This is a genomic window from Candidatus Limnocylindrales bacterium (assembly GCA_035559535.1).
Lineage (GTDB): Bacteria > Moduliflexota > Moduliflexia > Moduliflexales > JAUQPW01 > JAUQPW01.
Map to the genome: position 1 here is coordinate 1 of DATMBG010000016.1, position 56,230 is coordinate 56,230.

The 56,230-nt window shown below is 45.4% G+C and carries 39 protein-coding genes, 1 tRNA gene and 1 CRISPR repeat array; of the genes, 22 read left to right on the top strand and 18 right to left on the bottom strand.

Annotation, left to right across the window (positions count from 1 at the left end; genetic code table 11):
* Positions 1 to 3 precede the first annotated feature (3 nt).
* A CRISPR array of direct repeats spans positions 4 to 1,278; the repeat unit is 37 nt; unit sequence GTTGGAAGGCCGATAAGAACCCAACAGGGATTGAAAC.
* A gap of 1,037 nt (positions 1,279 to 2,315) precedes the next feature.
* The 9 genes from VNM22_04790 to VNM22_04830 all read left to right on the top strand — a co-directional run bounded on the left by VNM22_04790 (position 2,316) and on the right by VNM22_04830 (position 17,636).
* Positions 2,316 to 2,672 carry a hydrogenase maturation nickel metallochaperone HypA gene (locus VNM22_04790; GenBank protein HWP46457.1) on the top strand — a complete coding sequence of 119 codons (357 nt, stop codon included), beginning with the start codon at positions 2,316 to 2,318 and terminating at the stop codon, positions 2,670 to 2,672.
* Positions 2,673 to 2,692: 20 nt separating this feature from the next.
* Entirely contained in the window at positions 2,693 to 5,236 is a 2,544-nt protein-coding gene (gene hypF / locus VNM22_04795) for a carbamoyltransferase HypF (protein ID HWP46458.1), read from the top strand.
* A 103-nt stretch (positions 5,237 to 5,339) separates the two neighbouring features.
* Entirely contained in the window at positions 5,340 to 5,597 is a 258-nt protein-coding gene (locus VNM22_04800; protein ID HWP46459.1) for a HypC/HybG/HupF family hydrogenase formation chaperone, read from the top strand.
* Positions 5,598 to 5,629: 32 nt separating this feature from the next.
* Complete coding sequence (gene hypD / locus VNM22_04805; GenBank protein HWP46460.1) at positions 5,630 to 6,739, top strand: hydrogenase formation protein HypD; 1,110 nt, start codon at positions 5,630 to 5,632, stop codon at positions 6,737 to 6,739.
* A 243-nt stretch (positions 6,740 to 6,982) separates the two neighbouring features.
* Entirely contained in the window at positions 6,983 to 8,038 is a 1,056-nt protein-coding gene (gene hypE, locus VNM22_04810) for a hydrogenase expression/formation protein HypE (GenBank protein HWP46461.1), read from the top strand.
* 104 nt (positions 8,039 to 8,142) lie between these two features.
* Positions 8,143 to 8,763 carry a hypothetical protein gene (locus VNM22_04815; GenBank protein ID HWP46462.1) on the top strand — a complete coding sequence of 207 codons (621 nt, stop codon included), beginning with the start codon at positions 8,143 to 8,145 and terminating at the stop codon, positions 8,761 to 8,763.
* 242 nt (positions 8,764 to 9,005) lie between these two features.
* Positions 9,006 to 12,869, top strand: coding sequence for an OmpA family protein (locus tag VNM22_04820; GenBank protein HWP46463.1), 3,864 nt, complete (start codon positions 9,006 to 9,008; stop codon positions 12,867 to 12,869).
* A 104-nt stretch (positions 12,870 to 12,973) separates the two neighbouring features.
* Positions 12,974 to 15,181 (top strand): SpoIVB peptidase S55 domain-containing protein, encoded by a 2,208-nt coding sequence (locus VNM22_04825; GenBank protein HWP46464.1) that lies wholly within the window; start codon positions 12,974 to 12,976, stop codon positions 15,179 to 15,181.
* A gap of 274 nt (positions 15,182 to 15,455) precedes the next feature.
* A complete protein-coding gene (locus tag VNM22_04830) occupies positions 15,456 to 17,636 on the top strand; it encodes a hypothetical protein (protein HWP46465.1) in 2,181 nt (726 codons plus the stop codon).
* 474 nt (positions 17,637 to 18,110) lie between these two features.
* Here VNM22_04830 and trmB read toward each other — a convergent pair whose 3' ends face one another.
* From trmB to VNM22_04860, 6 genes are all read right to left on the bottom strand, one after another.
* Positions 18,111 to 18,785: a tRNA (guanosine(46)-N7)-methyltransferase TrmB gene (gene trmB, locus VNM22_04835; GenBank protein ID HWP46466.1), complete on the bottom strand. Its 675-nt coding sequence runs from the start codon at positions 18,783 to 18,785 to the stop codon at positions 18,111 to 18,113.
* Positions 18,766 to 19,386, bottom strand: a complete 621-nt coding sequence (locus VNM22_04840; protein ID HWP46467.1) for a UbiX family flavin prenyltransferase — start codon at positions 19,384 to 19,386, stop codon at positions 18,766 to 18,768. The genes trmB and VNM22_04840 overlap by 20 nt, the downstream gene beginning before the upstream one ends.
* A 49-nt stretch (positions 19,387 to 19,435) precedes the next feature.
* Positions 19,436 to 21,568 (bottom strand): hypothetical protein, encoded by a 2,133-nt coding sequence (locus tag VNM22_04845; GenBank protein HWP46468.1) that lies wholly within the window; start codon positions 21,566 to 21,568, stop codon positions 19,436 to 19,438.
* A gap of 145 nt (positions 21,569 to 21,713) precedes the next feature.
* A complete protein-coding gene (locus VNM22_04850; protein ID HWP46469.1) occupies positions 21,714 to 24,128 on the bottom strand; it encodes a VCBS repeat-containing protein in 2,415 nt (804 codons plus the stop codon).
* Between the two features lie 613 nt (positions 24,129 to 24,741).
* Positions 24,742 to 25,974, bottom strand: coding sequence for an SGNH/GDSL hydrolase family protein (locus VNM22_04855; protein HWP46470.1), 1,233 nt, complete (start codon positions 25,972 to 25,974; stop codon positions 24,742 to 24,744).
* On the bottom strand, positions 25,934 to 28,588 hold the full coding sequence (locus tag VNM22_04860) for a PA14 domain-containing protein (protein HWP46471.1): 2,655 nt from the start codon (positions 28,586 to 28,588) through the stop codon (positions 25,934 to 25,936). Before VNM22_04860 ends, VNM22_04855 begins: the two co-directional genes overlap by 41 nt.
* 124 nt (positions 28,589 to 28,712) lie before the next feature.
* On the opposite strand from VNM22_04860, the gene VNM22_04865 reads away from it, so the two are divergent.
* From VNM22_04865 to VNM22_04875, 3 genes are all read left to right on the top strand, one after another.
* Positions 28,713 to 30,731 (top strand): glycosyltransferase, encoded by a 2,019-nt coding sequence (locus VNM22_04865; protein ID HWP46472.1) that lies wholly within the window; start codon positions 28,713 to 28,715, stop codon positions 30,729 to 30,731.
* 18 nt (positions 30,732 to 30,749) lie between these two features.
* Positions 30,750 to 31,913 (top strand): Zn-dependent alcohol dehydrogenase, encoded by a 1,164-nt coding sequence (locus VNM22_04870; protein ID HWP46473.1) that lies wholly within the window; start codon positions 30,750 to 30,752, stop codon positions 31,911 to 31,913.
* Positions 31,914 to 32,032: 119 nt separating this feature from the next.
* Positions 32,033 to 32,443 (top strand): polymer-forming cytoskeletal protein, encoded by a 411-nt coding sequence (locus VNM22_04875; GenBank protein HWP46474.1) that lies wholly within the window; start codon positions 32,033 to 32,035, stop codon positions 32,441 to 32,443.
* A 1-nt stretch (position 32,444) separates the two neighbouring features.
* Here the strand turns inward: VNM22_04875 and VNM22_04880 are convergent, their stop codons facing one another.
* From VNM22_04880 to tgt, 7 genes are all read right to left on the bottom strand, one after another.
* Positions 32,445 to 33,488, bottom strand: coding sequence for a hypothetical protein (locus tag VNM22_04880; GenBank protein ID HWP46475.1), 1,044 nt, complete (start codon positions 33,486 to 33,488; stop codon positions 32,445 to 32,447).
* Between the two features lie 49 nt (positions 33,489 to 33,537).
* Complete coding sequence (locus tag VNM22_04885; protein HWP46476.1) at positions 33,538 to 34,311, bottom strand: hypothetical protein; 774 nt, start codon at positions 34,309 to 34,311, stop codon at positions 33,538 to 33,540.
* 306 nt (positions 34,312 to 34,617) lie between these two features.
* The gene (locus tag VNM22_04890; protein HWP46477.1) at positions 34,618 to 35,892 is read right to left on the bottom strand and encodes a cyclic nucleotide-binding domain-containing protein; all 1,275 of its coding nucleotides are present in this window, start codon (positions 35,890 to 35,892) and stop codon (positions 34,618 to 34,620) included.
* 94 nt (positions 35,893 to 35,986) lie between these two features.
* On the bottom strand, positions 35,987 to 37,108 hold the full coding sequence (gene secF / locus VNM22_04895; protein HWP46478.1) for a protein translocase subunit SecF: 1,122 nt from the start codon (positions 37,106 to 37,108) through the stop codon (positions 35,987 to 35,989).
* Positions 37,109 to 37,189: 81 nt separating this feature from the next.
* Positions 37,190 to 38,749, bottom strand: a complete 1,560-nt coding sequence (gene secD, locus VNM22_04900) for a protein translocase subunit SecD (protein HWP46479.1) — start codon at positions 38,747 to 38,749, stop codon at positions 37,190 to 37,192.
* Positions 38,750 to 38,876: 127 nt separating this feature from the next.
* Positions 38,877 to 39,239 (bottom strand): preprotein translocase subunit YajC, encoded by a 363-nt coding sequence (yajC, locus tag VNM22_04905; GenBank protein HWP46480.1) that lies wholly within the window; start codon positions 39,237 to 39,239, stop codon positions 38,877 to 38,879.
* A gap of 140 nt (positions 39,240 to 39,379) precedes the next feature.
* Positions 39,380 to 40,468, bottom strand: coding sequence for a tRNA guanosine(34) transglycosylase Tgt (tgt, locus tag VNM22_04910; GenBank protein HWP46481.1), 1,089 nt, complete (start codon positions 40,466 to 40,468; stop codon positions 39,380 to 39,382).
* 784 nt (positions 40,469 to 41,252) lie between these two features.
* Here tgt and VNM22_04915 point away from each other — a divergent pair.
* The gene (locus tag VNM22_04915) at positions 41,253 to 41,900 is read left to right on the top strand and encodes a LysM peptidoglycan-binding domain-containing protein (GenBank protein HWP46482.1); all 648 of its coding nucleotides are present in this window, start codon (positions 41,253 to 41,255) and stop codon (positions 41,898 to 41,900) included.
* Positions 41,901 to 41,942: 42 nt separating this feature from the next.
* The gene (locus VNM22_04920) at positions 41,943 to 43,331 is read left to right on the top strand and encodes an adenylate/guanylate cyclase domain-containing protein (GenBank protein ID HWP46483.1); all 1,389 of its coding nucleotides are present in this window, start codon (positions 41,943 to 41,945) and stop codon (positions 43,329 to 43,331) included.
* 301 nt (positions 43,332 to 43,632) lie between these two features.
* Here the strand turns inward: VNM22_04920 and VNM22_04925 are convergent, their stop codons facing one another.
* Together VNM22_04925 and VNM22_04930 are read right to left on the bottom strand one after the other, a co-directional pair.
* Positions 43,633 to 43,926 carry an acyl carrier protein gene (locus VNM22_04925; protein HWP46484.1) on the bottom strand — a complete coding sequence of 98 codons (294 nt, stop codon included), beginning with the start codon at positions 43,924 to 43,926 and terminating at the stop codon, positions 43,633 to 43,635.
* Between the two features lie 32 nt (positions 43,927 to 43,958).
* Positions 43,959 to 44,399: a hypothetical protein gene (locus VNM22_04930; GenBank protein HWP46485.1), complete on the bottom strand. Its 441-nt coding sequence runs from the start codon at positions 44,397 to 44,399 to the stop codon at positions 43,959 to 43,961.
* A gap of 209 nt (positions 44,400 to 44,608) precedes the next feature.
* Between VNM22_04930 and moaC the strand changes: the two genes are divergently transcribed.
* Positions 44,609 to 45,082: a cyclic pyranopterin monophosphate synthase MoaC gene (gene moaC / locus VNM22_04935; protein ID HWP46486.1), complete on the top strand. Its 474-nt coding sequence runs from the start codon at positions 44,609 to 44,611 to the stop codon at positions 45,080 to 45,082.
* Positions 45,083 to 45,187: 105 nt separating this feature from the next.
* On the opposite strand, the gene VNM22_04940 is transcribed toward moaC, so the two are convergent.
* Positions 45,188 to 46,519 (bottom strand): tetratricopeptide repeat protein, encoded by a 1,332-nt coding sequence (locus tag VNM22_04940; GenBank protein HWP46487.1) that lies wholly within the window; start codon positions 46,517 to 46,519, stop codon positions 45,188 to 45,190.
* A gap of 181 nt (positions 46,520 to 46,700) precedes the next feature.
* Here VNM22_04940 and VNM22_04945 point away from each other — a divergent pair, with 181 nt between their 5' ends.
* The 6 genes from VNM22_04945 to VNM22_04970 all read left to right on the top strand — a co-directional run bounded on the left by VNM22_04945 (position 46,701) and on the right by VNM22_04970 (position 51,451).
* Positions 46,701 to 47,537, top strand: a complete 837-nt coding sequence (locus VNM22_04945) for a 4-hydroxy-3-methylbut-2-enyl diphosphate reductase (GenBank protein HWP46488.1) — start codon at positions 46,701 to 46,703, stop codon at positions 47,535 to 47,537.
* A gap of 52 nt (positions 47,538 to 47,589) precedes the next feature.
* Positions 47,590 to 48,894: a glycosyltransferase gene (locus tag VNM22_04950; GenBank protein ID HWP46489.1), complete on the top strand. Its 1,305-nt coding sequence runs from the start codon at positions 47,590 to 47,592 to the stop codon at positions 48,892 to 48,894.
* Positions 48,895 to 48,953: 59 nt separating this feature from the next.
* Positions 48,954 to 49,433: a hypothetical protein gene (locus VNM22_04955; protein HWP46490.1), complete on the top strand. Its 480-nt coding sequence runs from the start codon at positions 48,954 to 48,956 to the stop codon at positions 49,431 to 49,433.
* 234 nt (positions 49,434 to 49,667) lie between these two features.
* Positions 49,668 to 50,669 (top strand): tRNA (adenosine(37)-N6)-threonylcarbamoyltransferase complex transferase subunit TsaD, encoded by a 1,002-nt coding sequence (gene tsaD / locus VNM22_04960; protein HWP46491.1) that lies wholly within the window; start codon positions 49,668 to 49,670, stop codon positions 50,667 to 50,669.
* A 9-nt stretch (positions 50,670 to 50,678) separates the two neighbouring features.
* Positions 50,679 to 51,332 (top strand): L-threonylcarbamoyladenylate synthase, encoded by a 654-nt coding sequence (locus tag VNM22_04965; protein ID HWP46492.1) that lies wholly within the window; start codon positions 50,679 to 50,681, stop codon positions 51,330 to 51,332.
* A 44-nt stretch (positions 51,333 to 51,376) separates the two neighbouring features.
* Positions 51,377 to 51,451: transfer RNA gene (locus VNM22_04970), tRNA-Glu, on the top strand.
* Positions 51,452 to 51,664: 213 nt separating this feature from the next.
* On the opposite strand, the gene VNM22_04975 is transcribed toward VNM22_04970, so the two are convergent.
* Entirely contained in the window at positions 51,665 to 51,859 is a 195-nt protein-coding gene (locus VNM22_04975) for a hypothetical protein (protein ID HWP46493.1), read from the bottom strand.
* A 763-nt stretch (positions 51,860 to 52,622) separates the two neighbouring features.
* Between VNM22_04975 and treY the strand changes: the two genes are divergently transcribed.
* On the top strand, positions 52,623 to 55,703 hold the full coding sequence (treY, locus tag VNM22_04980) for a malto-oligosyltrehalose synthase (GenBank protein ID HWP46494.1): 3,081 nt from the start codon (positions 52,623 to 52,625) through the stop codon (positions 55,701 to 55,703).
* On the opposite strand, the gene VNM22_04985 is transcribed toward treY, so the two are convergent.
* A partial coding sequence (locus tag VNM22_04985) for a hypothetical protein (protein ID HWP46495.1) occupies positions 55,654 to 56,230 on the bottom strand: 577 nt, incomplete at its 5' end. The genes treY and VNM22_04985 overlap by 50 nt on opposite strands.

The window sequence follows — 56,230 nt, forward strand, 5'->3', positions numbered from 1 at the left end:
GAAGTTGGAAGGCCGATAAGAACCAAACAGGGATTGAAACCTGAAATGTATACCTTTTCTCCCATTTTTTTTTCTAGGTTGGAAGGCCGATAAGAACCCAACAGGGATTGAAACTATTGACCAGCCAGACCCCCTCATTAAAAAGTTGGGTTGGAAGGCCGATAAGAACCCAACAGGGATTGAAACTTCTTTTTCTTCTTTTATATTCCTGTTCCGTCTCGTTGGAAGGCCGATAAGAACCCAACAGGGATTGAAACAGCTCTACCGATTTTGAGAAAAAATGAACCAAACCGGTTGGAAGGCCGATAAGAACCCAACAGGGATTGAAACTTGAATAGTGCCAATGCGCCGGAATATGTGAAGGAGTTGGAAGGCCGATAAGAACCCAACAGGGATTGAAACTCTTCTAATTCTTCTAAAAAATCCATCCAGGTCATGTTGGAAGGCCGATAAGAACCCAACAGGGATTGAAACACCTCTTTAGCTACAGAATATGCTCAGTTAAATGCTGCGTTGGAAGGCCGATAAGAACCCAACAGGGATTGAAACTAAAATCAGCCGGCCCATTTTCATTGATTTTTTTCTGGGTTGGAAGGCCGATAAGAACCCAACAGGGATTGAAACCATCTCAAAATGCCGCTCCATTATTCTTCCGGTTTAGTTGGAAGGCCGATAAGAACCCAACAGGGATTGAAACGCCTTTTTTATGATTAGCGGGATTTGGGGCATTTGGTTGGAAGGCCGATAAGAACCCAACAGGGATTGAAACATCTTTCAACTTCTCTCTACCATCAATAAAGAACTTGTTGGAAGGCCGATAAGAACCCAACAGGGATTGAAACGGAAATCCAAAAGGGGGCGTTATTAAAGCTCTTTGCGTTGGAAGGCCGATAAGAACCCAACAGGGATTGAAACTACAACCGCAAGGCTAGCCGTGGAGGGGAGTAGCAGGTTGGAAGGCCGATAAGAACCCAACAGGGATTGAAACTTTATAAGTTTAGGAGGTACCAGGAGTTCTGCGGGGGTTGGAAGGCCGATAAGAACCCAACAGGGATTGAAACATTTTTTTCACAAAAAAAAAGAAGGGCTGCTTTCCGTTGGAAGGCCGATAAGAACCCAACAGGGATTGAAACGAAAAACTTGGAATCCAAATCCCAGGGGAGTGGAAGTTGGAAGGCCGATAAGAACCCAACAGGGATTGAAACTCTGGACCGATTTTGGATTATATTCCTATTCCTTTGGTTGGAAGGCCGATAAGAACCCAACAGGGATTGAAACTGAAAGCTTAACGTTTGTCAGTTGCCCTTTGAAGATCTACCCAGGTGGAGTAGAAGCGAAGAGTAGGGGCGCATGGCTGTGCGCCCCTACTCTATTTTAAGGGGAGAGTAGTACTTTGTTTACCTAGTTTTGTTTAACGTTTAAGTGGTCCTCACCCCCGGCCCCTCTCCCACGCTGCGGGAGAGGGGAGCTGGGGAGTGAAAGCAGCCCTATGAGGCCAAAATTAAGTAAACAGTGTAGTAGTGCTTTGTAAAGTTAATTCTGTGTGATTCCCCTCACACCCCCAGACCTCCATAAGCACCAGGTTAAGCTGAAAAGCCCTGTCAGGGACGAACTGCCAGAAATTGGTTTCTCAAATCGGTAGCCCCCGACTTGCGTCGGGGGTTTCGGTCATCTGTGAAACAGGTCCCCCCGCCGAGGCTAACCGACTTGTCAACCGGGGACGGTTAGCCTACTTATTCCGCTCCCATCCCTCACCCCCAGTTCCCCTCTTCTGTAGGGATGAGGGGCCCTTCATCCCTACAGAAGAGGGGGAACTGGGGGGCCGGGGGGAGGATAGGGGGAGGGTGAGGGGAGAAGGGCCGAAGGTCAGGGCCACTTAAAAGTCAGGTAAAACTAAGTAAACAAGGTACTCAAGATGACCTTGTAAAAGTCCCGGTTTATCGGTATACTTTAAGTAAGGCTTTAAGGAAAGAGGAAATGAACCTGGATCTGAATTTCTCAATGACCTCTTTGGAATGGGAAGCGAATTGATGGGCTGATGGCTTTAAAGAAGGGGACTTTATCCGATGCAGAGCGGGCACAGTAGGGGCACGGCGGCGCCGTGCCCCTACTTCTCAAATTTCTCTACTTCAGGATAGAGGGAATCAGATCATCAACAAACCCATGGGGAAATGAAAGTCAGGGTAAAAAAGAGCCGTTCGATCAAATAAAACCAATTTTAATTTGAAACTTGTGATGTCTATATTAAAAATTAGATCCCTGTAAAGGTTCAAGGCAAAGTATGAAGTATCAAACAGATCACGAAAGAAATCAAAATGCATGAGATGGGACTCGCTAAGGCTATTTTAACCGTAGCACTGAATGCGGCAGAAGGTCAAAAAGTGCAACGAATCTGTTTGCAGATTGGAAAATTGCAGATGGTGGCGCCGGATAGTCTTGAGTTCTCATTCCAATTGGTGGCCGAGGGTACAACAGCAGCAAAAGCTGTGCTGGAGATCGTGGAAGTCCCTCCTTGCCTACGCTGCAAGCAATGTGGAGCCCAAAGTGAATTCAATCATCCGCCGTTTACCTGCACACGCTGCGGTGTTTCTGATATGGAGATTGTGTCAGGAAACCAGGTCTTAGTAGATGCCGTGGAGCTGGAAAACGGTGTTACCATCAAATGCCGATGAGAGTAGGGGCACAAGGCCTTGTGCCCCTACTCAAGGCACAAGGCCTTGTGCCCCTACTCAAGCCTATCATCTGTCAGACGATCATCAACGACCTGATACCCATGAGTCTTAAAGAAATTAAGAAGATCCAGAATAAAGTCAAAATAGAAGGGAATAGACGTCTCAAGATTATTCTACGGGGAGCTGTTCAAGGGGTTGGATTTAGACCTTTTATCTACCGCCTGGCAACCCAACTCGAACTTCAGGGCTGGGTCTTAAACTCTCCCGAGGGAGTGCTTATTGAAGTCGAAGGTAAAGAAGAAAATTTAAATGCCTTTTTGCTCCACTTAGATAAAGAAAAACCACCCAGATCAATAATCCAAAGCCTTGAGTTCTCTCTTCTGGACCCCGTGGGTTTTAATAGCTTCGAGATAAGAAAAAGCGAAGCAACAGGGGAGAAAAGAGCCCTTGTTCTCCCTGAAATAGCTACCTGTTCTGAATGCAGGGAGGAAGTATTCGACTCTCTCGATCGTCGCTTTCTTTATCCGTTTACAAATTGTACAAACTGTGGCCCCCGCTTTACTATCATTGAGGCACTTCCCTACGATAGACAGAACACCTCCATGAAGATCTTCAAGATGTGTCCAGAATGCCGCGATGAGTACGAAGAACCCCAAAATAGGCGGTTCCATGCCGAACCAAATGCTTGTTCTGCATGTGGACCAACCCTGGAACTCTGGACTCCGAAAAGAGAGCCTATCGCAAAGGGACATAGAGCCCTTATCGCTGCAGCCGAAGCGGTAAGAGGTGGAAAAATTCTAGCCCTAAAGGGTTTGGGCGGATTTCACCTTATCGTAGATGCAAGGAATGAAAAGGCTGTAATTAAACTTCGTGAAAGGAAAGGACGAGAAGAAAAACCTTTTGCCCTTATGTTTCCGTCTTTGGATACGGTAAAAAAATATTGTGAGGTCTCATCCTTTGAAGAACGCCTTCTCTGCTCTCCGGAAAGCCCTATTGTACTTCTTAAAAGATACCCCACAGGAGTCCGGCAAACCGGTTCCCTGGCTGCCAGAGGGAAGTTAAGAACGATGAACAAAAAGATAGCTCCCAGTGTAGCTCCTCATAACCCTTATCTGGGTGTCATGCTACCTTATACGCCCCTTCACCATCTCCTGATGCAAGAACTTGGCTTTCCTGTTGTGGCTACAAGTGGGAACCTGACCGATGAACCGATCGTAATTGATGAAAAAGAAGCTCTGATCCGCCTTCAAGGAATTGCCGATCTCTTTTTGGTCCATAACCGTCCCATTATAAGGCATGTGGATGATTCCATTGCACGCGTAATCCTGGGAAGAGAGCTCCTCCTCAGACGTGCAAGGGGATATGCCCCTCTTCCCATCCGCCCTGTACAAACCCTTAATGGTAGCCCCCCTCTTCCTTCCCCGTCCACGGGGAGGGTAGGGTGGGGGCTATCGGGGGGAATTAATCGTGCACCCTTGCCTAAAATTCTGGCTGTAGGAGCTCATCTAAAAAATACCATAGCAATTTCTCTGGGAGACCAGATATTTATGAGTCAGCATATAGGCGACCTTGAAACACAGGAAGCTTATGAGGCTTTTCAAAGGGTTATAAGGGACTTTAAAAAGCTCTACGAATTTGAACCTGAAGGGGTTGCCTGCGATATGCATCCGGATTTCCTTTCTACTAAGTACGCGAAAAGCCTGGGCCTGCCTGTGATAGAGATTCAACACCATCACGCCCATGTGGCTGCCTGTATGGCAGAGAATGAGTTAGAAGGTCCTGTTTTAGGAGTCTCCTGGGATGGAACAGGATACGGTACTGATGGAACTATCTGGGGTGGTGAATTCCTTTGGGCTGATTATATTTCATTTCGACGGGTTTACCACTTTAGAACCTTTAGACTCCCCGGGGGGGAGAAGGCAATCCATGAACCAAGAAGGACAGCTCTGGGGATTCTCTATGAACTCTTTGGTGAAGAAGCCGAACAGGTTATGGAAAAAAAGGAGATCCCCTTTCTTCGAACCTTTTGTGAAGAGGAGCTTAGAATTCTCGGGCAGATGATAAGGAAAGGGATAAATTCTCCCCTTACATCAAGTGCTGGACGTATCTTTGACGCCGTAGCTGCTTTAATAAACTTGAGGCAACGGGTGAGTTTTGAAGGACAGGCAGCTATGGAACTTGAATACGTGACCAGAGAGGGAATCAACTCCTCCTATCCCTTTGAAATCACAAACCAAGAAATTATAGATTGGACTCCAATGATTTTAGCCCTCTTAGAAGATCTTCAAAAAGGAACGTCAAAGGATGTGATAGGAACAAAGTTCCATAATACCCTCTCTGAAATTATCCTGCAGGTAGCTCATCTTATGGGTATGGAGAAAGTCGTGTTAACAGGAGGTGTATTTCAAAATCGATACTTAACCGAGCGTACCTGGAGAAGACTTGAGGAAGAAGGATTCAAACCCTATATCCATCAGCGAGTACCCCCCAATGATGGGGGTATATCCTTTGGACAAGTCATGGTAGCTGCTTCCCGTTTTTTGACATCCGTCCAGGGCTGTTGAATATTCAACATGGCAGGTCAAACGTCCCATTTGACCTGCCATATAAGGGTAAAACTAACTTAATCCCATACCTTTGATCCACGACTAAAAAGGAGATGAGAGAATGTGTCTGGCAATTCCCGGAAAAGTAGTTGAAATTTTCCATGAAAACGGGCTTAAAATGGGTAAGGTCGATTTTGATGGGATCACCCGAAAAGCCTGTTTTGAATATGTACCGGATATACAGCTTGGGGATTATGTTCTGGTTCATGTAGGATTTGCCTTAAGCAAGGTTGATGAAGAAGAAGCCAAAAAGGTTTTTGAGTTCCTGGATCAGATGAATGAACTTGGAGAACTTAGAACCCTCCAGGAAGACAACTAAAAATAGAGGTCATTTTTAGTAGGGTTTAAACCATGAAATACCTTGATGAATATAGAAATGAAGAGACCATCTCTCGCATGGTAGATAAGATCCACCAGTTGGTGAAGCATCCCTGGGTTATCATGGAAGTCTGTGGCGGGCAGACCCATACGATTGTTAAATACGGAATCGATGAACTTCTTCCCAAAGAAGTTACGCTGGTTCACGGTCCTGGATGCCCGGTGTGTGTGACCTCCCTTGAGATGATCGACAAAGCCTTGGAAATAGCCTCTCGCCCCGACGTTATTTTCTGCTCCTTCGGAGATATGCTGAGGGTTCCAGGTTCCAAAAGAGACCTCCTTGCCGTTAAATCGGAGGGAGGAGAGGTAAGAATCGTTTACTCCCCCCTGGATGCTCTGAAGATAGCCCAGAATAATCCCCATAAGAAGGTGGTTTTTTTTGCTGTGGGTTTTGAGACAACGGCTCCGGCAAACGCCATGGCAGTATGGCAGGCCAAAAAGTTAGGGATAAAAAACTTTTCCCTCTTGGTCTCCCATGTCCTCGTCCCTCCTGTAATTGCCTCCATCCAACAGTCACCCCAGAATCGTATTCAGGGATACCTGGCTGCCGGACATGTCTGTACCATCATGGGGTGGAAAGAGTATGAACCGATTTCAGCCCATTATAAGGTTCCCATTGTAGTCACCGGGTTTGAACCTTTGGATATACTCCAGGGTGTCTACCTGGTCGTAAAACAATTAGAGGAGGGAAGGGCCGGGGTTGAAAATCAGTATGCAAGAGCTGTAAAGCGCGAGGGAAATATATCCGCTCAAAGGCTCATATTCAACGTTTTTGAAGTCACAGATAGAAAGTGGCGAGGAATAGGAATTATTCCGAAAAGTGGTTATAAGCTGAGGCATGAGTTCGGGGAATACGACGCAGAACGACTCTTTGAGGTTGATGAGATAAAGGCCCAGGAGTCTCCTGCCTGTATAAGCGGCCAGATTCTAAAAGGCTTAAAGAAACCGCATGAGTGCCCAGCCTTCGGTAAAGAATGTACCCCCGGACATCCGCTGGGAGCCACCATGGTATCTTCGGAAGGAGCATGCGCCGCTTATTACAACTATGGCAGATATTTAAAGCTACCAGCCATGAGTCCTTAATTGCCAACCCCTAAAGGATCCAAAATCTAAGATAAGAGACTCGTAGTCACAACAGGGAAGTGGAAAAGGCCGTTAGTAGGGGCACGGCGGCGCTATACCCGAACTCAGTGGGACGCCCATGCTCCCAAGCTTCCTCATCCCCCGCTTGCGGGGGATGAGGGGGAGAGAGAAGGAAATTATCTAACTTCTTTCCTCACCGACTTTTCCATAAAAAATCGGTGATTCAAAATAAAGAAGGCTTCAATGTCCGAAAACGTCGAATTCGTCCTTAGTTGTCCTTTACCAATAACAGATTATAAAAATATACTTCTCGGTCACGGAAGCGGAGGAAAACTATCCGCGGATCTGATAAAGAAAATATTTCTTTCGCAATTTAAAAATCCCTATCTCGGACCTCTTAACGATGCGGCTGTTTTTGAGGTAAATGGAACAAGACTTGCGTTTACAACAGACTCCTATGTGGTAAATCCTATATTTTTTCCGGGAGGAGATATTGGAAAGCTTGCGGTTAATGGGACTATCAATGACCTTGCGGTAAGTGGTGCAAGACCTCTTTATATAAGTGCAGCCTTTATTCTTGAAGAGGGCTTTCCCGTAGAAAACCTATGGAAGATCGTTCTTTCCATGAAAAGCGCCTGCGAAGAAACCGGGGTTTTACTGGTTACAGGAGATACAAAAGTAGTAGATAAAGGAAAAGGAGATAAAGTTTTTATAAATACCTCGGGTATAGGGATAGTCGAAAAGGATATCCAGATCTCTTCTGACCGGGCAAGACCGGGGGATAAAGTCATCCTAAGTGGTGCAATAGGAATTCATGGGATTGCTATTCTGTCCGTCAGAGAAGGACTGGAATTTGAGACTCATATCTTAAGTGATACGGCCCCGTTAACCTCTCTGGTCATGGATATGTTGAGTGTAAGTACAAAAATCCATTGTATGCGGGATCCCACACGGGGCGGGATTGCAAGTGCCCTCAATGAGATTGCCTCTAGCTCCAAAGTCGGAATCAGAATAGAAGAAAATAAAATCCCTATACCGAGAGAAGTCCAAGGAGCCTGCGAGATGTTAGGGTTGGACCCTCTGTATGTAGCCAACGAGGGAAAACTCATTGCCATCGTGGATAGAGAAGATGCCGAACGTATAGTTGAAAAGATGAAGACCCATGCTTTAGGTAGAGAAGCCGCTATTATCGGAGAAGTCCTTGATGATCACCCCGGTATAGTTTTTATGAAAACCCGAATAGGCGGTACACGGGTGGTTGATATGTTGACCGGAGAGCAACTTCCAAGAATTTGTTGAGAATAGCTACCCCTCGCCCCTGGCGGAGCTGGCTGATACCCATTAAAAATTGATATAAATACCAAACCTTTTTCAGAGTCGACAAAAAGGAAAAATACACGGAAATGAAAAGGTTATTCCTCTGGATCTTCTTTTTATCATCAGGATTATGGAGTTGTTCAAAATTACCCCGGGAATCTCCAGGACCTCTAACACCTATAACCCCGGAAGGAACTCTTGTGATTCGCTTCCAGGAATATGGGGCCTCTTTTACCAAAACCCAGAAAAACACCATTGAAAATTATGCAAAACCTATCCGAAGAATAATCCCGGCAGGGGAAAGCTGGATCTTAATTGCAAATTCATACTCGGATGAGGAATGGTTAAAAGCTTTCGGAAATTACTGCTCAGGATCAGGCCTCCTTAAGTCTAAAGGAGGTATTTTGATAGACAGGTTCTACGACGCTCATATCTGGATCGGGATCTCCCTGAAAAGTGACCGATGCCTGAAGGCTTTTCAAGCTTATAAGTATTTGAAACCTGTCATCTCTAACCATGAGTCTCTCTTTAACGAAGAAATCAAATACCACTTCTCTGAAATTTATAATCGATTAAATATAACCTGGACTCCCACCCTGTCTCCCCCGTCCATAGGAAGGAATAAGATGGAAGCTATACCCTATACCCTCAATAAAGAAGTCGCTAACCGCCTGATGTGCACAGACTATTGCTTTGATAAGTTGTAGCAAACTCTATCTGCTCTCCTTTATGCATCAAAAGCTACACCAAAACCTCTTATCAAACGAGACGTTTAACCTCCCTGCGCTCTACCTTCCAAAGGTATAAAAACTTCTTGACGAGATATAGGGAAAAATAGTACAACAAGTAATTAAAGCAGCACAGGGCACTATCAAAGTGCTTACAGGTCTTACCAAGGGGGATCTTTAATTATCATCGTAATTTCTTCTAAAGGGGAGGAGGAGGTACCATGAACAGTAATTGGAAGGTGGCAACTTTTGTCTTTCTCTTTTTGTTTGTTCTTACAGGCGGTGGCTTTTACTGGAAGTATCTGGAAGCTTTCGAAAAGGGGAATCGGTTGAATCAGCTTCAAACCAGAATGCAACAGGATAAATCAACCCATTTAGAAGAAGTCAATGCGCTTAAAAAGCAGATCGATAATCTGAAATCGGAAAACCAGACTCTTTTAACAACCCTTAAAGCTAAAGCAGAACAGGAAGCTCTCTTGAATAAAAGTACCCAACGCGTTAAGGATCTGGAACAGGAACTGTCGGATTTAAGGACAAGACTCCAGGAAGAAGTGGAGGGACGGGAAAAGATCATATCAGAACAAAATGAAAAAATCCAGGGGTTGACGGAGCAATTAGAGGAAATGGAAAAAAATCGGGCAAACCTGGAAAATCAGGTCTCTGAAGGGACTCAAAAACTGTCGGCTTTGGAACAGAAATATCAAAAGGAAATAACTGCAAAAGAAACCGAGCTTGCCACGGCAAAGGATAAGATCAATCAACTGACCAAACAACTGGAAGAAATACAAACCAACCGCTCGGATTTAGAAAAACAGATCACAGATCTGAAGGAAAAGTTTAAAGCAGACCTGGCCGATAAAGAAAATTCCCTTATAGAAGCCAATACTAAAATCGATCAACTCACAAAACAACTGGCCCAGAGCGAAGACGCCCGCTCTAAATTGGAAAAACAACTCTCAGACCTGAGCCAGAGGTTTCAAACCGAGGTCTCAAAACGTGAGGCTTCCCTCGTTGAGCTGACTAAAAAGGTGGGAGATCTGAATACTGCAAAGCTGGAAGCAGAGAAACGGCTGGCAAATCTCACAGAACTGCAACGGAATATTAAGGAGAAAGAAAAGCTCATAGAAGATCAGAAAAAACAGTTGGACCTGTTAAATCAACGATGGGAAACCACGGAAACAGAAAGATCTGAACTGGCCAAGCGGGTGAGTGATCTGGAAACCTTGTTGGCAGAAAAGACAGACAAAATAAAAAACCAGGAAACGGCTCTGGAGGAGAAAATTCGAGAAATTACTTCGCTGACCCGACAACTGGAGGATCTGAAGGCCGTTAAATCGGGCCTTGAAGCTCAACTGGCAGAAGCTCGCTCGGGTCTGGAAAATGAAATTAAAAATAAAGGAACCCTCATCGAAGAACACAATAACCTGGTAGCCTCCCTTACCCGACAATTAGATACGCTTAAGTCCGGAAAAGCTGAATTGGAAAAGCAAGTAACAGAACTTAAAACGGCCCTGGAAGAGCTCACGAAGAATAAAGAGGCCCTCGCAGAGGAGCTAAAAAAGAAAGAAGAGGCCCTCTCTGAACAGAATAGTCAAAATCAGGCCCTCAGGAGACAGTTGGAGGACCTCCAAACGGCCCGTGCCCAATTAGAACAACAACTGACAACACTAAAAGAAAATCTCCAAAAAGAATTGAAAACCAGAGACGCCTTAATCGAAGAATATGAACGTTTGATTACTTCGCTTAAAAAAGAGCTGGAGGAATTGAAATCCAGTAAAGCCGCCCTGGAACAACAGTTGAAGAACCTTCAATCTAAACTGGAAGACCTCATCCAAAGCCGGAAAGACCTGATCCAGGAAGTAGAAAGAAGAGATAATCTTCTCAAGGAACAAAACCAACGCCTCACTGCTCTAACCCGAGAGTTAGAGGAAACCCAGGTTGCTAAAGGCCGATTGGAAATTCGGCAGATTGAGATAACCCGACAATTAGAGGACTCAAAGTCGGAGAAGGATAAGCTGGAAACTCAACTCCAGGAAGTAACGAAGCAGCTAGAAGAAGCCCGGGTAGCAATGGCCGATAAAACCCGACAACTGGAAGAAACCCAATCGGCTAAAGATAGGCTGGAAACTCGATTAACCGGCCTGACCCAACAGTTAGAAGAAACCCAGGCCGCTAAGGATAAACTGGAAGCCCAACTGGCCAATAAAACCAAACAACTGGAAGAAGCCCAATCGGTTAAAGACAGGCTGGAAACTCAACTGGTCGATAAAACCAAACAATTAGAGGAAACCCAGGCCGCTAAAGACAAACTGGAAACTCAACTGGCCGATAAAACCAAACAACTGGAAGAAACTCAATCGGCTAAAGATAAGCTGGAAACTCAATTGACCAATCTAACCCAACAGTTAGAGGAAACCCAAGCTGCTAAAGACAAACTGGGAACTCAACTGGCCGAGGTTGCCCGACAACTCCAGGACATCCAACTGACCAAAGATGGATTGGAAACTCAACTGGTCGATAAAACCAAACAATTAGAGGAAACCCAGGCCGCCAAGGATAAGCTGGAAACTCAATTGACCAATCTAACCCAACAGTTAGAGGAAGCCCGGTCGGCTAAAGGTAAATTGGAGGCTCAGTTGGCTGATCTGAAAGCAGCCTTTGAAAAGGATGCCCTGGTTCGGGAAACTAAAATCCAGGAACAGGCAACCCGAATCGCTACTTTGGTTCAACAGGTGGAGGAAGCCAGGGCCGCAAGATCCAATCTGGAACAACAATTTAAAGAGGTCAATCAAAAATTGGATGAGGTTATTAAAAGTAATGAAAAGCTTATCCAGGAACTTAAAAATAAAGAAAAAACCCTGGCCGAGCGTGAAAAGAAAATAGTAGACTTTGCTATGAAGGTAGGATATATAGCCGATGTCAGTTTCGTTAAAGAAGATCTGGAACAGCAACTGGCAACCCTTACAGCCTGGTTTACCCGGGAGATTCAGGATAAAAAAGCTTTGATAGAAGCCCGTGAGAAGAAAATTGAGGAATTGACTACTCAGATTCGTGAGATTGAAACTAAAAAATCTCATTTAGAGAATGAGCTGGCCCGACTTAAAAAGGAATTGGAGGAGGAACGGAGTAAACAAGGAGTACGGGTTGCACAACTCACGGCACAAATTGAAGGTCTTACCAGGCAGATTCAAGAGATGGAGCGCATCCGAGCTGACCTGGAAAAACAATTATCCGATCTCAAGGTAAAGTTTGACCGGGAAATCGGGGAGAAAGATATCCACATTGCAGGATTACGCCAACAGATCGAAGAGAAGGAATCTCAGATCACTTCTCTTAAAGAAAAGGAAAAGGAACGGGAAGCTTCTCTGGAACAACAACGAAAAGAAATTGAAAACTACAAGACCCAGATTGAGCAACTTCAAGCCAAACTGGCTGAGCAGGAACAGGAAAGCCAGTATAAACTGGAGAAGCTGGAAGCCGTTTATAGTGAGCTCCTGGAAGAGCTCGGCAAAGGGATAGAAGCCGGAAACATAGAGGTAGCTGCTATCCAACAAAAGCTGGCCCAACTGGAAGAAACCAGAAAAATTAAGATGGACCGGCTGAAAACTACCTATGAAAGTCTGGTCAGAAACCTGGCAGAAGAGATCAGACAACATACAGTAACGGTGGAACGAGCCAGGGAACAACTCTCGGTGAACATTATCGATCAGATTCTCTTTGACTCGGGAAGTGCAACCATTAAAAAAAGTGGCATTGAGGTTCTCAATAAAGTCGGCATGCTCCTGAAAAACCTGGACGATAAGGCTGTTCGAATCGAAGGACATACCGATAGCCGCCCCATTGGACCTGATCTACAACCTATCTTTCCGACTAATTGGGAACTCTCTGTGGCCAGAGCCGTAAACGTGGTGAGATATTTGCAAGAAAAACTTAAACTGGATCCTACAAAATTGTCTGTTGCCGGCTATGCGCAGTATAAACCTGTCGCCAGTAACAGCACGGAGGAGGGAAGAGCTAAAAATCGACGGATTGAGATCGTGGTCTATTCGCTTCCACAGTACGGGCGCAATGCATTGCGCCCCTAATACGGGCGGACGGCCGTCCGCCCGTACCCATCCCTCGTTAAATTCGTGGGATAAGCTCCCAAAGGAGAAATATTTTCTCGGAGATTGAAATAGAGGTGCGTGTTATGAGAAGACTTATCGGTTACGTGTTTATAACGATGGTGTTTATTATCGGAACATTAACAACGAAGATTTCTCTAGGCGAAAACTTAAAAGATGAGCCGATTGATCTGGATCTAAATACTTTTATGCCGGTAGAAGAGGTCAAACCTGGAATGAAAGGAATTGGTAAAACGGTCTTTTCAGGTACACGGATCGATGAATTCCAGGTTGAAATCGTGGGGGTACTAAAAAATATAACCCCTCGAGGGGACATGATTTTGGCCAGGGTAACCGGAGGTCCTCTTCCTTTAGAACGAACCGGCGTTATCGCCGGTATGAGTGGTAGCCCTATCTATATAAACGGTCGATTGGTAGGGGCTTTGGCTTATACCCTGAGCATTTTTCAAACGGAGCCCATGGCCGGAATAACGCCCATTCTGGAAATGATAGCAGAGTATGAACGGAATAAGGCAGACCTGGAGGGAAATAGAGGCCAGATCTTGAAGGCCGACCGCAAAGAGGAATCCTGTGTGAACAAATCTTGTGCATCCACCCCTCGGGATACCGCTTCCCTACCGACCTCTATGCTGGGAAGTCGGATTAAAATGTTCAATTTTTGGAACTCTGTGATGAATCCTTGGGCGCAGGAATGGAACCTTTCAAGTCGACTCGGAACCTTTGAGGCTTCCCTTGAGGATCTGGATGTTGAAATTCAAAAATTAAAAGAATGGTTTGCCCTCCGTAATCCAGGATTCTCCTGGCCCATAGATAATAACCGACAAACCCAGGATTCCGAACCCTGGAGATTTTCCTTCCAGACATCGGGCCCGCCTGTGAGTGGGTTACCCTCTTCTTTTATACCTATTAAAACCCCCTTGACGCTGTCCGGCATCGATGAACGGGTTCTGAAAGAAATAACTCCTCTACTGGAAAGTTACGGGATTGTTCCCGTTCAAGGAGGCGAAGTAGCCGGTTTGTCGGGATCCATACAGGAAACCTTGACCCAAAACTCCTCTGCCTCTGCATCTTCAGCGGTGGAAATGCTACGCCCCGGTTCTTCTCTGGGAGTTCAACTCATTCGAGGAGATTTAACGGCAAGTGGTTTTGGTACCGTCACCTATGTCAATAAAAACCACCTGATCGCCTTCGGACATCCTATGTTCGCAGCGGGTAAGGTAGATATCCCCATGACCACCTCCTACGTCCATATGGTTATGGCAAATCAAATCAACTCCTTTAAGATCGCATCTCCCCTTACCGTCATGGGAAGTATTCGACAAGACCGACGTACCGGTATTACAGGAGTCATGGGAAGTCCTCCTCAAATGGTGCCTTTAAAAGTGGTCGTGGAATCTGAAAAGGATCATCGAGTAAATGAATACAATTTTGAAATCATCAATGATGATTTCTTTGCACCGCTCTTTGTAAGAATCAGTTGCCTGAATTCACTCTTTGCTTCCTTTAGGGCCATCGGAGATGTTACCATTAAGGTTCAATCGGAGGTTTACTTAAAAGATCGGCCTCCCCTGATCCAGAAGAACGTTTTCTCTGGAGATGAAGCTTCGGTATTGGCTTCTTTAGCCTCCGTCAGGCCAGTAGGGATCTTGATGAATAACCCCTTTGAGGATGTTCAGGTGGAGAAGATTCTCATTCACCTGTCGGTGTCGGAAAAACTGGAGGTGGCTAAGATCGAGGGGGCTCGGGTAAGCAGAGACGTGGTTAAACCGGGAGAATCTACCCGCTTGACGGTCTTTATCCAGCCTTTCCATGGTGAGTTAATTGCAGAAAAGGTCGATGTAACTATCCCAGAAAGCTCACCCCGGGGGGAATACCGATTGATGGTTTGTGATTCGCAAATCATCAATACCTTTGAAAAATTTAGAGCCCCCCTGAACTTCGAACCCCAATCCCTGACCCAACTCATGAGCTTATTGGAAACTGAAGAACAGAATAATGAAATTATCGTTCAGTTGATTCATCCGAAATCTGGAGTCACCATCAAAGGCCGGGAATTTTCATCTCCTCCGGTGTCCCTTCTGGCTATTATGAATTCCTCCCGGCACGTGGGGGAAGGAGGCCCGACCCGAGGAACCATCTTCACACGACAGCGTATTCCTACCAACTATATGATATCCGGGTGTGAACTCCTCCCTATCACCGTAGACGACAAATATGGAATAGACTTAAATACGGACGGCAGTCCTAAAATTAAAAAAGGAGATAATCTATAGTTAACCCGGAGTCCTTAGTCTGGAATCTGCAGTTCCCCGATATCCGGCTACCAGGGAAGAAGACAGATTGTGACGTGGGGAATGGATGACGGGGGACGCGGCGACTATCTTCGTCGTATCTTTCCTGTCCCCACATTCCCATGTCCCTGCCTCCCCGTGTCCAATTCAGGAGGGGTATCTTTGGGGTAGGGGTGCAATGCCTTGCGCCCGTACTAGTTTTCCTGAAGAACACCAGATCCCGGATCCTGGACCCCGGACAACCAAAATTAGAAGTATGAAGAAGTTTGTAAGGGCGAACCCCTTAGCATCCTCAAGGCAGGTCTGGGTGTTCGCCTTTTGGGTCATAGTCCTTTTGCTTTATCCGGGCCCGTTTTCTGTAGAGGCCGTGAATACCATGTTCTGGGAAACCAGATCCCAACGGGATTTTAGTAGAGGAGAAGCCGATGGGGTCTCCATTACCAATGAAGGAGAGGTAGTGTTGTCTCCCAAATTAACGCCGGTTCTTAATACAGAGGATAAAGAGTTGTTCGTTTGGGCACTGGCTATGGATGCCGATGAAAACCTCTACGCGGCCACAGGAAACAACGGGCGCATCTTTAAAATCTCCAAGGAGGGAACCCCCTCCCTTTTTTTTGATTCTCCAGAGGTCAGTATCCTGAGTTTAGCCCTTGATGCACAGGGGCATATTTACGCTGGTAGTTCCCCCGATGGGGTCATTTATAAAATAGATCCCCAGGGAACCTATCGAACCTTTTTTAATACCGGTGAAACCTACGTATGGGCTTTGGTTGTGGACACTTCCGGAAATATCTTCGCCGCTACAGGGGATAAAGGCCGAATCTATAAAATCTCCCCCGAAGGTAAAAGCCGTATTTTATTCGACTCCGGACAATCCCATATTACCGCACTCATCCCAGATGGGCAGGGAGGGTTCTATGCAGGCAGTGAAGGGGATGGAATTATATATCGGGTAAGTCCTGAAGGAAAAGTCTCTGTCCTCTATGACGCGGAAGAAAACGAGATCCATGCCCTGGTCTTAGATCGCCAGGGAAACCTTTATGCTGCTGCCTTGGCCAGCCGAACGACAACCCCTGTTTCCAGGGATAAAAAACCCCCTGAAGAAAAGGATACTAAAGAAAAGCGAAGCATTAAAACCTCCAGCATTTACAAGATCACCCCGGAAGGAGCCGTTACAAAAATATGGAGCTCTCCCTCCAGCTTCGTCTATTCCATGATCCTGGATAAAAATGATAGACTCCTGGTTGGAACTGATGACCGAAGTACGGTCTATGAAATCTCCTCAGATGGAGAATTTACAACCCTTTTCCGTACCGATAAAACCCAGGTCCTCTCCCTCCTTCAAGGAGCAAATCAGGATATCTACCTGGGAACCGGAGATACGGCCATGGTTTACAAAATAGATCTACACGCCCGCGAAATGGGAACCTTAATATCCCCAACTTATGATGCTCAAATCATTTCAAAATGGGGAAAACTTTCCTGGAAAGGGACCCCCCAGGGAATAAAATTTATGACCCGAACCGGAAATACAGAAAAACCGGATAGTACCTGGAGTCCCTGGTCTGAGGAATATACCGATAAAGATGGAACCAATATTACCAGCCCACCAGCTCGCTTTATTCAATGGAAAGCTATCTTAGAACCAACTCCGGACATGGATTCTCCGGTGCTCAAAGAGGTTACGATTTCTTATCTCCCAAAAAATCTGAGTCCTCGAATCAATCGACTGAATGTGATCTCCTTCCGGGAGGAACCACCGGCACCTCCTCCTGTAAAGGAAATCAAAAAACCCGATGAGAAGGATGAGAAAAGCGAAGAGAAAACGCCCCCTCCCCCAAGCCCCATCCGCCGGGTTAAAGTAGAACGAGGTAAAAAACTTATTACCTGGGTGGCCGAAGATCCCAATAATGATACCCTGGCCTATGAGCTTTATTTTAAGGGAGAAGAGGAAAAAAATTGGAAGTTGCTGGAGGAAGATATCCGAGAAAACTCTTATCTCCTGGAGACCGAATCTTTACCCGATGGATGGTACCAGATCAAGATTAAAGCCAGTGATGCTCCTTCCAATCCCGACGATAAGGCGTTGACGGCAGAGAAAATCAGTGAACCCTTCTTAATCGATAATACCCCTCCCGTAGTAAAATCTATTTCTACGCACCGAGATGCAACGACCGGGGATCTTCTGGTTTCCGTTCAGGCAATGGATAATGCAAGTCCACTTAAAAACGCACAATATTCCCTGGATGCCGGAGAGTGGAAAACCGTTTTTCCAAAAGATGAAATATTGGATTCGAAGGAAGAAGAATTCGAGATTTCTTTAAAAAACCTCTCTCCCGGAGAGCACACGCTGGTCTTTAAGGTCACAGATACCTCGGGAAATGTAGGAGCCGGAAAAACCGTTATTCAAAGCCCCTCCCCGCTCTCTCAAAAGTAGCCAGGGTTCAGGATTTCCTTCCTGCCAATAGGGGCCTGTGACAACAGGTCCCTACTCCTTCTTGTGGAGTGCAGGCCCCTTGCCGACTTCTCTTTAGACCGGGGAAGAATTCAGGTAGTAGGGGCACAAGGTCTTGTGCCCCTACTACCTGATATCCTGTAAAGTTGATCCTGTGTAATTTTCTACCCTTGCCCCCGACTTCCATACGCGCCGGGATAAGAAGGTTAACCCCAGCGGGGCAACCTGTTTAACAGCTTGAAAAATTCTGATACTTTATCCCTCGACGAAAATGGGGGGTTACCTACTAGGGGCGCAATGCCTTGCGCCCTTTATCCTTCGACAAAAATCGGGGGTTACCTACTAGGGGCGCAATGCCTTGCGCCCCTACTACGTCCCTGACAGGGCTTTTCAGCCCCTACCCTGTGCCTCCCCGTGGACGGGGAGGGAAGAGGGGAGGAAGGGGGGAAGGGAATTTCATGTTTTCTTCTGGATACGTTGAGAATAATTTTTATCCAACCCCTTCTCAAAACTCCCATAGTAAATCTTCCGACCTTCTTTCCGATACTTGATTTCGTAGTTACTAAGACCTTCTTTTTCTAAAACCCTCAGAGGGTTTTCCTCAGCCTGTGACGTATCGGCTGTTGTAAAGGGCCAGGAATGATCGACCGGAGACAATTGGGTATACCGGGTTATCAGATCCAGGATGACCTGATAATAGCTCTCAACATCGGTAGCTATATTTAACCGACCTCCTGGAACCAACGTACGTTCCAACTGAATCACAAAATTTTCTTTGAAGAGCCGCCTTTTGGCATGCCTTCGCTTTGGCCAGGGATCCGGAAAATAAATGTGATAGGCAGATATGGAGTTATCCGGGATAAATCGAGGAATAAATTCCTCAGCAAGGGCCATAACCAGTCGGATATTTTTCAGCCCCCGTTTTAGGATACGCTCACGGGTAATTCGAAAACATTTACGAGATCTTTCGATACCTAAATAATTTTTCCCGGGGTTTTCCCAGGCAGACCTGAGCAAAAATCGGCCTTTGCCAAACCCGATTTCGATTTCCACAGGATTGGTATTCCCAAAAAGACTCTCCCATTCCAGAGGCTGTGGGAGTTTGGTAAGATCAAGCTCCAATTCTTCCATCTTCTTTCTTCAAACCTCTCTTTCGTGCTTTTGGAGATTTCTCTTTCCATCTCGGCAAAAGAGGATAGTCTATTTCAAAATAATCCAGAACCCTCCCCAAAGTTTGATTGACAACGTCTTCGATGGTTCTTGGTTGTGTATAAAAAGCCGGAGCCGGGAAAAATACTAAAGCCCCCATTTCAACCACGGCCAGCAGATCCTTCAGGTAATCGGGCGAGAGAGGGGTTTCCTGGATGAGCAAGGCCAGTTTTCGCTTTTCCTTTAAAACTACATCGGCAGCTCGGGAAATAAGGGTATCAGATAGGCAGTTGGCGATGGTAAACAGAGTATCTCTGGAGCAGGGAACCAGAATCATGCCGAGGGTTCGAAAAGATCCACTGGCAATACTGGCCCCGATATCCTGATTATTATGAAAAACATGGGCCAGGGCTTTGACCTTCTCAACTTCCCAGTCGGTTTCCTGTTCAATCCGTCGCTCCCCTTCTTTGGAAATGATCAGGTGAACCTCTAGCTTCGGCTGCTGTCGAAGAATTTCAAGGAGACGAATTCCATAAATAACTCCCGAAGCTCCTGTAATACCGACAATGATTCTTCTTTTCATAGGATATAGTGAAGGGTGATGTATAAAAATACCCGGTCCGTGAGGATGGTTATTTTAATATATCTGCCAAGGACTCTGAAAGGCTACTCAATTTTGCAGGTTCAGGAGGTTCTTTGTCCGTCATCCCTCCATCACCTGCATAAAGAAGAATCAGCTTTTCCACACGAAGCACGCTATCTGCCAACTTAAAATCCAGAGGAAGGGTTCTATACAGGCTTATTTTTTTTATTTTCATCGGCTTTTCCAAATCAAATTGAGCATAATAATTATAACTTTCAAACCAGGGGCCTTTGCGGATATGGGTCACCCAGGCAGTATAAATCATGGCCCGATTGTGGGCGAGAAAAGGTTGAATATCCGGATTCCCGAAAGCCCACTCTGAGGTATGTTCGCCTACCAGAATGGGAAAGGATTGGATCTCTTCCTTATCCGAAGACAGGGTTAAGAAGGCTATGGCATTGGATTGGGGAAATCCTACGGAATTAGCCAGACTGGAGACCAGAATCAGGGACCTGGTCAAAGGAATCGAGTCCTCTTCTAATTTAATTTCCCAGGCCGGTTTATTCAAGGACAGGTAGAAAGGGGGTATACCCGGAACAGAATACCGGCGGGGGGCCTTGATGAACAGGAACAGGGGAATCAAAAGGAAAAGAATCCCTATACCGATTCTCCTTACCCTCTTGCTCCCCCCCTCCCAAGCCAGGAGAGGAGGGATCAGATATCCCAGACATATCAGGAATCCAAATACCGGTACCCAGACTCCCCAGGAGGGCCAGAAGGATTCCGAGGCTAGGGTAGGATAAAAAAACAAAATTTCTCGACCGAGATTTTCCGCCAGATCGACCTGGAAATTTCGGAATTTTCCTATCAAAGAGGGAATGTTACAATATCCCAGCAGGAGAGAGATCACCAGACTTAAATTCACCAGGAAAACGATCAAGACAGGCCCGAAAGAGAAAGGAATGGGGCTATGGAAGGATGATCCGTCCTTTTTTCCAAACATGCGTCCAAAAAATAACGCCATAAATCCTCCCAGGGCAGGAAGGAGGGGGATAATATCTTCCGGGTCAAAGGGTCTGACCAGCTCTGAACTGAAGGGACTGGCCGGAAAACCGTAACGGATCAGGCAGAGGAGAAGGTAAGCGAATAAGGCCGGGGTTAAGACTAAAAATTTCTTATTCAAACCTTCCCGGAGAAGAACGCCTGCGCCCAGGAAAGCCAATAGATAGAGGGGTGCATAGCTGAAAAGCCCGAGTTGTCTATCGAGAAGGAGTGCAAAGACGCCTTCCAGAAAAGAAGGGGGGTGGAAGGTCGGATTAGGAACTATAGTTTTAAAGGCAAGACCTAAAAGAACCATCATCAGAGCAAACAAAATCGCCCGGCTTTCGATGCTTGTTTGGGCAAGTTTTTCCAAAACCCACCATTTCCCCACCCTCAACAGGTACCCCAATAGATAGGCCCCCCCCAGAGTAACCCATCCCAGCCAGAGGGGTGTAAAACGTAAAGGAATCTGGACCAAAGGAAAGTTGAAGGTCACTGAAAGCCAGACCAAAAACGAAGCGGTCAAAGAGCCGGATAAACTCAGACTTAACAGGAAAACTCCTGGAGTCAGGCAGGCAATCAAAAGGGTCTTAATAAAGAATCCCCCCACCCAAGTAAAAGGATAAGGAGAGGTTTGGGTCAGAGGGACCAGAAGGATATAACCTCCCAGGTTCAGGAAGAAAAGAAATAAAATCAACTTTCTCAAATCCAGATCCGGCTTTTCCAGGTTAGAAGAAACCCGCTGATCCAGGGTAAATAATTTAAGGCTAAAATAGCTTAAAAAAATTCCTTTGATAAAAATTAAACTCAGCAAGAAGAGTTCAAACCAGAAATTAAAATCCCGGAGTCTTTCCCAGAAAAATTCCAAAGCCAGAAACGCAAGGGCGAAAGGATAGGTAAAGAGATCGACTTTCCGAGCAGTTCCTTTTATTTCTTGCCGGGTTCTAATTCGGAACAGCCATTCATAGAAGAAGAGGAAAGTAAGATAGACTAAAGGGATCCAGACCGCATACAGATAAGCTGCGGGAACGGGCAGAAAATTCTGAAAAGCAAGGTTCTGGGAAGGGGGGAACAACCGGTATAGAAAAATTCCCAGAAGTACGGAAAAAATCAGGTTAATGAAAGGGTTAAACAGCTTCAAAGGGAACTGCTTGTTTGTAGGTCCCACCCCTTCCCTCTCCATGGACGGGGAGGGAAGGGGTGGGACCTACAAACAAGCAGTTCCTGACTACACCAAAAGAAAGGAGCCACATATTTTACCATGGGCCCTGACTTTATCCAAGGTACTATTTGCCACCAGAAGCCGACACGGGAAGATCTCCGGCCAGTCCCCAAAACGATACCATGGGGAAAGCGGTATTGAACCCGGAGGAGGAGGTAGCAATATGCCATATTCCAAACCCAAAGGAGGTGTTAAAAATTCCCAGATCGGTTTTCCCATCCCCATCAAAATCCGCTGGAACTGGAAGATCTCCCTGGGCTCCAAAAACTCTTTGAACGGATTTACCGTTTACCAATGCGATCCAGGCTCCGGTACCGGGTCTCCAGACTGCTACATTGGCTTTAGTATCCCCATCGTAATCTGCCGGGACCGGTATATCTCCACTTTTTCCAAGATTGAAAATTTGAACGCCTCCTCCGGAGTTCAGGATAAACCATTGCCCCGTTGAAGATCTGAAGACGGCCAGATCATCCTTTCCATCCCCATCGTAATCGGCAGGAGCCGGTATATCTCCGGCTTTTCCCCAGTTTAAGACCACGGGTAAACCCCCACCGGAGGGAAGGATATACCAGTCTCCGGTTGAAGGTCTCCAGACGGCAAGATCGGTTTTCTGATCGCCATCATAATCCTTAGGAACCGGAATATCGCCTGACTGGCCCCAGGTGAAAAGATTGTCCACTCCACCCAGAAGGAGATGCCAGTCTCCGGTTGAAGGTCTCCAGACGGCAAGATCTGCGATTCGGTCTCCATCATAATCCCCCGGAGTTGGGATATCACCTGCAAGCCCGAAGGGAAAACCGAAAATGGAAGTTCCCTGTATAAACCACTGTCCGGTGGAAGGGGTATAGACTCCGATATCCGCCAGATTATCTCCATTATAATCTGCCAGGCCTGCAAGGGGGACGGATAATTCTGAGGGACTAATCCCTGATCCTGTATCGTTGAATAGTCCAGTTCCTCTGGCATTGGCCTTAAACTGGGGCCAGGGGAGTACCGACCCTCCTCCGGTTTGTTGCAAAATCTGAAGACTGGTCCCCTCGACCACGATCTCCTGACGTCCATCTCCATCTATGTCCCCAAGGGCAGGGGTATTATTTAGCAGGTTAGGAATAGAGGTACTGGAGAGAAGGGTTCCGTTGGCCCGAACGATGTTTAACTTTCCGAAAGCAACAACGATAATTTCAGGGATTCCATCCCCATCCACATCTCCAAGAACCGGGGAAGCCAGAAAACCTGTAGCCCCAGGTGCTGCTTTATCTAAGGTTACCGGAAAACCCGGAAGCAAAGCACCGGTATTTCCTTTAAATCCATAGAGCTTATCATCATCACTCCGGACAAATACCTCCAAAATCCCATCTCCATCCACATCTCCCACAGCCGGAGAACTGGGAACCTGAAATCCTCCTGTGGTTCGACTCCAGAGGAGCCGACCCGTTTTGGTATCATAGGCAAAGACGGTTTGATTGGTCGCTCCACTGGGGGGTTGTTTAAAAGGTCGACCCGTTCCAAATACTATATCCAGACGACCGTCGTTATTTATATCGGCAAGGGCCGGGGTGGAATTAAAGACTTCATCAATATTGACAACCAGGTTGACCTTAGCCGGGCATAAGGGACAGAAAGGGTCGGGAGGACAATTAGCGGGTTTCACAAAAGGGGTATTGGTATCGAATTTGCCGGTTTTTCCATCAATCACCAAAAGCCCACCCCCAGGCTTTGCCAGGGTAAAATTGACGGCGGCTGCACAGGGTCTTGCATCGTTGGCCTCAATTCCAAGAATAACTTCGGGTTGTGGATCATTATCAATATTGGCAATAACAGGTGAAGAAAAGATGGTATCTCCGGTTTTTATCCCGTTATATAAAGTGGGTACACCCTGTTCATCCACCAGATCAGACCAAAAGGTGTTTCCATTGATATCCATCGCCCTGAGAATCTGATCGAAACTCCCCACTACAATGTCTAAAATTCCATCTCCATTTAGATCTCCCAGAGCAGGCGATACAATACTGCTATCCGGGACGTTATCCGGAGGATCTATACTCCGATTATCAAAGACAAAAATCTGCCTTTGTAGAGGGGGAAGCAACCCTCCGGTATCCAGTAGTTTCAATAAAATCACACCCCCCGGACTCGTGGATTGAAAATTTATATTTCCGGTTGTAACTACAATCTCCAGAAGCCCATCCCCGTCCATATCCGCTACAGCCGGAGTTCCTTGAACCGAAGTCGGAAAGCCGTTTATCCGCAAAGGAACCTGCCAGAGTAATCTGCCGGTCCCATCAAATCCGTTCAAATTACCGGCTTCATCCCCGGCTATAATCTTCAAAGTGGCGGGATTATTATCCAGATTCACAATGCGAGGAGAGGTAAAAGGAGCCCTTCCAAGGTTATTTTGGGCAAAAACCAGACCCTCAAAAGCCCAGATGGCCAGAAGCATCCCTGCAAAATAGCCCATAACTTGTCGCTTTGAGATCATAAGTTTCCCTTTACTCTAAAGTACGCCTTCCGATATCAGCAAATCCCATACATCCTTTGCCTTGCCGTCCAGCGTATGGTTAGTTTATCTTGACCTATAGACAATGACTTTGATACAGTTTTTGATTTATAGCAAACTTAGTACCAGAGTCTTCAGAAGGTTAAACAAAGTGAATTATCTCCGGCTTACCCAACCCCTCTAAGCCTCCGGAAACTCATGCCTTGTAAAGCTGATGGGGTATAGTTCTCTTCCCTCACCTCCGGCCCCCCTACGCGCCAGGATAAGGGGTCCCCACCCTATCCCTCGCCCGTTTCACAAGGAAGCCCCCCTTTCCTCTATATCCCCCCGCACGTGGGTGGAAGTGAAGGGAGGAAACTTCGCTTCAAAGTCCCTTCCCTTGCAAAGCGGGGAAAGGTTAGTAGGTTAAACGTCTCGTTTGACTCCCCCAAACGTCTCGTTTGACATTAAGGAGATCCTTCTCAGGGATCTCACTCTTATCCTGGCGTCTAGGCTCCAGGCCTCTCTCCCAAGCTGTGGGAGAGAGGTGTAGGGGTAAGGGCAAAAATTTAACCCTACCCTAGACTGATTTTTTCAGGACAGAATCCCAGTATATTTAGTTGGAGTTGTCAAGAGATTTTTGGACTACTTCCATCTCTTTCAGTTTCTTGTAAATAAACTCGGCTGCCAGTCGGTGACCTTCCACATTCCAGTGCCCATCAGAGGCGTAATGAAACTGTATGGGCCGATCGGCTTTTTTAAGATAATCCCGAAACAAGGGGGTCAGGGCAAGGAAAGGAATCGAATGCTCCTGACAGAAATCCTCCAGAATTTTATCGGGTTTGTCGATGTCCCAGTTTACGGAGGCATATCTCTTGAGCTGATCTGCAAAAGTACCATCGATAAAGGAATCCCGGTTAGTCAAGGAAACAAGCAAAAACCCGGCGTGATGGTCCCCGGCTTCTTTCTTGATTTTTAAGATCAATTTCTGGGTAATATCCCAGGCTTCCCGCCACTCCGGCGTAAGTCTGGGATTATAAAGACCCCAGAAATCCCTCTCGGTATGCTGAGGCAAAAACCATCTGCGAAGCCCGGGAGCAGTACGGATTTTTTGTAAAATAAATCGGTAAGTATAAAGATTCTCCCAGAAGGGAATGCGGATTGCCCGGGGTGGAATGAGTTTCAGGTCGCCATTGCCATCTGGAATAAAGTAAGGACGATAGGCCCGTTCCCATTCGGTTCCTGCCATGGATTTTTCCAGCTTTAAGGAATTATTTAAAACATCATTTAAGGATAAAAAAGCCAGAATAACAAGATCCGGTTGATAACGGAGTCCATATTCTTTAAGAAGTAGATATTCCTGACCGGTCCCGTAGGCCGCTACGCCTAAATTTAACACTTCAAATTTTTTCTTAGAGGGATTATCCTTGACCATGTCTCCATTCAAAAGGGTTTCCAGTATCTTGGCAAACGTCTGCTCCAACGGAACTTGAAGCCCTTCCGTCATGGAATCTCCCAGTACAATAATTCTAAAAACCCCCTCCGGTTTCTCCAAAGAATATTCCAGATCCCGAAACCCGGCGGAGTTGATTCGGATCAGGTTGGAAAATTCCTGATTTTCCCACCGACCTTCTTTATTGGGAATCAAAGACCAGCCTAAAGAAGGATGGGGTTGCCAGAAGCTGGTCGGAGGTCGTTCATGGGGAGGCAGGGATACCAACAGCCGCAGGCCCACTTCCAAAAATAAAAAGCAGAGAAAAAGAACCCCGGTTAATAAAAAAAGATTCTGTAAAATGGACTTCAAGTTCCTATAAAGGGCTCCCTTCATGGGAAGGTTTCGTGTCTTCATACCTGATAAATCGGATACGCTTAAAATTTACCCCCAACTTCCTCATCTCCCCATAAATGTTTGGGGATATCCCATAAGCATACGTGAACTTAATTTTATTAAGGGCTTTTACCTTTTCCGCCGGGAAGACCACTTCATAATCCTTGTAAACGGGAGAATCTAAAACTACGGTATCGACTCGACTCCCATTAAGATAAATCTCCAGGGTTTGTACTTTATTAGAAATTCTAAACGGAAAAGCCGTTATCAAGACTTTGTAAGGTCTATTTTCTTGAAGGGGAACGATCAATTCAGATTCCATTCCATCGGACCACCGGGACCGGTTATCCTCCTTACCTTCCGGGCCGGAAAACCCGTTTAACAAGTAAATCGAAGCGCTTTTATCACCCAAAACGATCTCTTCCACTGTAACGGGATTTAAGCTTAAATAAGTTATTTTGTCAACTGTTACATAGTGTTTAAAGAATTTTCCATCGGGTAACCGAACAGGCCCTTCTGGATCCACCCGATCTATGAGAATTTTATCTTTTAATGAATAAAAAGGTTCAAAATCAGAGATTGTATCTCCCACCACACAGATATTCTTTAAATTTAGGACATTTCTGGTATTGGAAAGGGATCGATCCAGATCTCCTTCGAATACCGTCGCTTTCATTTTACCCAATCCACCTAGCACATACACATAGGAATTCAGGTAGGTTCCGATCACGGCTTCACAGCCGGAGTTACTAAGTACTTCTCCAGATTGAAAGGTTAAAGAAGTCGATAAGAACATCTCTTCTTTTCTCTCTTTCAGGAGATGGTTGCCTTTTCCCAGGGTCGTAAACAAGGCCAGAAGTATACCTGTGGTACATAGACTAAATAGAATTTTTCTCTGGCCGATTAAAAAAATTCTCCAGACGGCCAATATGCTCACCGAGGAAGCCAGAAAAAGTAACTGGATCCCGGTTACAAAATACCGGGGATGGGCCAGGTTGGCATAAAACCATCCGTTAAAGAGGGGGATGATCAGACCGGAGACCCCCAGGATCAGCAGGCTCAACCAAAGGAAAAAATAAAAAATAGAAATCGCATCGTTTATCCTGTACCGAAACCAGATATAAAACCAGAGTAAAAAAAAGAACATATGGAGAATCCCAATACTTAGCCATACAGAAAGTGGAAGAAAATGATAGAGATTATAAACGGCTTCTCCCAAATAAGGTCGCACCTGATTCCAGGTCGCAAAACCCAGATACTCGGCATGATAGGGCGAAAGGTTTTTGAGGAGTGATACCCCTCCCAAAGAAATACCCCCATTCCACCAATACCACATCCTGATCTTCTTATTTACAAAGAAATCTACCATGGTAAAGGCTACAGCCAATATGGCCAGAAATAGTATCGTCAGATCGTTTATCCAGGATGCCAGAGCAGAAAAAACCATCAGAGGAAGAAATCCTTTAGAAGAATGGATAAACTTTCTTAAAGCCAGGAGGATGGTCATACTTAGCAGAAACAAATACTCCGGGGCGAAAGCAATATCCAGGGTGGCATACTCCAGGGTATGGATATCTGGAATGGGGATAAAGGTAGGAATCAAAAAGATAAAACCCAGAGGCAGGAAAAAGAACTTCCATTTTCGGCCGGGATCCTCTAAGAAGAGGGGAACGGAAAAGCCAAGGGTAATAGAAAATGCCAGTAATAATGTGATAAAGGGAAGCAGACCGGTCGTACCCAAAAGCCCGAAATAAATTTTTGCCAACCAACAGATAAGATTTCCTCTTCTGGCCTGGCCCCAGTAGTAAATATTCTCAGCCAGAGGCGTATTTTCCACGATCATATTCAGTACAATGGCCGAATCTGAGTTAAAATAAACGGCTTTGGTGGGGTCTACAAAAGGGTAGATAAGAAAGGTAGTTATTATCACCGGAAGCGAAGACAAAAGATAATATTTCCAGGGTTGTTGGGGCCATAGGGTACCCTGTAAAGACCTTTTGAACAGGTAAAGTCCTGAGAAAGAACCGAGGATCCCCAACCAGGTCCACTTAAGGAACTCCTTACCTCGATGAAATCCCTGTCGAAGTTTATAATCCCGGTTGTTGAAAGGATAGGGCGATAAAACGGAAGAAGGGATTTTTTCCAGGGGCTGATCTCCCAAAGCCCAGAACACATCCATACGATAGAAACCCCCGGCCTGAAAATACCTTATGTGGATGGGATAAACCCCGGGCTCCAGATTAATCTGACCTTTAACTTCTTTTAATCCATGGAGGCCCCCATTATCTACAACCCGCCGGTTATTCACAAAAAGATCGGACCCATCATCCGAAGCAGTCATAAAGGTGTAAGACCCGGGTTTCTCTATCCAGATGAACCCCTTCCACTCAACACTGAATTTATTTTCTGAAAACGCCCTACGACGCTTGTTTAGCACAGCCGTGGAAATCTCAGAGTCTACGGTTATCAATTGAGGCTCCCCCTGCCAATTTGGATTTGCATAGTATTTACCCTCTAATCCAGAAGGGATTGCAAGATAGTAGGCCAGCAGATAGACCGTCCAGGATATAAGAAACAGGCCTGTGAGATAGAGAGTTTGCAGCTTTTTTAAGGGTATTTTCTTTAAGATTAACATAACTGCCACAATAAATCCTTCTTGACATGCCATCTAAAATATATTAGATACTTGAAGAACGTCCAGTAAACTTTTCAGGAAAACGAAAAACAAAGAAGGTTTTTAGATAAAAAAGCGCAATTTCATGGAATCCAGAATATCTTCCCAGGAAAGACCTCGAATTCTTATCATATCCAGTGCCATTATTGACCAACAGATGTCCGGTCCGGCCATTCGGTGTTTTGAATTTGCCAATGTCCTCAGCAAATCTTTCCAGGTAAGCCTAGTTACTCCTTCGGCCGGTAACCTGTCTTCAGAGCGGTTCCAGATTTTGACCTGTGAGCGCCATGAGGAAGATAAAATGCAAAAAATCGTGGAACACCACGATGTGATTCTCATCCAGGGGCAGGTTCTCGAATTTTTTCCTTTCTTGAAGGAGACTGAAAAAGTTTTAGTGGTGGATCTGTATTGTCCCTTTATTTTAGAGGAACTTGAGAAACAGCGAAGACTTTGGAGCAATGCTGCAACCGGTTCCCTCCAGGCCCTTGAAGAGCAACAAAGGATTCATGAGACTATTTCCAGAATTGTTCGGGATCAACTTTTGGCAGGGGATTATTTTCTTTGTGCCCATGAGCGGCAGAGGGATTTCTGGTTAGGGATGCTCTGCGGGCTGAATCGGGTGAATCCTTACACCTATCATCAAGATCCCTCTGCACGCCGTCTTCTCGATCTGGTTCCCTTCGGGATACCTTCTGAAAAACCCATACACTCCCGGCAAGTCTTAAAGGGGGTCTATAAAGGCATTACCGAGCAGGATAAGGTCTTGATATGGGGAGGGAGTATTCTGAACTGGCTGGATACCCTCACCTTGATTAAAGCCATGGATCGGATATCCCAGATGAGAAAGGACGTAAAGCTGTTCTTTATGGGTACTGAACATCCCGACCAAATTCGAGAGAAGATGCTGGCCGATACCCTTAGCTTAAGCAAAAAGTTGGGTCTTACGGACAGAACGGTCTTTTTCCATACCTGGGTCCCTTATACCGAGCGGCAAAACTATTTTTTAGAAGCCGATATAGGCTTGAGTACCCATTTTTCCCATCTGGAAACCCGGTTTTCGTTTCGGACGCGTATTCTGGATTACCTGTGGACGGGTCTTCCTATCATCGCAACCCGGGGGGATTACTTTAGTGAGTTGATTCAAACCCATCGCCTAGGCCTGACCGTCGAAGCAGAAAATGTAGAGGATTTAACCGCCGCTATCCTTAAGCTTGTGGAGGATCAGGACCTTCGCCAAAATTGCTCGGAAAATATCAAAGCCGTGGCACCCCGGTTTACCTGGGACGTTGTGACACAACCTCTGGTAGATTTTTGCCAGAACCCCGCCAAGGCAGCCGATAAGTGGCGTTGGAAGGCAGAACAAAACCTGGGAATTTTCTCCCTTGAACAATCTGCAGGATTACCCATAACTCCCTGGAAGAGGGCTACCCTGACTTCCAGAAGCCATTTAGATAAACTCTACGAGCAAATCATAACCAACCTTCGGGCTCAAAAAGCCGAAAAAATTGCCCTGCTGGAGCGAATTGCCGATCTCGAAGATAGGTCAAGGATGCCTTCAGGGAGTCCAGGTAAGTTTAAGGTTGGATCCTACCTGGTCTGGGCTACGAAGGGTGGGAATCACGTCCTGGGGCTGTTTAAAAACCTTCGGGCAGAGCGACGACGAAAAAAATTGAAGCTAAGCCAGTATCCTTCCTGCGAAATCCAGGGAGCAGATACGGTGGGGGAAAGTTTTATCGCTGTAAAGGATAACCTTTATCGGATCGATATTAAATTTGCCACCTATCTACGTCAGGTTCGCCATGATCTCCTCTTTCATCTCAAAGAAGACCGTAACGCCAAACAAGATCTCGCCTGTCTGAAAATCCCTACCTCTCAACTTCGGGATAATGCTTTTTATTCCTTTATTTTTCCTCAACAGATTCTCTCAGAGCGGAGATCCTATTATTTTTATTTAGAATCCCCGGATTCGGTCAAAGGGGACGCGGTTTCCGTTTGGTGTACCGAAGAAGCTCCTCCCGATCAGTTTCACTGTCAACCCATCCAACGCTATGAGCGGGGCTGGAAAGTTGGAGATCACATTGTTTTTAGGGTTTATTATGTATAGTCCGCGGTCTGTTGTCCGATGCCTTCAAGTTCCGAACAACGGACAACGAACAACGGGCAACCTCTAACCAAAATGAAAGCAGCGGTTTTATACGAGTTAAATCAACCCGTTGTTGTGGAAGAATTAGAACTTGAAAAACCTAAAGAACGGGAAGTACTGGTTAAAATGGTAGCCAGTGGAGTCTGTCATAGTGATCTCTCTGTAACCAATGGTACGATTCCCTTACCTCTGCCTATTGTGTTGGGACATGAGGGAGCCGGCATTGTAGAAGAAGTAGGACCTGGAGTGACCGCTGTAAAACCAGGAGATCATGTCATTCTCTCCTGGGTACCGAATTGCGGTCGATGTTCTTTTTGTGCGACAGGAAAATCCTATCTTTGCGAAGCCAGAGCGTTGACCCGAGGAGGGACCATGCTGGATGGAACCCGGCGGATCCATAAGGGGACGAAGGAATACAATCATATGTTGGGGGTTTCAACCATGGCAACCCATACCGTTGTCCCTGAGATCAGCCTGGTGCGTATTGATCCGGATATTCCCTTAAGGGAAGCCGCCCTGATCGGTTGTGGCGTCATGACGGGAGTTGGGGCGGTGATCAATACTGCCAGAGTGGAACCCGGCAGTCGCGTGGCGGTATTCGGAGCCGGAGGAGTCGGACTTAATGTAATCCAGGGGGCTGTTCTGGCCAGTGCAGAAACCATTATCGCGGTAGACCTCCTGGATCGTAAGCTGCAATTCGCCAAACAATTCGGAGCTACCCATCTTATCAATGCTTCCAGGGAAGATCCCGTCCAGAAGATTAAAGATCTTACCGGGGGAGGTGTCGACTACGCCTTTGAAGCCATTGGACATGGAACCGTTATCACACAGGCTTACCAGGCTACCCGTCGCGGTGGAACTACGGTCGTTATTGGCGTGGCCGCTCCAGGAGTCCAGGCTTCGATACCGGCCAATACGCTGGTCCTTGAAGAAAAAACCCTTAAGGGTTCTTATTACGGCTCGGCTCGGGTTCAGGTCGATATTCCCAGGTTGGTTCGCCTTTATAAGTCAGGCCGGTTGAAATTAGGAGAGTTGATCAGTAACACCTATCCTTTAGAAGAGATCAATAAAGCCTTTGAAGATCTACAAAAAGGTGAGAATGCACGGGGCGTCCTGGTTCATTCCCAGGCAATTGACAATTAGCAATCAACCCATTCACAGTCAGCAATTAACAATTGACAATTAGCAATTAATAAACCTTAAGGGGTTAGTTCTCCGTTGTTAATTGTTTATTGTTCATTGTTCCATTGTTAATTGAAACTATGTCGGTGATAGATCAAGGTTTGGTTATAAATGGAGATATTTACGGAGATGAGGATTTACGGGTCAAAGGACATATTAAAGGAACAATTTTTCTCAAAAACGGAGGGATTTATATTGAAGAATCCGGGAAGGTAGAAGGAGATATTCTGGCGGTTCATATTTCCATTATGGGTCATTTCCAGGGTAAAGCCATTGCTTTGGAAAAGCTAAAATTATCCTCCACTGCCCGAGTTGAAGGTGAACTCCAGGGAGCTCTGGTAGAGATTGAAGAAGGGGCTTTTTTCAAAGGTCAGTTGAATATCAAACAGATAGATCCGGTTGAGGCAGAAATAAAGGATTTTAAATCCCTCTCCGAAGAAGATTATGAGAGATTACGCCAGTGGCGGGTCCGAAATAAGATTACCGTATAGGTCAGGAAACGGAACTTCGAAGTTGCTTGATATGTTCCAGGGTTGCACGGCATCGGGCCAGGACAAGAGGATATTCTTCCCGGAGGGTCCTTATAACCCCCTCCAGGATATATTGATCTGCTTTGAGATCTAAGCCTTGAATATCCTCTTTCCTGTGAACACGTTCATACTGACGGATCAGTTGCTCGGCTGTGCTGATGATAATGGCTGTATGGAGTTTTTCGGTTATTTGATTTAGATCAAAGGGAAAATTCTTGGCGTAATTCTCTAACTTTTCCTGGATGACTTGCTGATACTCCTCGTAAATCTCTATGGCGTTCTCCTCGCAGTAGGTCTTGAACAATTCGGGATCTTCCCCGGAGACCAGGATGATCTCTAAATCCTCTAACAGCAGCTTGTAAAACTGAAGTTGTTCCTTAAAAAAGGACCTGCCGATTTCCTCGGTGGATAGCCCCCAAAGTTGGGAACAGACATCCTGAGCCAGCTTGATTCGACCCTGGATGGCTTCCTGATCTTTAGCCAGTTTAGCACCAAAAAGAACCACCGAACTTGGGTCGTTTTTCCCCTGACTGAGCAGGTGCTCCGACCAACCTGCCACTTCAATAACCATGGTCAGAAAGGGAGTCTCTTCGATCTGATTTAAAAATCCGGTTTTAAGGAATCTATGGACCTTTAAAGAAAGGGAGATAAACTGCTGGATCCGGTCCTGGGGCTTGTTCTCAGAAAGGAATCGTTCTAAAATCCACTGGGCTTTGTCTACCAAAGGAACCGGACTGAGCCCATCTAAAACCTCTGTAAGATCCTGCTGAAGAGAAATAACCTGGCTTTCGAGCTTTTTTAATTCAGCCTTACCCGGATTAAATCGGGGCTTTAGCAGGGCTTTTCGATAAAATTCATCCAGAATGGGTAAGAGTTTTTCTATTTTATACTCCACTTCAGTATAAGCCGGATCGGTAAGATTTGGATCCAATAACTGCAGGGAAACCTTAAGACCGTCTATACACTGTTCCAACTGGCTTACAATATCATCCTCTTGAACCAGCATAATTCTGGATGTGGGTTATTTGGCTTTAACTATATCCCTTTACAAGGAATTATTTCATCTCGAAAGCTGTATCAATCTGATTTAAAACGTTCTCTAATTTTGAGATTACAGAATCCTCCCCTTGATTTACCCTGGCCATTACCGTATCAAGATTCTGAATTACCTGTTCTTTATCTGGGAGATGAGATTGGACAGCCATGGATTTGATTCTCTGAAGGTGAGATTGAAGAGTTTTATAGGAAGTACCGGTATAAATATCCCATTTAGCCTGTAAGAGAGCACTTTTAAGCTGTTCTGTACGCAGATCTGTAGCAATTTGATCCAGTTGGGTTTGTATTCGGGCAAGTTGATTCCGAACCCCCTCGAGACGGTTGGACACCTCATTTAAAGAATTAAGCCGGGGTTGAAGGGTATTCAGTTGTTGGGTTGTTTCTCGGTAAGCTGTGTTAAGATGGGTTAAATTTTCATTGACTTTGGCCAGGTCTTCTTCGATAACCTTACGAAAGGTATTTAAGTCGGTTAGATTTTCTTCTAATTGATGGATGTTGGCGGGAATGGCAGTTTCGGTAGTTCCGGGTTCGGATTTCCCTTTACCGGTTGGATAGACGACCACGTAGAAGGCAAACAGAAGAGCAACAAACGAAAGAGCCAGTGAGAGATAACTTGCAGATTCTGAAAAACTATCTCCGCGATAGATCGGAGAACCGTCTGGTGTATCGGGGGGGGATATAAAATCCTTTTTTACCTGACTTTTTTGCATATTCTCTAAGGCTTCCAGTTCTGCAAGTCCACGTTTCTTCATCATTTCGATCTCTTTTTCCATCCTGTAATCCTCCCTTCCTTTGCAAGTGATAGAAAAACCTAACTCCAGATAAAACCATGAACAGAATTTGAATAAAAACTACCCGGCAGAAAGAGAAACCCCTGGGGGATTTTTCACCCTCATACAATTTAACCGGTTCCTAGAAATCAGCAAGAAGAATTTAACTTGATGGAAGATAAATAGTCTTTTGAATCATCCAGAGAGTGAAATACTGCCGGTTCTCTCCGGTGAAAGGAAGATTTGCTTTACGACAAGATCAGAATCATATCGGGTCCTAATAAGGCTATGATTGTTTTAACCGGGTTTTTAGAGAATCGACTTAAGGGATTCCAGCGTTTTACGAACTCTCCATTGGTGATACTTTTCCATCACAAATCGAATACGGGGATATTGTTTAACAATATCGGCCAGAGCTGTCTGAGACAGTTTTAGGAGCTCTGTATTATCGGCGATGGCGGTTGCTGTAGCCGAACGGGGTTCCCGGGTAAGGAGTGCAGACTCCCCAAAGAAATCTCCTTTTTCCAGGGTAGAGAGATAAAGTTCTTTTTGATCCTTTGCAGCTTTCTTAATCACACTCACCTCATCGTCTTCCATGAGGGTGGTATAAATTCCCACACGACCCGATTTAACGATATAGAGAGAATCTCCGGGAGTGCCTTCTTTAAAGATAATAGCGCCTTGGGGGAAGGTCTCTAAGGTTAAATGCTTTGCAATGGATAAACGCTCTTCCGGTTTCAAATCGCTAAACAGCGGGACTAAGGCCAGGGTTAACTTAAGTTCTCGGCTATTATAAACCTCTTCCAGTACCATCCGGGTTTTCGGAAATTTTATAAGCAAAGGTTTTAAGATAGCTTCCGAGATCTCCAGGACTTTACAGGGAGTTTCTGCGATCATGGTGGTCTGCCGACTGGTTTGGGCCAGAAGGGATAATTCTCCAAAAAAATCTCCTGGACCCAGAGGCTCTAAAGCCACAGAGGCCCCTTCTTTATTCTTTACGCTGGTTTTAACCTTCCCCTCTAAAATAATAAAAAGTGAGGCCCTCTTCTCTCCTTCCGGGGGGATCACCTGGTTAGTGTTAAATTCCCTGAGAGTTGCCATTTTTTTAAGAAAAGTAAGATCTGAGGGATCGATATGGGATAAGAGAGAAATTTTTTCCAGGGGATAAGAAAACCCTCCCTCTTTGGAAACTTCTGTCTGGGGGGATTGCCCTGACCTGGAAATCGCCTTTTCGGGAAATCCCGTGTCTTCAAGAGGCTCAGCCCTTACTCCCCTCTGGAAATAGAGATTTGCCAACCGCTCATGGGCTTCTTTTCTGGATGGATCAAGCCTTACGATAATCTTATTAACGGCAATCGCCTTGACCAGATGACCTTCTTCTGCATACCGGATGGCCGCTTCGGTATAAGCCTTGATGGCCGCTTCCTTATCCCCCGTTTTAGCATAAGCATCTCCCAATTTGAGCTGTACATCAATATTTTTAGGATTCTTCTCCAGGAGCTTTTTGTATTCCTCAATCTGAGAAGAGGTATCTTTTTCCTTTGAAACCAGTTTCTTAAGATCTCCTAAACCCTTAGGAAGCATAACTCGATCCTCAATCTCAAACCCTAAACTTGACTGGAAGGTAGTCGAAGCGGGAAGGTGGAAGAGGTAGTTTCTACCTTCTATCTTTCTTTATTTAGTGCTTAGGGCTATAACTTTTCTTTTTAGAGATATTTTGCCAGACTACTAAAATAGGGCTTGCTACAAATATAGACGAATAGGTTCCCGTGACAACTCCAACTAGCATTGCAAAAGCAAAGCCATTGATGACTTCTCCCCCTCGAAGATACAGAATAAGGGTAACGATAAAGACCGTAAAAGCCGTTAAAATGGTTCGACTGAGGGTTTGATTAATACTCATATTGACAATTTCTTCAAAGGGCTTACTTCGATAGTAAAGTCGAAGATTTTCTCGGATTCGGTCAAAAACAACGATGGTATCATTGACCGAATATCCAATGAGGGTTAAAATAGCGGCTACAACAGGTAGTGTAACTTCTCGATTGGTAATAGAAAACATACCGATCGTCACAATCACATCGTGGATCAGCGCGATAATAGCTGCAAAAGCGAATCGAAGATCTAAAATGATACAGACCACCAAAACTGCCACCAGGGCAACCGAAGTCAAAAGTGGAATATACATCCACTCCAGGGAAGATAAAGCGATGGTCAACAGAGCGATTCCGGTGATAACGGCTATGGAAGTGACTGACTCGTAATCAAACCGCCAGCCTAAATAGAGGACCATTCCGGCAATGGCAAATAAAAGGGCTAATTGAGCCTGGCGGGTCAATTCTCCTCCTACCTGAGGTCCTACACTCTCGATGCGTCTAACTTCAAAGGGATTATCCCCCAATTTATTTTTAAGGCCCTCTACGACCTTACTCCCCACATTTTCTCCTGAAGCGCTTTGCTCTACACGGATGAGAATATCTCTATCACTTCCAAACTGCTGAATAATACTATCTCCCAGACCAACCGTTTGAAGGGTCTCTCGAATCTGATCGATTTGAACTGGTTTTTCAAAACGTACCTCGACCAGAGCTCCACCCTTGAAATCGATCCCTAAATCAAATCCACCTTTTATGATTACCGAACCGAGGCCCACAACGGCAGTAACAAGGGAAACAATAAAGGCTATTTTCCTTTTGCCGACAAAATCATAATTAATTCGTTTAAAAAGATACGAACTATAAACCTTTTGAGACTTACCCTTAACTGGGGTCTTTTCGACTTTTTCTGCTTTTGGTTGCATTTTTTTTAGTCCATGGTTGCCGTCCGTTGCCGTTCGTTAATAATCCACGGATAATGGGCAACGGGCAACGGACCGATGACATTAAATACTCAGCGTCTTAACATTCCTCCCTGCCAGCATAAGATCGAACATCATCTTCGTCACGGTAATAGCAGTAAATAGGGTTGTCAAAATTCCGATACTAAGGGTTACTGCAAATCCTTTAACGGGACCTGTACCAAATTGAAAAAGGATAATTCCTGAAAGGAGGGTGGTTAAATTGGCATCGATAATGGTAACGAAAGCTCTGGAGAAACCATTCTCAACGGCAGAGCGGACGGTTTTGCCCAGATCCAGTTCCTCACGGATTCGTTCAAAAATCAGAATGTTTGCATCCACCGCCATTCCAATGGTTAAGGCAATTCCTGCAATACCGGGTAACGTCAATGTTGCCCCAAAACCGGCCAGGGCTCCCACAAGCAGAAGAATATTAATCGCAAGGGCGATATTGGCAATCAGGCCGGATAACTTATAATAGGCAATCATAAAAATAACGACCAAAGCTGCTCCCATAAGGGAAGCCTGAATACCTAAACGGATAGAATCCTGTCCTAGAGAAGGTCCTACTGTACGATCTTCCAGGATCTTAACCGGCGCCGGTAAGGCACCGGCTCGAAGAACAATGGCCAGATCCGAGGCCTCTTCGACCGTGAAATTCCCGGTGATCTGCCCTTTATCCGTAATCTTGGAGCGAATCACAGGGGCTGATTGAACTTTGTTGTCCAGCACAATAGCCAACTGCTTATCGATATTGGCTTCGGTCAACTCCCCAAATTTTCGAGAACCTTCCCGGCCGAATTCAAAGCTTACAGCCGGCATATTATATTCATCCCGACTGGTCCGGGCATCTTTCAGATCGGCCCCGGTGACCTTCGCTTCTTTTTCTAGCAAATAGTACCGGCTAACTTTCCCCTCACCGGTTTTACCGGAAGAAGCCTGGGGAAGTATCTCCGTACCCTCCGGAATCTTTCCCCCATATCGCTGGAGGAGTTCTTCCTGGCTTGCAGCCACATCTCTAACCAGTTGAAACCGAAGCTCTGCGGTTTTCCCTACCAACTCCTTTGCACGTTCCGGATCATTGATTCCTGCCAGCTCTACAATAATTCGGTTTTCCCCCTCCCGTTGAATAATAGGTTCCCGAACCCCAAACTGATCCACCCGATTCCGGATAGTTCTCAGGGCCTGTTGCAGAGCATTCTCCTTAATATTCTGAATGGCTTTACTCTCCAATCCAAGGACAAGTCTGGTATTATCCGAAGGGGGAGGTTTCCTCTCAAAGTTGGGAAGATTGTCCCGAACTATCTTCATAACCCCGGATTCAGATTGGGGATCTACCAGTTGCAAGGTCAGGCTATGATCCGGGTTAACCGACAAAAGCTGATATTTAATTTTGTTTTTATTTAATTCTTTTTCTAAAAAATCTTTGGCCCTGATCACTTCATTCTGCACCGCTTTATCCGTTTCAACTTCCAGAGCCAGGTGAATGCCACCCTGTAAGTCCAGACCCAGGTTTAGTTTCTCCCGGGGTGGATAAATAGCCCATCCTGCTGCTATCAGTAAAAGAATAGTAAGACCTAATCGCCACTTTAAATCGCTTTTCAAGGAACTCTTTTATAAAGAGTATGGGAGTATGGAAGTATGGAAGTATGGGAGTATGAGAAAATTTACCCCCATACCCCCATACTCCCACACTCCTATACTCCCATACTCCCTATAGACTCCCCATGTCTCATTCAGAAGTAGACCCTTCTCCGTTATTGCTGGCCTCGTTCTGGAACCCAGCTATGGCGTTGCGGGAAACCTTCACCTTCACTTGGTCAGCAATCCTGAGTTGTACATAGGAATCATTCAACCCGACAATGGTCCCATACAGCCCACCGGTTGTAATCACCTTATCCCCCTTTTTGAGATTGGCAAGCATGTCCCTGATCTCTTTCTGGCGCTTTTGCTGGGGTCTGATTAGCAGAAAGTAGAAAATTACGAACATGATGATCAGGGGAGTAAAGGAAAGTAAACCTTCTATGGGACTCCCTCCAGGTGCCGGAGCACCTGCCAATAATTTGGCTATATCCGATAATCCTATAAGTTGCACAGCCTTTTGTCCGTCATCTGTTACCCGTTGTCTGTGGGCATAGGGTTGATGGCACTTTTTTACGGTTTAACTTTTTAAAATTGAAGAGAAAGGATTCTCCACCCGGAACAACGGACAATAGACAACGAACAATTGACCTGTTATTGGAATTGAGCCTTAAATTCGACAAACCTATCCTGATTAATAGATTCTCTGATCTTTCTCATGAAGTCAAGATAAAAATATAAATTATGTAGAGTATTCAAAACCGCAGCCAGGATCTCACCTGCCATAAATAAATGCCGCAGGTAAGCTTTACTAAAATTCTGGCAGGTGTAACAGCCACACTCAGGATCCAAAGGACTTGGGTCTTTAGCATACTGAGCATTTTTGATAATTATCCTTCCCCGGCTGGTAAAGAGAGATCCATTTCGTGCATGACGGGTCGGCATGACACAATCAAACATATCGATTCCCAAAGCAACACATTCCAAAAGATCCTCGGGGGTTCCCACTCCCATTAAATAACGAGGCTGGTCCGAAGGGAGAAGGGAAGTCGTAAAATCTACAATTTGATACATGGTTGATTTGGGCTCTCCCACACTTAATCCCCCCAAGGCATAACCCTCAAAACCTATCTCCAACAAACCCTTCACGCAAGCCTCGCGAAGATCTGGATACATCCCACCCTGAACAATTCCAAATAGCTGTTGATCTTTACGACGATGCCTTTCTTTACAACGCCGGGCCCATTTCAACGTCAACTCCATGGAGTGAAGGGCATAATCATAACTGGCCGGATAAGGTGTACATTCATCGAAGCACATGATGATATCCGCTCCCAAAGACTCCTGAATCTCAATGGATTTCTCCGGAGAGATCCGATGTTCACTTCCGTCTAAATGGGACCGAAAAATAACTTCCTCTTCGGTAATCTTTCGTAAATCAGATAAGCTATAGATCTGAAAACCGCCACTATCGGTAAGAATAGAGCGATCCCAGCCCATAAACCGATGAAGCCCGCCCTGCTCCTCAATAAGCTTATGTCCAGGTCTGAGATAAAGATGATAAGTATTGCTCAGGATAATCTCGGCGCCTATTTCTTTAAGGTTTTGAGGAGAAAGACCCTTAACACTGGCCTGGGTTCCCACGGGCATAAAAACAGGCGTGTGGACAAGCCCATGGGCTGTTGTTAACTGGCCTAAACGTGCCTTCGTTGAGGTGTCTGTTTTAATAACTCGAAAATTCACGGCAGTTTAGGTACTCAAGTTAGGGTGAGCTTTTTCAAAAGTCAAGACCTATTTTTTTTACCGAAGCATCAGGTTTATCGGAAGGAAGCTGGGAACCCAGTAAGGTCCATAAGGGGGGAAAGGAAGGAAGTGGGGACCGAGCTGACCCTCTCCCATCTATCAGCTCGATCCATCCACCTGGTTGGTCTGGAGATTAAGAAAACTCCCACTCCTTAACCTCTTCCACCAACAGGATGAGCAGCATAAGCTTTTATTATACATCCTGCCTATTTAATGATGCACACTTTATGCCATTTTATAAAATTCCAGGAAAACCGGTTGAGTTATCCTATCATTGGAATTCCCATTTCTAAAAGAAGGACCTTTAAACCCCGTCAGATCCCTGATCAAACCGATCTGGTATCCGATTAAAAAAATTGTAAAAATGTAACTTTACTTCCGACCCGATGAGAAATTTATACCCCCGGAGGGGTCTGTTTCTACCTGATTCGACCTGAGAGCTGAAGAATTTCAAAGGATCTTTGGGGGAGTAGATCCTCCCTCTCTATTTTTTGAGAATTAAGGGATCAAATCCAAAAATAGACCGTATATATGTTCTTAATAATTAAAGGGATAGAAAAATTCTCGTTGAGTAAGGGATCGGCACGAAAAAAGTTTCTTGACGTAAAGCCCAATTTGGCTTATATACTACCACATATTTTAGCAGAATATTTTAGCAGAGTATAAAGACATTACCTCAAGGCTTCGGATAAATCCGAACAATTCTATAAGGGAAGGGTTATTTATGATAAGGAACAATCTAAAAGAGTATATATCCCGTTCTCAAAGGGATAAAATAAAACCTATTGCAATGATAGTTGGTAGTCTTGTCATCATCGGTATATTGGCAGGTTCTATGTACTGGGCGGCCAGGTCGGATAGCAAGAAAGACCATGTCAGTGCAAAGGTTGAGACGACGAGTCCTGTCAAAACTAATAATCCGGAGATCAAACCAGATAGTAGAGAATCAAAGGCTGAGGTTAAAACCTCTGATGCCAATACCCAGACCCAGGCTCAAGAGATCAAAAGCTTAGAAGACGAGATTGCGCGACTCCGCAAGCAAAATGAAGAATTGTCCTTGAAGGTAAAGAACTTAGAAAAACAGCTTCGTGACACTGCAACTGCTACCAATCGGACTACCGTTACCAAACCTGAAGCCGTCGAAGAGAAAAAACTTGAAACCGCCAAATCTTCCGAAGAGAAAAAGCTGGCAAAATCCGTAGATAAATCCCGAGGGAAGGAAAATAAAATTTCCTATACGGTAAAAAAGGGGGATACCCTGTGGAGTATCGCCGATAAATACGGGGTCAGTGTCAATGCTATCAAAGAGTGGAATAATTTACGGGATGAAAAACTTGCGATAGGGGAAGAAATTACGGTTATAAAGCCTTAAAAACATCAAACGAGGGCGTTTGACCTACTAATACAGTCTTCCATGCAGGTATCTATAACTCTAAAGGCTAAGCTATGTCTGCTCATCCTGGGACTCCTTATCCTGACTATTTTGGGCGTTGGAATTTTATTCATTCTCTCGGAAAGAGATACTTTATATACCCTTATGAAGAACCAGGGGGAAGCACTGGTTACCGACCTGGCTCAAACCAGTGCCGAACCCCTCTTAAATGAAGATGACCTGATCCTCAATTCCCTGGTGAGGAATGCAAGCTCGAAAAGATCGGTTGAAGCCGCCTTTGTTGTGGATAACCAGGGTATCGTACGCGCCCATTCGGAGGCAGAGTTTATAGGAGTAAAATTTACACTTCCTGCCGGGCTTAAAGAGGCCTATGAAGCTCAGCATCAAATTATCGCCCAACCTTATACTACCCCTAAGGGGGTTCCTACGCTTTATTTTCTACGTCCTATATTTTACAACAATCTTCAGCTTGGTACGGCCCATTTGGAACTCTCCCAGGATGTTATAAATACGGCTGTCCGGGAGGCCATTCATAGAATTATAGGATTTTTAATCGGTGCAATTATTCTCGGAAGTATCGCTTCCCTGGGCCTGGCTTCCTGGATCTTAACTCCCATCTATGATCTTATAGAAGGAACCAAAGCCATAGCCGGGGGAAACTATCAATACCGATTACCGGTTAAATCCCAGGATGAGATCGGTACGCTGACCCAGGCTTTCAATTCCATGGCCCAGACCCTTCAGCATAAGGAGCGGGTAGAACGGGCGTTTGGTAAATATGTATCCGGCCAGATTGCAGAATGGATCCTTAAAAATCCCCAGATCTATGTGGGAGGTATCCGGCAAGAAGTGACCGTTCTGTTTGCGAGTATTCGAGGATTTACATCCCTGGCCGAAACCATTCCGCCGGAACAAGTGGTCGAATTGTTAAATCGATATCTAACGGTCATGACCCGGGTCATCTTTGATTTTAATGGACTTCTGGATAAATTTATGGGAGATGCCATCATGGCCGTCTTTGGAGCTCCCGTGTTGAGGCAAGAAAATCACGCCGAGATGGCCGTTAGAGCAGCCCTTAAAATCCAGGAAGAAATTCAAAAGTTAGGTGATCAGCTTCAACGGGAAGGAAAAAAATATGTTGGCGTTGGAATCGGGATCAATTCCGGAGAAGTCGTCTCGGGTAACATGGGATCCCTGGAGCGATTAGAATATACAGTCCTGGGGGATAATGTTCATATTGCTTCCCGACTTGAGTCTGTCGCCGGTAGCGGCCAAATTCTTATTACCGAGGCCGTCTATCAAAAAGTTAAAAACCTGATCGATGTGGATCCATTACCCCCCATGCCCATCAAAGGACGAACGAAACCACTCCTCAGTTATGAGGTAAAAAAACTGAAAAACAACACATAACAGACGGCAATCCTATCCCAGCAGGTAGTAAAAAGAAACCACCCGGTAAGATCGGTCTCAGATTGAACTATTTTCCTTAAAGCCGTAGCCCTCTCCGGCTCACCCTGGATGGGGAAGTACAATTTTGGCCACCGGCTCTCCAGGGAATTCGTAACTCAACAGATAAGGCGTCATTCCTGGCGAAGCCAGCTCCCGTTGATGGATGGCTTCACCACGGAGTTTATTTTGAGCCCTTCGATAAACTCAAGACAAACTTTACCGAAGGATTCTTTGCCATAACAGACTACTTTATAAGTCCAGATTACGTCCGATTTTTTTCTACAAATTTGGCTAAAGAATTGATGCTGGCAAATGCCTTCATACCGGTTTCCATATCGGTAATGGAAACCCCAAATTCAGTCTCCAGAGCAACCACAACTTCCAAAGCTGCCATAGAATCGACCCCAAGCTTTGTCAGGGGAGTATCATCCCCAATTTCATGGGGGGTTAGATTAAGACCGGTCGCCTGAATCAGAATCTCTTTAAGTCTTTTTTTCAAAGCTGCGTCGGCCACACTCCGTCGGGTAGGGAACAACACGTAGCAAATAGTACTCATCCATTCTTCGCCACATGCCGTCTACGCTGTTTTTACGTTTGTCCTTCCTGTAAGGGACTGACTGCGATAAACCGATAAACCTCTCCGGGTCCTACATCAAACGCAAATGAGAAGGCCCCATTGGCATCGGGAGGAGGCAAGAAATCTATATACTCCCGGGGTCCATGACCTTCCCTGAAAATCCAGAGCTCCGCACGGGGGGAATCATTCCAGATGACTCCATGGACAGAAGGACCACTTCGATAGCCACACGAACAGACAATCATGTCAAAATCCGGTATCGTTACCCCTTGATTTAACTCCAGCTCCTCAGACCCCGTGGGAGGCGCATCGATATCTTTCCAGTACTCAACCACCAAAATATCGCTTCGACCGGAGTCCCGATTTTCAATATAAGCCTCGGAACCGTAGAACCCTTTTGTAACCCTGCGAACATTCCCCTCAGTGGACTTCCTATCCTTCTTAACGGACATAATTCTCTCCTTATTCCACCATACCGAAATAACGTTTATTAAAAAACAACGATTAAAATAAAACCTTTCGGTGTGTCTCTAAGCTATCTTCAACTTCCAAGTAAAGTGGCATAAAGAGAGGGATTTGTCAAGAAAAAGCTATCGAAAAAACAAAATTTGAGCAATAAAGGACCTTGTTTTTATCCCCTTTTCTCCTTTATTATTAATTCATGAATCCCTTAACCCATTTTGATGATCAAGGTCAGGCCCACATGGTAGATGTGAGCGATAAGGCTTCCACCCGGCGAGAAGCTGTAGCCCAGGGGGTAGTTTACATGAAGCCGGAAACCTTCCGGATGATTGTGAATCAGAAAATTGCCAAGGGTGACGTATTCGGCGTGGCCCGGATAGCCGGGATTATGGCAGCTAAAAAAACCAGTGAACTGATTCCTCTCTGCCATCCACTGGCCATTACAGGAATCGATATCTTTTTTAATCCCGTAGAGGCAGAGAGTAAAATTGAAATCCGGGCCGAAGTCCGTATCACAGATAAAACAGGGGTCGAAATGGAAGCCCTTACCGCGGTCTCCATTGCAGCTTTAACTATTTACGATATGTGTAAAGCCGTAGACCGCGGAATGAGAATCTCCGATATTCACCTCGTCAAAAAAACCGGGGGTAAAAGCGGAACGTTTATCGCATAAATTCAAGGTTAAGGAGGCGTGTGGGAGTGGGGGGGGGGTATGGAAGTATGGGAGTGGGGGGTATGGAAGTTCTAACTTCCACACTCCCATACCCCCATACTTCTATTATCTCTGCTCTCCCGGCGCAGGTTGTGGGGGTTGACCGGGGGGTCCTGATGGCGGAGCCTGGCCGGTCGAAGGAGGTGATTGTTCAGCAGGCTGCCCGGGACTTGCAGGCTTCCCTGCAGGGGGTTGTACGGGAGATTGAGCTGGAGGAGTCGGAGCACCCGAAGTGGGAGCTTGAGGTGCAGGAGCCGAAGGTTGGGAAGACGGTTGGGTAGGCGTTTGGACACCGGAAGCCGGAGCTTGGGGTGCAGGAGCCGGAGGCTGGACAGACGGGGCTTTTCTCTGTGATTTTCCCGCTACAGCTTTTACTTTAGACCTCCGAAGGCTTTTCTTTTTCTTTTTGTAAGCGGGCTTCGAGATTTCTTCCTTTGCTTTCTCCGGTTTGGAAAAGCTTGCCAATCTCACCTCTTCTTGCCTCTTCAGGGCCGTCTGTAAATCATCGTAATATTCCTTCAAAGATCTCAACTGAAAGGCTTTTTGAAATGCTTCCACCGCCTGATCGTACTTTCCTTCCCGGTACAAATCCTTTCCATAAAGATGATAAGCTTTAGCTAAAAGCGTAGTCACCTCTCCATCTGAAGGATTCAGTTGAATTACCCTGTTAAACTCTGAAATCGCCTTACCAGGGTCTTTTCGTTCAAGATAGAGGTTACCCAACAGTGTATGGGTGGCTGCATCGTTGGGATTTAATTCTACCAGTTTTAATAGGCTTGCTTCGGCTTGATCATAAGACTTATCGGTCAGATAGGTTTGAGCTAAAGAGATATAACCGTCTCTAAAATTGGGATCCAGGGCAAGAGCCTGATTAATCTCCTGGATAGCTTCGGGTTTCTTACCCTGGACTAAATAAATTTTGCCAAGGAGGAGATGGGCCTGGGGATAATTTGGATTTAATTGGAGCGCCTGGTTGCTTTCCATTGTAGCGGCATTGAAAAAAAAGGTTTTCTCGGTCTCTAGAGTGGTCTCCGGATAATTCTTGAGATTCGTCCGCTGATAAGCTATCAAAGCCTCCCCTTTTTGATAATATTTATCTGCCAATTGATAATGGGCCTCTGCAGAATTCGGATTCTTTGCTACATTTTCCTGGGCCTTCATAATTTGACCATCTAAACCATTCCAGCCGGTATTGAGATGATTCAATTTCAGTTCTCGTAATTCTGGATTATCAATTTTACGATACTCCTGGGCAGCCTGATAATAGAGGTGTTGCCTTTCATACTTTTCCCCTTCTTCCAGAGGACCCCCCCAGGCTGTTGTCAAGCTTATCAGGCTGACCAGAAAAGGACCCGACCCGTAAAACTTCAAAGCTTTTATTAAGATTTTTGATCTCACCGTTATCCTCCTTTTAAGTAAGCTAGCTGTTTAGCCAAGGTAAAACCGCCCAGTCCATCTTTTTGTGATAGATATCTTGACAAAACTTGAGGTAACAGTCAATATTTATCTTGTACTTTATTTTAAATAATTTGGAATCTCCATTACGTTAAATAAAACCCTTGAAACATGGGAGAGTAAAATGATCACAGTTCGTATAGCTAAAAGTGCAGGATTTTGCTTTGGAGTTCGGGACGCCATCCAGATTGCTCTGGATACAGCCCAAAGTAAACAAGGGCCTGTCCACATGCTGGGACATATTGTGCATAACGAACACGTGGTTAAGTCTATCCATGAAGCCGGAGTAAAAGTGGTAAATCAGGTCCAGGATATCGACTCGGGGATTCTTTTAATTCGGGCCCATGGAGCGGTCCCCAGTATTTATGAAGAAGCTAAAAAGCGAGGACTTCAGGTGGTCGATGCAACCTGTCCCCTTGTTTTAGAAATCCATGAATATGCCCGAGAGCTTGAAAAAGAAGGCTACCGGGTGGTAATTATCGGAGATCACGGGCATGATGAGGTGATAGGAATTTCCGGTCAGGTTAAAGACGCCATCGTTATCGCCAAACCGGAGGAAGCAGATAAAGTCGGTCGAATGAAAAAAATAGGGGTCGTCGTCCAATCCACCCAAAACATTGAAAACGTCCAGAAGATTGTAGCCAAGTTGGTAGGTAAATGCCAGGAATTAAAGTTTATTAATACCATCTGTGGGCCTACAACCGCTCACCAGAATGAGATTCGGACCATGCCCCTGGAAAACGATGTGATGATCATTGTAGGTTCTTTTACCAGCGCCAATACCAAGCGACTCACGGCTATCTCCCAATCCCTCAACCCTCGAACCTACCAGGTAGAGTCTGCTGCCGACCTGAATCCAGCCTGGTTCCATGGAGCCCAAACGGTTGGTGTCTCTGCAGGAGCCTCCACGCCGGATTCGATTATTAACGAGGTCGTGGAAAAGATTAAATCGTTGGGTTGATGATCCCAGGATAATGATCTGTTACCCACCTGCAAACCATGAACGATGAACCATGGGAGTGGGAATTGAATTCCTGTTTTTTCTCTTCGGAGGGCTGGTTATCCTTGAAAACCTCTATACCTTATGGGGGGGACTGAGATATCATCATCGTATCCGACGTTTCCTAACCAAAGATTCACCTCCAACTTTCCAGTCTTGTAAGGCGGTTGTCATCATCCCCTGTAAAGGTCTTGACCCCGGTTTTAAAGAGAATGTTCAGGCTTTCTTCCAGCAAGATTATCCTGTCTATCATATTTTATTTGTGACGGCCACTCCAGAGGATCCGGCCTTTCCCGTACTTCACCAGATCATTCGAGAAAATCCCCGGATCCCTGCAAAGGTCTTGATCGCCGGATGGGGATCCCGGTGCAGTCAGAAGATCCATAATTTGAGAATTGCCATTCAGAACACAGACCCTGAAGATGAGATCTATGTATTTGCAGATTCTGATATTCGTCCTCATCCTCAATGGCTTAGAAACCTGATCAACCCCTTGTTAGAAGAATGGGAGGGTACGCCCTTAGAAGACCAGGAAAACCTGGGTCAAATCCCCCCTTTTTCCCGTCTTTCCCTCCTCCCACCCTTCCATAAACCTATAGGTGCAACCACGGGATACCGCTGGTATCTCCCGGACCGGAGAAATCTCGGATCCCTTCTCCGGGTTATCTGGAATGGAAATGTTTTACCCATTTTAGAAGATCCTAAGCTTAACTTTGCCTGGGGAGGATCTACGGCCATCCCAAGAAAATTATTTGAAAAAACCGGGGTCCTCCAATCCTGGGAAGGGGCATTAAGCGATGATTATGCTCTGACCTGGGCCTTAAAAAAAAGAGGTTATCGGATCTTATTCGTTCCTCAAGGCCTGACACTCTCCCATGAAAACTGTAGTTTGAGGGAATTTCTGGAATGGAGCACCCGACAGATGGTCATTACCCGGGTCTATCATCCTCTCCTCTGGAAATTGGGAGCTTTTTCTTTTACTGTTTACAATGGAACGCTGGGTCTTGGTCTGGCTTTAATTTTAAACAGCCGAAACCCGAACATCTGGGTTTGGGGCATCCTGGGAAGTCTGGGAATTTTTCCTCTCCTTAAAAGCTACCTCCGTTTAAAGACCGTTCTTGAGATTTTACCGACAGATCAAAAGCAGCTTAAAAAATACCGATGGAGTTATATTCTCTTATCTCCCCTGGTAGCCATCCTGAATTTTTACATTTGCCTCCACTCTGCGCTTACCCGACGCATTACCTGGCGAGGAATCACCTATGAAATGAAGTCTCCAACAGAAACCATCTTCCTGGGAAAGAATAAAAAAATTTAAAAGATGAAAGCCTTGGCAGAATCCTTGACAAGGACGAAGGACTACTTTACTATTTATACATGGGTTTTTTTAATCAATCAGATTTTAAATTTTATCTTCGACGATTGGAAGAGCTGCTGGATCTTTATCTGGTAAAAAAAGCTCCTTCGCTGCCTGCCGATTGGAAAGAGCTTTTTGTTAATTTTGCTCCCTGGCTCGCCATTCTTATCATTATCTTTTCGTTACCTGTTCTGTTAATTACCTTTGGACTCGGTGCATTGATTTTACCTTTTAGTTTTTTAGGGGGAGCCAGCCGAGGCTTTCACTATGGATTTGATTACTTTTCAACCCTGATTTTTGTGGGAAGCTCCCTGGTTTTAAATATTATGGCCCTTCCCGGGCTTTTCAAGCGAACACGAAGATCCTGGTATTTGGTTTATTATACAGCCCTTTTAAGTGGAATTTATAACATTTTAACCCTTAGTTTGATGGGTTTTATCCTGGGATCCGGGATTATTTTATATATTCTCTTTCAGATTAAAGAATATTATACAAATTAGTACCTTGTTCGGGGGTGAGGGCCACTTAAAAGTCAAGCAAAACTAAGTAAACAAGGTACTACTAAAGTAAAAAGACATCGCGCTTTTGCAGGTTTTTATTAGTTATTGATTCTGTTTATCCACGAAGAGGGAAGTATGGAAGTATGGAGGTACAGAAGTTAGAACTTCCACACTCCCATACTTCCATACTTCCCTCTTCGTGGTATCTTTGTGTCCATATAAGATGAGAGAGTTATGTTAATTTTAGGTATTGAATCATCCTGTGATGATACGGCGGCTGCGGTTGTAGAGGACGGGGTTAAGATCCTTTCCAATGTTATTTCTTCTCAAAACGAATTTCACCAAAAATATGGGGGGATCGTTCCGGAAATTGCTTCTCGGAAGCATGTAGAGTTGATTTTGTATGTTATTGATGAAGCCTTAAAGAAAGCCGGAATTACCCTGGATGATCCGGAGGCTATCGCAGTGACCTATAAGCCTGGGTTGGTAGGATCTTTGTTGGTTGGACTTTCGGCAGCCAAAGCTATAGCCTATGCACGTCGTAAACCGTTGGTCGGGGTCAACCATATCGAAGCCCATGCCTATGCGAATTTTATGGAACACCCGGATCTGGAAGTACCTCATCTGGATTTAACGGTGTCAGGGGGGCATACGTTATTGGTTTATATTAAGTCTCCAACAGAACATGAGATTCTCGGTGGAACCGTGGATGATGCGGTAGGAGAAGCCTATGATAAAATCGCTAAATTTTTGAATCTGGGATTTCCCGGAGGGCCCATTATCGATCGACTTGCCAAAGGTGGAGATCCCAAAGCCATTGATTTTCCTCGGCCACTTTTGAACAGTGGAGATTATAATTTCAGTTTTAGTGGGTTAAAAACAGCCGTAACCTACTTTGTTAGAGAAGCCAAAGCACAGGGTAAAGAGGTTCGAGAAGAAGACCTGTTGGCTAGTTTTCAACAGGCAGCGGTGGATGTACTGGTTGCAAAACTCTTGAAAGCCAGTGAGGAAAAACGGGTTTCTACCGTCACTTTATCCGGCGGGGTCGCTGCCAACAGCCTGTTACGGAAAACCTTATCCGAAAAAGGCCGTGAGTTGGGTTTAAAAGTGGTTTATCCCAGTCTGGCTTTGTGTACGGATAACGCTGCCATTATAGCCGGACTCGGATATCATCTCTTTAAAAAAGGGGTACGGAGTGGCTTAGACTTAAGTGCCAAAGCCAATCTGGAGTTCTAATTAGTATCCATGATCCGACAACCGCCTATAAGAGACTGCCGATATGGCTTGGATCTTCAGATCCTTCAAGAAGCTGTAGAGATCCTACGAGAGGGGGGAATTGTTGTCTGCCCTACCGATACGGGGTATTTGCTGGGAGGGGATGGTCTTCGGGAAGAGGTTATCCGAAAAATTTTTGAAATTAAAGGACGTTCCTTCAATAAACCGATTCATCTGGTGGTATCGGATAAGGAGATGGCTCAGCGACTGGCCGTCTGGAATGAAAAAGCGGAAAAGTTGTTTCGAGAACTTCTCCCAGGGCCACTCACCCTCATTCTTAAAAAAAAGGAAATCGTTCCAGACCTGCTGGTTAGTGGAACCGGAAAAATCGGATTACGGATGCCTGGAAATAATCTGGTTCTGCAATTGGTAGCGGCCGCCGGGGTACCTATTACCGCTACCAGTGCCAATAGCTCCGGAAAGGAATCCCCTTTTACCGTAGAAGAAGTGCTCCAACAACTGGAGGAAGGACTGGAAAGGGTCGATTTAATTTTGGATCAGGGAGAGACCCTTTATCGAAGGTCATCGACTATTGTGGATATATCGGAAGAGACACCGAAGGTTTTAAGGGAAGGACCTATCTCCCCTCAGCAAATCTTTACAATTTTAGGCTCTTCCTATTGACAGAGAACTTATCTACCTCGTATATTAAAACTTGCTTATCTGGTGTCCCCATCGTCTAGCCCGGCTTAGGACATCGCCCTTTCACGGCGGCAACGGGGGTTCAAATCCCCCTGGGGACGTTCAATCAGTTAAGGGATTACCGGAGTGTAATCCCTTTTTTATTTTTGAAGGTCTTAAACCTAAGAAAGGGGTGAAAGATTCACCCCGGGATGAAAGAATTTTCAGGCTTTTATCTCTAAATACCTTACCTTTGCCTCTAACTGCCTGCACAGGAATTCAGGAACTCTCCCCATTTACCGCTCGTCGACTCACTTTAACTACCTGGATAAGGATTAAGGAGCTGGTGTAGGACCTACCGGAAAGTCTATTGGAAGGGCTTTACCAATAGCCGTAGCTTCAGGGCTACACTCGGAGTGTCCGAATCCACCGGTACTAACGGGATGGCCTTGAGCATTTAAGGTAATATAATAAAAAGCATTATCGAAAGTAGAAAACGAGTTTTTGTGGACATAGATCTTCTCCTTCATTGTTTATCCCAGGGTCTTGAATTTAAAAAACCATGGGATAATAAGAAAAATAGGAACCTATTTAAAATAAACCCAAATATCGAGGGTCTATCACCGCTTCCGCTACGTGGGGGGAGGTTTCCTTCGGAGCTTGAAACGGAGCTTGAAAAAATTCTGGATTTCTGAATCCCCCGACTTGCGTCGGGGGCCACCAACCATTCGTCCCTGCCGGGACTTTTCAGCTTAACTTGGCGTGTAGGGAGTTAGGGGGTCAGGTTGGTAAAAAGATACCCTTGGAAGGGGGATAGTATCGGTCAGAAGATAAAATTTTATTTAAAATAAGATAAAAAGGGATATATTTGAGTATAATTATCTAAACTTACTTTTAAAATTTATTTTCTGCTGGTTATTAATGAGGGGGAGCAGGGCTTTCAGGGGTAGTTAACCTAGAAGGCTTTTTAGAGAAAGCTTGTAGATAGGCCCCCTTTCCCGACCCTTCCCCCACTGGGGCAGGAGGACTTTGCTCCGAAGTTCCCTCTCCTGCCAAACGAGGGGAGGGACAGGGTGGGAGCGCGCTTACTAACCCGCACTTCCACAAAAACCTCCTCCAGAAAGGAGAAGCGAGGGGGTAAAGAAAGAATGGTTTTTAAATTTAACTCTACAGGATGCTTATACGATTTAAAATTCGGGTAAAATTAGGGGCCCCTGGCTTTGAGGTAAGAATAAATCAAAACCTTTAAAGTCAGGAGTGTAGGCGTCCGGCCTGCCTGTCTCCTCTAACTTTATGGAAAACCATCTAAATACCCTGATCCAACAGATCAGCTCTTTTACCAGGATCCCCATCTCCGTTTATCGCCTTCAATTCAATCATACTTTTACCTTTCGGGATGCCCAACGGCTCATTCCCTATCTCTACGAGCTAGGGATCAGCGACTGTTACGCCTCTCCTTACATGAAGGCACGACCGGGAAGCCTGCACGGTTATGATATCATAGATCATAATGCCCTTAATCCAGAAATCGGAACAGAGGAAGATTACCAAGCATTCGTGCAGGAATTGAGAGCACACGGCATGGGCCATATTCTCGATTTTGTACCCAATCATGTTGGAATTGCAGAAAGTAGTAATCCCTGGTGGCAGGATGTTCTCGAGAATGGTCCGAGTTCCCGCTTTGCCTCTTTTTTCGATATCGATTGGAAACCTTTGAAACCCGAATTGGAGAACAAAGTCCTTCTTCCTATTTTAGGGGATCAATACGGTAAAGTTTTGGAAAATCAAGAACTGATTTTGACCTTTGAAGAGGGTGCGTTTTTTGTTCGGTATCATCAACATAAATTACCCATTGCGCCCCGGACCTCTGCCCATATCTTAAAACATCGCCTTTCTGAACTGGAGAAAATCCTCGGAAGTGAACATCCGCACTTTCTGGAATATCAAAGTATTCTGACCGCTTTAAGCTACCTCCCCCCACGTACTGAAAAGGATCCACAAAAAATTGCCGAGAGACATCGCGAAAAGGAAATCATCAAAAAACGACTTGCCAATCTATGTAGCGAGAGCCCCGAGGTCAGAGCTTTTATTGAAGAGAACATCCGGATCTTCAACGGTGTAAAAGGGGATCCCCGGAGTTTTGACCTTTTGGATGCACTTTTAGATGCCCAGGCCTACCGTTTAGCCCATTGGTATGTAGCCGGCGAGGAGATCAACTATCGTCGGTTTTTTGATATTAACGAACTGGCCGCGATTCGTATGGAAAACCCGGAGGTCTTCCAGGAAACCCACCGGCTCCTCTTTCAATTGATCCGGGAAGGGAAAGTAACCGGTCTGAGGATTGATCACTCTGATGGTCTCTTCAATCCAGCACAATACTTTTTACAACTCCAGAAAAATTGCCTGCTTCAGTGGGCAAAAAGTCAAGAAGGGGAGAAGGAGAGAAAGGAAGAAGGAGAAGAGGAAGAAACCTTCCAGCACTTATTGTTTCAACGTTTCGAGGCAGAATGGAGGAAGAATCCCCATGCCCCTCTGGTACGCCCCTTTTATTTAATTGCAGAAAAGATTTTGAGCGAAGGGGAAAACCTGCCGGAGGATTGGGTTATCTATGGTACGGTGGGATATGATTTCATGAATACCCTCAATGGGCTTTTCGTGAATAGATTCCATGAAAGGGCCTTTACCACCCTTTATGCCAAATTTATCGGAACGCGGATTCACTTTCCGGATCTGGTTTATGAGAAAAAGAAGTACATTATGGAAGTTGCAATGTCCAGTGAGATTAATGTCCTGGGTCATCAGTTGAATCGAATTTCAGAGAAAAATAGAAAATTCAGAGACTTTACCTTAAACAGCTTAACCAATGCAGTTCGGGAGATTATCGCCTGTTTTCCCATCTATAGAACCTATATAGGAAGTTATAACGATACCGTTACAGAAAGGGATCGAGTGTATATTCACCAGGCAGTTGAAACTGCTAAAAAGAAAGGACATATTATCGGCTTATCTGTTTTTGATTTTGTGAAGGATATTCTGCTCCTCAAGGATCTGGAAACATTGGATGAGTCAGACCGTATCGAGCAAAAGAATTTTGTGATGAGATTTCAACAATTCACCGGTCCGGTGATGGCTAAAGGCCTTGAAGATACGGCATTTTACATTTACAACCGTCTGCTATCTTTGAATGAAGTGGGCGGAAATCCTCAAAAATTCGGGATTTCTGTAGATACGTTTCATAAAAAGAACCTGGAACGCCTTAAACACTGGCCCTATTCTCTACTTTCCACCTCAACCCACGATACCAAACGGGGAGAAGACGTTCGGGCCCGTATTAACGTCCTTTCTGAACTTCCCCAGGAATGGAGGAGTTGTCTGACCCGATGGAGTCGGCTCAATAAAAAGAAAAAAATAGTCGTCAACGGTCAATGGGTTCCCGATCCCAATGAAGAATATCTGCTTTATCAAACCCTGCTGGGGGCCTGGCCCTTTCAGATGAAGAATCAGGAAGAATATCAGACCTTTCAAGAGAGAATTCAAGAATACATGCAAAAAGCGATTAAAGAGGCCAAGATCCATACCAGTTGGATTAACCCCAATAAAGAATATGACGAGGCGGTCAGGGCTTTTGTGGCCGCCATTCTGGATAACTCTAAGCCCAATCCTTTCCTGGAAGATTTTAAAATCTTTCAAAGAAAAATTGCCGATTACGGTATCTATAATTCCCTTTCCCAGACACTTCTCAAGTTAACTTCTCCGGGAATCCCGGAGATTTATCAGGGTAGTGAACTTTGGAACCTCAGTCTGGTAGATCCAGATAATCGAAGGCCCGTAGACTATACCCTAAGACGTCAGATGCTCTCTGCCTTAAAGGAGCGGATCTTTGGATCCTCCTCATCCCCCCTTCCCCCAGGTTGGGAGAGCCAGGAGGTAAAGGGAGATCTGATCAAGCTGGTCAGGGAACTAGTCGAGACCAGAGAGGATGGTCGGATTAAGTTATATGTGATCTATCGAACCCTGACCTATCGGCGAACAAAAAAGGAGCTTTTTCTAAAAGGGTCTTATATTCCCTTAAAAAATAGAGGGGGTAAAAAGGATCAGGTCTGTGCTTTTATCCGAAAATATGAAGACCAGGCCATCATAGTGGTTGTGCCCAGACTTCTGACTCGAATTCTACGGGCTCCAGAAGAGTTACCCCTGGGTCAGCAGGTATGGGGAGATTCTTTTCTCGTACTTCCCCATGAGAAAGCTGGACAAAGATATTATAATATTTTCAGCGGAGAAACCCTGGAGACCGGTCAGAGAAATGAAACCGTTATCCTGCCCCTCAATCGTATTTTTGCAAACTTTCCGGTGGCGTTATTGGAACGACGTTAAAAAGGAGTCTTCTCTTCCCTAAGGGATAAACCCATATAGCGGCCAGGGTCCCACATCCTACCAGACTCAACCAGGCCCCTAATTTATAGGATACCGGCTGATACCTGAGTTCTACCCGATGGACTCCTGATTCTACATAGAGGGATCGAATAAAATAATCCGTCAGGTATACTTTCCTTTCCCGACCGTCTACATATCCTTTCCATCCCGGAAAGTAAGCATCTCCCAATACGATAAACCCATCATGTTCCATTCTGGCCTTTAGGATGACGCGATTGGGTGTATAGGCTTCGATCTCTACATCCGATTTGTCCTCCACCGGAGCCCCGTAACCTGTTAACATCCCCACCTCTTCTACGTTCTCTTCTAAAAGGATCTGTCTTCGCAGATCAAAGGAAGCATCCTTCAACCGCTGAATCACCTCCTCAGGATCTGATACCACAAAAGCCCGATGCACCACAAAAACCCGAGGAAAGGCTTGCTCGTTGCGATAAACATTGGCTTCTTGTTGGTAGACCAGGGTGAAG

Bases quoted from the DNA above. Each gene is read 5' to 3' on its own strand.
- VNM22_04790 (HWP46457.1), top strand. From the start codon at position 2,316: ATGCATGAGATGGGACTCGCTAAGGCTATTTTAACCGTAGCACTGAAT.
- VNM22_04800 (HWP46459.1), top strand. From the start codon at position 5,340: ATGTGTCTGGCAATTCCCGGAAAAGTAGTTGAAATTTTCCATGAAAAC.
- hypD (HWP46460.1), top strand. From the start codon at position 5,630: ATGAAATACCTTGATGAATATAGAAATGAAGAGACCATCTCTCGCATG.
- hypE (HWP46461.1), top strand. From the start codon at position 6,983: ATGTCCGAAAACGTCGAATTCGTCCTTAGTTGTCCTTTACCAATAACA.
- VNM22_04815 (HWP46462.1), top strand. From the start codon at position 8,143: ATGAAAAGGTTATTCCTCTGGATCTTCTTTTTATCATCAGGATTATGG.
- VNM22_04820 (HWP46463.1), top strand. From the start codon at position 9,006: ATGAACAGTAATTGGAAGGTGGCAACTTTTGTCTTTCTCTTTTTGTTT.
- VNM22_04825 (HWP46464.1), top strand. From the start codon at position 12,974: ATGAGAAGACTTATCGGTTACGTGTTTATAACGATGGTGTTTATTATC.
- VNM22_04830 (HWP46465.1), top strand. From the start codon at position 15,456: ATGAAGAAGTTTGTAAGGGCGAACCCCTTAGCATCCTCAAGGCAGGTC.
- trmB (HWP46466.1), bottom strand. From the start codon at position 18,785: ATGGAAGAATTGGAGCTTGATCTTACCAAACTCCCACAGCCTCTGGAA.
- VNM22_04840 (HWP46467.1), bottom strand. From the start codon at position 19,386: ATGAAAAGAAGAATCATTGTCGGTATTACAGGAGCTTCGGGAGTTATT.
- VNM22_04850 (HWP46469.1), bottom strand. From the start codon at position 24,128: ATGATCTCAAAGCGACAAGTTATGGGCTATTTTGCAGGGATGCTTCTG.
- VNM22_04855 (HWP46470.1), bottom strand. From the start codon at position 25,974: ATGAAGACACGAAACCTTCCCATGAAGGGAGCCCTTTATAGGAACTTG.
- VNM22_04860 (HWP46471.1), bottom strand. From the start codon at position 28,588: ATGTTAATCTTAAAGAAAATACCCTTAAAAAAGCTGCAAACTCTCTAT.
- VNM22_04865 (HWP46472.1), top strand. From the start codon at position 28,713: ATGGAATCCAGAATATCTTCCCAGGAAAGACCTCGAATTCTTATCATA.
- VNM22_04870 (HWP46473.1), top strand. From the start codon at position 30,750: ATGCCTTCAAGTTCCGAACAACGGACAACGAACAACGGGCAACCTCTA.
- VNM22_04875 (HWP46474.1), top strand. From the start codon at position 32,033: ATGTCGGTGATAGATCAAGGTTTGGTTATAAATGGAGATATTTACGGA.
- VNM22_04880 (HWP46475.1), bottom strand. From the start codon at position 33,488: ATGCTGGTTCAAGAGGATGATATTGTAAGCCAGTTGGAACAGTGTATA.
- VNM22_04885 (HWP46476.1), bottom strand. From the start codon at position 34,311: ATGGAAAAAGAGATCGAAATGATGAAGAAACGTGGACTTGCAGAACTG.
- VNM22_04890 (HWP46477.1), bottom strand. From the start codon at position 35,892: ATGCTTCCTAAGGGTTTAGGAGATCTTAAGAAACTGGTTTCAAAGGAA.
- secF (HWP46478.1), bottom strand. From the start codon at position 37,108: ATGCAACCAAAAGCAGAAAAAGTCGAAAAGACCCCAGTTAAGGGTAAG.
- VNM22_04915 (HWP46482.1), top strand. From the start codon at position 41,253: ATGATAAGGAACAATCTAAAAGAGTATATATCCCGTTCTCAAAGGGAT.
- VNM22_04920 (HWP46483.1), top strand. From the start codon at position 41,943: ATGCAGGTATCTATAACTCTAAAGGCTAAGCTATGTCTGCTCATCCTG.
- VNM22_04925 (HWP46484.1), bottom strand. From the start codon at position 43,926: ATGAGTACTATTTGCTACGTGTTGTTCCCTACCCGACGGAGTGTGGCC.
- VNM22_04930 (HWP46485.1), bottom strand. From the start codon at position 44,399: ATGTCCGTTAAGAAGGATAGGAAGTCCACTGAGGGGAATGTTCGCAGG.
- moaC (HWP46486.1), top strand. From the start codon at position 44,609: ATGAATCCCTTAACCCATTTTGATGATCAAGGTCAGGCCCACATGGTA.
- VNM22_04945 (HWP46488.1), top strand. From the start codon at position 46,701: ATGATCACAGTTCGTATAGCTAAAAGTGCAGGATTTTGCTTTGGAGTT.
- VNM22_04950 (HWP46489.1), top strand. From the start codon at position 47,590: ATGGGAGTGGGAATTGAATTCCTGTTTTTTCTCTTCGGAGGGCTGGTT.
- VNM22_04955 (HWP46490.1), top strand. From the start codon at position 48,954: ATGGGTTTTTTTAATCAATCAGATTTTAAATTTTATCTTCGACGATTG.
- tsaD (HWP46491.1), top strand. From the start codon at position 49,668: ATGTTAATTTTAGGTATTGAATCATCCTGTGATGATACGGCGGCTGCG.
- VNM22_04965 (HWP46492.1), top strand. From the start codon at position 50,679: ATGATCCGACAACCGCCTATAAGAGACTGCCGATATGGCTTGGATCTT.
- VNM22_04975 (HWP46493.1), bottom strand. From the start codon at position 51,859: ATGAAGGAGAAGATCTATGTCCACAAAAACTCGTTTTCTACTTTCGAT.
- treY (HWP46494.1), top strand. From the start codon at position 52,623: ATGGAAAACCATCTAAATACCCTGATCCAACAGATCAGCTCTTTTACC.